A 55834-nucleotide genomic window follows, 5' to 3' on the forward strand; every position below is an offset into this window, starting at 1 on the left:
CTATGTCCCGCCCCAGCTGTACTACCGGCTCGACCGGGCCGCCGGGCAGCTGGGGGCCCTGCGCCGGTTCAAGCGCTGGCTGGGGCCGAAGCTGGCGCGCGGCGCGCATGCCAGGGCGCTGACCTCGCGAAAGTAGCCGGGAGGCGGCCGCGGCGGCACGGACGGATGGGGTGAATGGCAATTCACTGATACGGTGAATTGCCATTCACCCCTTTTCGTTTCCTTCAGGCCGCTGGAGTGTCCATGGCGTCGCCCGCTCCGACACCCGCCCCGGCCGAGGAAACGGCCGGTCTGCGGGCCCGGCTCACCATCCCGGTCCTGGCGTACTGCGGCATCCTCATGGCGGTCATGCAGACCGTCGTCGTCCCGCTGCTGCCCGACCTGCCCCGGCTGACCGGCGCCTCGCCGGGCGCGGTCTCCTGGATGGTGACCGCCTCGCTGCTGTCCGGCGCGGTCCTCACTCCCGTCCTCGGCCGCGCCGGGGACATGTACGGCAAGCGGCGGGTGCTGCTCGTCTCGTTCGGCCTGATGGCCGCCGGCTCGGTCGTCTGCGCCCTGACCTCCGACATCGGGGTGCTGATCGCGGCCCGGACCCTCCAGGGCGCCGCGTCCTCCGTCGTTCCGCTGTCGATCAGCATCCTGCGCGACGAACTGCCGCCGCGACGCCGGGGATCCGCCGTGGCGCTGATGAGCTCCACCGTGGGTGTCGGCGCCGCGCTCGGGCTGCCGGCGGCGGCCGTGGTCGTGCAGTACGCCAACTGGCACGTGATGTTCTGGGTGACCGCCGCGCTGGGCGCTACCGGGGTCGCGCTGATCCGGTGGGCGGTGCCGGAGTCGCCCGTGCGCGAGCCCGGCCGGTTCGACGTGACGGGGGCGCTCGGGCTGGCCGCCGGGCTGATCAGCCTGCTCCTCGCCGTGTCCCAGGGCGGCCAGTGGGGCTGGGGGAGCGCCCGGGTCGTGGGGCTGTTCCTCACCGCCGTGATCGTCCTCGGCCTGTGGTGGTGGCACCAGCTGCGTGCCGAACAGCCACTGGTGGACCTGCGGTTGGTGTCCCGGCCGAGGGTGGGCCTGTCCCATGTGGCGGCGCTCCTGACCGGCTTCGCCTTCTACGCCAACTCCCTGGTGACCGCCCAGTTGGTGCAGGCGCCCGAGGCCAGCGGGTACGGGCTCGGGCTGTCCATCGTCCAGACGGGCCTCTGCCTGCTGCCCGGCGGCATCACCATGCTGCTGTTCTCGCCGCTCTCCGCCCGTATCTCCGACAGACGCGGGCCGCGGATCACCCTCGCCGTCGGTGCCGCCGTCATCGCCTCCGGGTACGCCCTGCGTATCGCCGACAGCCGCGACCTGTGGATGATCATGGTCGGGGCGACCGTCGTGGCGACCGGCACCACCCTCGCGTACTCGGCGCTGCCCTCGCTGATCCTGCGCGCCGTCCCGCCCGGGCAGACCGCCTCGGCGAACGGCTTCAACGTGCTGATGCGCACCATCGGCCAGGCCACCTCCAGCGCCGCCGTCGCCGCCGTCCTCGTGCATCACACCGGCCTCGTCGGCGGGGTACCGGTGCCGACCCTGCACGGCTATCTGCTGGCGTTCGGCGTCGCGGGCGCGGTGGCCCTGGCCGCGTGCGCGGTGGCGCTCACCATCCCCGGCGACGCCGGACCGGACGACACGCAGCGGGTCCGTGGCCGTACCCGCTCCGTCGGCGACGGGGCGTTGGAGGGAGCATGAATGCCGTGAGCACTCCATCCGACGCCTCCGCCGCGACCCACCCGCCGGCCCCCGCCCGGCGCGACGCCGAGGCGACCAAGGCGGCGATCCTGCGCGCCGCCCGGTACCTCCTCGCCCGCCAGGCGCACGCCGACATCACCCTCAAGGCCGTCGCGGAACGCGCCGGGGTGAGCGCGCCACTGGTCCTGAAGTACTTCGGCAACAAGGACGCCCTGTTCGCCCGGGTGATGTCCTTCGAGGAGGACGCCGACGCCCTGCTCGACGCCCCGCTGGCGGAGCTGGGCCCGCACATGGTCCGGCACGTGGTGGCGAGTCAGCGCGAGCGCGGCGCCGACCCCGTACTGCGCATCGCGTTCGCGCCCCTGCACGGCGACCACGGCGACGTCCTGCGCGCCAACTTCCGCACCCAGGTCACCGAACGCCTGGCCACCCGCCTCACCGGCCCCGACCCGGGGATCCGCGCCGAACTGGCCGTCGCCACCGTGCTCGGCCTGGGCGTGATGTTCGGCATCGCCCGCGGGAGCGAGCTCAGGGCCGCGCCGATCGAGCACATCGTGGACCGGTACGGGCCGACGGTGCAGGCCCATCTGGACAGTCCCTGACAGGCCCTGACCGCCCCTGACCGTCCCTAGGGGAACAGCCGCCCGTGCAGGGGCGCGCGGAACACCCGGTGCGGGTCCAGCCGTTCCAGCACGGCCGCCGCCTGGTCCCAGGCGCCGCCGAAGGACTCGGGCACCGCCGTTCCGAGCACCTCCGCGTCGCTCCACGCGGCCTCGTCCGTGTAAGCCCAGCCCTTCGACCACTCCACCCGGGTGCGGGCGTGCGTGCCGTCGTACGTCGAGAGGAGGAAGCGCTCCAGCTCACGGTAGAACGCCGCGGCGTACGGCGTCCCCGGCAGCGTCAGCACGTCCAGCCACACGGCCGTGTCCCACTCGGGGTGGTCCGGGTCGGGCCGCAGCGCGGAGAGCGACGGTGCCCGGGCACCGGTGAGTCCGGCCTCCGCCGGATCGTCGAGACCGGTCACCCGGATCTCCACCGACCCGTTGACGGGGAAGCGGCCCAGGGCGGCGTACGCGGTCAGCCGCTCCCGGTAGAAGGAGGTGAACTCGGAGACGACACGCTGGACCTGGTCCCGGCCGGTCAGGACCGCGTACCCGTTGGCGTGCACCCGCAGGGTGGTCGGCCTGATGTACAGCAGGGTGTTCTTCGACGGCCCCCAGATGTCCGCCGACAGGGTCGCCACGAGGCCGAGCGCGGCCACGTCGAGCTGGGCGTTGCCGAGCACCGGCGCCAGATACCAGGCCGCGTCCGAGACCATCCGCCCGGCCAGGTCCGCCACCGGCGTCGGGACGTTGTCGGAGAACGGGTAGTTGTACGGCGACGTCACGCGCCGTGAGGTGAGCGGCCTGCCCGGTTCGACGGACCACACCTTGAGCCAGGGGAACTCGGTGAACGCGAACCAGATCGCCTCGACCCGTCCCTCGGCCTCCAGGAAGTCCGCCAGACTCCGTCCGTCCGTGCCCGGCGCCGCGAACAGCTCCTTCGCCGGGATGTCCGTGCGGCTCACGCACCGCAGGTTGCTGTTCGCCCCCACCCGCAGCACCACCTCGGTGACCAGCGACCGCCCGAGATGGGTGAGCAGCGCCGCGCAGTCCGCCTCGTCACGGCGGTACGTCCGCAGGGCGTAGGCGCCGCGGTCCGCGTCCCACACCACGGCCGTCAGGGAGAGCACGCGGTTGCTGAGCGAGCCGTACGTCTGTCCGGGCAGCCGTTGCTCGCCCCGTGCCGGTACGGCGGTGCCGTGCGCGTCGACGGCGAGGGCGCCGCCCAGGGTGAGATCGCCGGGGGCCGGCGCGGCGGTGACGCCGAGACCGTGCCCTTCGAGGTAGGTGAGCAGGACCTCCAGGGTGACCCCCGCCCCGGCCCGCACCTCGTCGGCCGACTCCAGGGCCAGTCCGGTCAGGTGCGCGGCGGTGTCGACGAGCAGGACCGGCGCGTCCGCGGGCAGTGCCTCCGGGACGGTCAGCGGCGACCAGCCGTGCGAGGCGCCCCGGGGCCGGACCGTCCAGCCGTGCCGCCAGGCCCAGTTGACGACCTCCACCGCCCGGGCGGGGTCCTCGGGCGCGCAGGCCCACAGGCCGGTCACGGTGATCTCGCCGTCCCAGTTGCGGTACGCCGTACGGGAGAGGGGCACGTCCGGGGGGAAGTCCGGCAGCTCCTGCGCCGCGACGGCCGGATCGGCGGCCACCAGGAGAGGCACGCCGGCCAGGGCGGCGGCCGCGGTGCCCAGGAAGCCACGACGGGTCCAGGAGGAGTCGCCCGGCTGTTGGTTGCTCACTGAACGATCAGTCACGCGCTCACCGTAGAGGCCGGTTCGCACATATGGCCGCCATGTCGAACAGCGTCACTCGTGAGGGTGAAAGATTCACAGGTGGCGGCCCGGAGCGGCCCGTTCCGCACCAGGTCACGGCGGATGACAGACTGACGTCATGGACGAGCGCGAATTCGGTAGGTCTGGTCAGCACGCATCCGTGGTCGGTCTCGGCACCTGGCAACTGGGCGCCGACTGGGGAGACGTCGACGACAAGGAGGCGCTGACCGTTCTGGAGGCGGCGGCCGAGTCGGGGGTGACCTTCTTCGACACCGCCGACGTCTACGGCGACGGACGCAGCGAGCAGACCATCGCCACCTTCCTGAGCGGCCGGCCCGACCTGCACGTGCTGGTCGCCACCAAGATGGGCCGCCGCGTCGACCAGATCCCCGAGAACTACGTCCTGGACAACTTCCGCGCCTGGAACGACCGCTCCCGCCGTAACCTCGGCGTCGACCGCATCGACCTGGTGCAGCTGCACTGCCCGCCGACCCCCGTCTACTCCAGCGACGAGGTCTTCGACGCCCTCGACACCCTGGTCGAGGAGGAGCGCATCGCGCACTACGGCGTCAGCGTGGAGACCTGCGCCGAGGCCCTCACCGCGATCGCCCGGCCGGGGGTGGCGAGCGTGCAGATCATCCTCAACCCGTTCCGTCTGAAGCCCCTGTACGAGGTGCTCCCGGCGGCCCGGGAAGCCGGCGTCGGCATCATCGCCCGCGTCCCGCTCGCCTCCGGCCTGCTCTCCGGCAAGTACACCAAGGACACCGTCTTCCCGGAGAACGACCACCGCGCCTACAACCGGCACGGCGAGTCCTTCGACCAGGGCGAGACCTTCTCCGGCGTCGACTACGCCACCGGTGTCGAGGCCGCCGTCGAGTTCGCCGCCCTCGCGCCCGAGGGGTACACGCCGGCCCAGCTGGCGCTGCGCTGGATCGTGCAGCAGCCCGGCGTGACCACCGTCATCCCGGGCGCCCGCTCACCCGAGCAGGCCCGCGCCAACGCGGCCGCCGCCAAGCTCCCGGAGCTGACCGGGGAGACCCTCGCGGCGGTCCGTGATCTCTACGACCGGCGGATCAAGGAGCAGGTCGAAGGACGCTGGTAGCCGGAAGCGGGGCGACGGACCGGAGAGAACCGCCGCTCACGGGGTACACGCGGGGAGAGAGGGGACCGACCACTCGAACCGGGAGGACAGCACACGTGACGGACACGGCGGCCAAGGCCGAGCAGCGTACGGGGCGGGACGAGACCGAGGAGGAGAGAGCCGACCGTATGTGGGGGGAGCTGATCCAGGAGATCAGGGTCGCCCAGACGGGCGTGCAGATCCTCTTCGGCTTCCTGCTCACCGTCGTGTTCACCCCGCGCTACGCGGAACTGCAACACGTCGACCAGGTCATCTACATCGTGACCGTGGTCCTGGGCGCCTGCGCCACGGGCGCCCTCATAGGTCCCGTCTCCCTGCACCGCCTGGTCTCCGGGCGGCGGGTGAAACCGCAGGCGGTGCGATGGGCGTCCCGGCTGACCTTGGTCGGCCTGCTCCTGCTGCTCGCCACCATGACCGCCTCGCTGCTGCTGATCCTGCGCGTGGCCACCCACGACGAGTTCGTGCCCTACCTCGTCGCGGGTGTGTTCACCTGGTACGCGCTGTGCTGGTTCGTGCTGCCGCTGTGGACCCGCCGCCGCTACACGACGCGCTGACACCGGACACACGCAGACGCCGGACTAACCGGCTTCGGGAGCGGTGCCGCGGGCACCGCGCAGCGCGGTGATACAGCTGCCGATCGCCTGCTGGAGCTCCTCCAGCTGCTGGACCATGTCGTCCTCGTAGAAGTCCTGCGCGTCGACGTCGTCGAAGGTCAGCTCCTCGAACACCTTCGTCGCCCGCTGGAGGCTGCTGTAGAACTTCGTGCGCCGCTCCTGGACGCGCAGTTCGGGATCGGCCTCGACGGTCTCCACGACCAGGCTCTTCATCGTGTCGTAGGCATCGCTGGCCCACTCGCCCGCGTCCTCGTCGTCGTTCAGCTCGTCGAGCAGCGAGAGGTGCCGTTCGGCCTCCTGGCGCAGCTCGGCCGGCGCGTCGAGGGTCTGTCCGGCGGGCGTCTTGATCTGGCCGGACTCGGCGATCTGACGCACGTACCCGATGCGGTCGGCCGAGCGGCTCTCGGTGGCCACGGCCTTCTTGAGGTCGTCGGTGCGTACGACGTCCCGGGCCAGCTCGATCTGGAGGTCGGGGTCCTCCTTGATGCGGTCCAGGAGGGCGGCGCGGGCCGCTCGCGCGGTCGACGGGTCGGCGAGGATCGCCGCGCGCAGCGCGGTGGGGTTCTCCGCGACCTCCAGCGCCTTCGTCGGGCGGATGCCCTCGGCCTCGGCGGCCTCCGCGATGGCGGTGCCGCGCTCCGAGCCGGCGCTGGACCGGGAGACGTAGTAGGTCAGCCACACCTCGGCGTCCGGCAGCTCGACCTCCTGGCCCGGCGCGAGCTCCTCGAAGTGCGGGACGAGACCGTCGTCCGCCGCCCGGTCCCAGGCCTTGTAGTACCGCATGACGCGCTCGGGGGAGCAGCCGGCCAGCTCGGCGAACTCCTTCGCCGACACCTTCGGCGTCTCGTCCGCGCTCTGCCCGCCCGGCCGGACGCTGCGCGCCACCATCAGGCCGAAGGCCCACCCGCCGGTCCGCGCGTAGACGCCGAACTCACGGGCGTCCCGCGCCACGAGGTCGGACAGGGGCGCGGGGGACGACTCGGGGGGCGTCTCGGGCAGGTCGATCGCCAGGGTCACGGATGACTCTCCTCTGCGGGCTGCTGGACGTAGGATCGGCACGGCGAAAGTGCAGACCGGCAGCCTATATGCACCTCTTGGCGATGCTTTGCCGGACCCGCCTGCGGGCCGGACGGCCCGTCAGCCGAAGGCGCCGCGCAGCGCGGGCAGCAGGGTCTTCTCCGACCAGTCCAGGTAGGCGGGCTGGGAGTCCCCGCCGATCTGCACCAGGGCGATCTCGGTGAACCCGGCCTCGGCGTACGGACGTACGGCCTCGACGAAGTCGTCCGGATCGTCGCCGCAGGGGATCGAGGCGGCGACGTCGTCGGGCGTCACGAACTGGGTCGCCGCGTCGAAGGAGTCCGGGTGCGGCAGTTCGGAGTTCACCTTCCAGCCGCTGCCGAACCAGCGGAACTGGTCGTGCGCCCGCTGCACGGCCGCGTCCCGGTCGGGGTCGTGGCAGACCGGAAGCTGGCCCACCCGCGGCTTGCCCGCGCCGCCGTGGCGGTCGAACGACGACAGCAGGTCCGCCTTGGGCTCGGTGGCGATCACGAGGTCGGCCAGCCGGCCCGCGAGCGCGCACGAACGCTCGCCGGAGACGGCGATGCCGATCGGGGGCGGCTCGTCGGGCAGGTCCCACAGCCGGGCCGAGTCCACGTCGTAGTGGGTGCCGTGCCGGGTCACATGCCCACCCTCGAACAGCGCGCGGATGATCTCCACGGCCTCTTCGAGCATCTCGTGCCGCACGTCCACGGAGGGCCAACCGCCGCCCACCACATGTTCGTTGAGGTTCTCCCCGGAGCCCAGGCCCAGCCGGAAGCGCCCCTCGGACAGCAGCTGCATCGTGGCGGCCTTCTGCGCCACCACGGCCGGGTGGTAGCGGAAGGTCGGACACGTCACGTACGTCATCAGCGGAATGCGTGACGTGGCCTGGGCGGCGGCGCCGAGCACGCTCCACGCGTACGGCGCGTGACCCTGCGAGCGCAGCCACGGAAAGTAGTGGTCCGAGGTCACCGAGAAGTCGAAGCCCGCCTCCTCGGCACGCACCACGTGGTCGACCAGGTCACGAGGGCCGGCCTGTTCGGTCATCATCGTGTATCCGATTTGCACCATGGGTGCCGAGTCCCCGGCTGCCGGGGGAGGAAACAGGCAGCCATGACCGGAAACAGACCGTCGATCATCGTCGTCGTCCGGGAGAGGATGCGGGGATGAGCGCCCGCCCACTGCCTTCGAGCCCCCCGTCCGCCCAGGGCGTCGACGCCCTGGGCGTTCTCGCCTTCCTCGACGCCGTCGAGTCGGCCGAGGTCATCGAGCCGCACAGCCTGATGATCCTGCGCCACGGCCGCCTCGTCGCCGCCGGCTGGTGGGCGCCGTACACCCCCGACCGGCTGCAGCTGCTGTACTCGCTCAGCAAGAGCTTCACGTCCACGGCCGTCGGGTTCGCCGTCGCCGAGGGGCTGATCGGACTCGATGATCCCGTGCTCTCGTACTTCCCGGAGCTCGACGCGGAGATCACCGACCCGCGCAGCCGCGCGATGCTGGTGCGGCACGTGGCGGCGATGGCGAGCGGGCACGAGGAGGAGACGTACGAACGGGCGCACGCGCTCGACCCCGACGACCTCGTCCGGGGCTTCCTGCTGCTGCCGCCGGACCACGACCCGGGAACCGTGTTCGCGTACAACCAGCCCGCCACCTACGCGCTCGCCGCGATCCTGCAGCGCGTCACCGGAGAGTCACTCACCGCCTATCTGCGGCCGCGGCTGCTGGATCCGCTCGGTATCGGCGAGGTCGCCTGGCTGACCGACCGCTCCGGCCGTGAGATCGGCTTCAGCGGGCTGCACAGCACCACGGACGCGATCGCCCGGCTCGGGCAGCTGTACCTGGACGGCGGCGTGTGGGAGGGGGAGCGGCTGCTGTCCGAGGAGTGGGTGGCCGAGGCGACCCGCGAGCACACGGTGACGGCGCCGTCCGCGACGGCCGACGCGGACCGCGCGGACTGGGAGCGCGGCTACGGCTTCCAGTTCTGGCGCTCCCGGCACGGCTATCGCGGTGACGGGGCCTACGGACAGTTCTGTGTGGTCCTGCCCGAGCACGACGTCGTGATCGCCACGACGGCGGCGACCGACGACATGCAGGCCCTGCTCACCCTGGTCTGGGAGCATCTTTTGCCCGCGTTCCGGCCGGAACCGCTGACCGGCCGGGAGGAGGCCGACGCGGCCCTCGCACGGCGCCTGGCACAGCTCGCACTGCCCCCTGCCCCCGGCGCGCCCGCGCCGCCCGAGCGGGGCGCGCAGTGGACGGGCGCCGAGTTCACCCCCTGCGGCGGAGTCTGCGCCGACCAGCCGGGACTGACCGGAGCCGTCGTCACCGGGGGCACCGACGGCTGGACGCTGAGTCTCGTCGAGAAGCCCGGTGACCGGCGGCTGGAACTGCCCCTGGGGCCCGGCGGCCGGCAACCGGGCGGGGAACCACCGCCCACCGCGGTGAGCGGCGGCTGGACCGACGGCGACACCCTCGCGGTGCACGTCGCGTTCCTCGAGACCCCGCACCGCCTGCGGGTGACCTGCTCCCTCACCGACCGGACGTTCACCGCCCGCTGGGACACGAAGCCGTTGCACGGCGCCCCGCTGCGCAGGCTGCGCGCACCGCGCCGATCGCCGAGGTCAGGCGGCTGAACCCGGCCGGAAGGTCCGCAGGAACGTGTCCAGCGCCTCGCGGTTGGCGCTCTTGCCCCAGTCCGCCGCGGGTGTCGTCCAGCGCAGCGAGAAACTGCGGTGCCCGCCGAGGAGGAAACCGCGGCCGAACGTGCGCACCTGGGTGCCGTCGGCGTCCATGAGCCACTCCATGTCGGCGGCCTTGTATCCCTGGTACGTCGTCGCCTCGATGTCGCCGAGCCGACGGAAACCGGCGTCCTTCTTCAGATCGGGCTCGACGTCCTCGCGCCAGACGGCCACCGGGTCCGGTCCGGCGCTCTCGCTGTAGGTCACCGCGAGGGTGCGCGGATCTCCGGTCGCCCCGAAGGTGACGCGGTACGCCCCGTCGGTGTCGCGCGCGGTCTCCAGCGGCTTCCAGCCCTTGGGCAGCGCGACCGAGAAACCCTCGGGCGAGCGGTACACGCGGTAGCCCTCGGGGAGGGCGTCGGCGGTGGCGGGTGCCGAGGGGGAGGATTCCGGGGACCCGCCGGGCGACGGGGTGCCCGGCGCGGTCGGCGCGGTCGGCGCGGTCGGCGCGGTCGGCGCCGGTGTCGCGGGGTCTCTTTCGCCGGCGTCCTCGCCGGGTGTCGCGGCCGACGCGGACGGCCGGGCCTGCGTGCCGCCCCCCGCGGTGTCGTCGGTGTCGGGCAGCTGGTGGGTCACGGCGAGGGCGGCGACCGCCACGGTGACGACGGCCAGCGCCGTCCCGGCCGCCATGGCCCGGCCGCTCCACCGCGGACCGACGTACCGGGCGGCGGCGCAGGCCCGCTTCAACCGGGGTGCCTGCAGGACGGCGTGCGGATCCTCGTCCAGCACCCGGGTGAGGGACTGGCGTACGACGGTCCTGGTCAGCCGCTCCCGGGAGTCCTTGCGCAGCAGCCCCTGCACGGTGGGGGTGAGCGAACCGGCCCGCAGCGGGGTGCGCAGCGGCAGCCGGTCCACTCCCTTCAGCGTGCTCTCGGGCCGGTCGCGGTCCCGGTACGGCGGCCGCCCCTCGACCATCGTGTACAGGATCGCGCCCAGCGCCCACAGGTCGGCCGCCGGGCCGATCCGGTCGTCCCGGGCCTGCTCGGGGGAGGCGTACGCCGGAGCCGCCACCCGGGGGGCGAGGGTCGCGCCCGTCAGTCCGAATCCGGTGAGCACGAGGGGGCCCCTGGCCCGCACGAAGATCTGACCGGGGCTCAGCTCGCCGTGGGTGATGCCCTCACCGTGCGCGACCTCGAGCACGTCCAGCAGCTGCAGCCCGATCGCCGCCGCCTTGGCCGGGCTGAACGCCCCCTTCTGATCGAGGAGTTGACTCAGGGGCAGACCGTCGATCCACTCGGTGACGGTCCACAGGGAACCCGCCTCCTCCACGGCGTCGACGACCGTGGCGATCCGGCCGGGACACAGCCGCGCCATTGTCTCCGACATGCGCAGGACCCGGTCGGCGGCCTGGCGGGCCTTCTCCTCGCCCTGGTCGGCCGGCAGCCCGATCCTGGTGACCAGGCAGGGCCGGGACGTCCCGGTGTCCTCGACGTACTCGCCGTACCAGCCGACGCGGTTCGTCTCCCGGTGGACGACGTCGAGCAGCCGGTACCTCCCGGCGACCCACTCGTGCGTGGAGACGTGCGTCTTGACCATGGCCATCCCTCGCTGAACCGCCGGCACTTACCTTTCCCAGTGGTACGACCGGCGTGCGGGGGTCCGTTCAATTGGAGGGCAACTCCGATGCGATTCCTGTCTTTTATTCAAAAAGGGCGCCGCTTTGGGTCGAGTGCATGTACGAGAAAAGGGAATTGCCGGGGGTCGTCCTGCGTCCGTCCTGCGGTGTAACCAGCGGTAAACAAGCCGGGCGGGACTCGTCGCGGTTCCCGGGAACGACCTTCTGGGCCGCGCTGCATTCCTGCTCGGCGGCCCTCTCGGCGATTTTCCTAAACAGGTGGAGGTGCCCGGTGGAGCGGCCCGGTCGGGACCGATGGAAGCGCGTTCCGCGAGCACGGCCGGGCCGGGTCAGAGGTCCCGGCGCACCGCGAAGCCGATCAGGGAGCGCAGGTCGCGTACGGCGCCGGCGGCCAGCGGTGCGTCCGCCAGCACCGACTCGGCGGCGGCGACCTGCCGGCCCGCTTCGGCCAGCGCCGCGGCACGGCCACCCGCCGCCTCGGCCAGCGCCGCCGCCTCACCCGGGTCGCCGCCCCGCTCCAGAAGCGCGGCCAGCCGACGCGCGGCGGGAGCGGGTGAGTCCAGCGCGGCCAGCACCGGGAACGTCTTCTTCCGCTCGCGCAGATCGCCGTGGACAGGCTTACCGGTGACCGACGGGTCGCCCCAGATACCCAGCACGTCGTCGACCACCTGGAACGCGACCCCGAGATGCCGCCCCGCCCGGTCCAGTGCGGCCACGGCGGCCGGGGACGCGCCGGCCAGCACGGCCCCCAGCGCGGCCGCACAGCCGAGCAGCGCACCGGTCTTGCCCTCGGCCATCGCCCGATAGGCGTCCGGCCGCACCCGCTCCGGACCCGACCAGGGCCGCGCGGCGAACAGCAGGTCGTCGGCCTGTCCGCGGACGAGGTCCCCGAGGGCGCCGGACAGCAGGCGTACGGCGGCGGCGCCGGCCGGGGCGGGCTGGAGCGCGAGGGTCTCCACCGCCAGGGCGAACAGGGCGTCACCCGCCAGGACCGCCGGTCCCGTGCCGTACGCCTTCCACGCCGTGGCACGCCCACGCCGGGTCGGATCGCCGTCCATGATGTCGTCGTGGAGCAGGGAGAAGGCGTGCACCAGTTCCACCGCCACCGCCGCGGGCACCCCGGCCGCGGCGGGCGCACCGGCCGCCTCGGCGCCGAGCACCGCGAGGGCCTGCCGTACGCCCTTGCCTCCGGAACCGGCCGCGGGCACCCCGCCGACCCCGCACCAGCCGAAGGAGTAGCCGGCCATCTCGCCCACCCACGGGTGCGTCCGCCCCACGGCCGCCACGAGCGCGGGTCGCACCAACGCCCGGCAGCGGGCGAGGATCTGCGGAGCGCGGGACCGAGTCGCGGTGGCTTCCCGCACCGTCGTGCCGAGCGCGGTCACCGGCCTACCGCCGCGTGCTCGTCGGAAACGCTGGGTGTGGATGCGGCCGCGGGAGCCGGAGTGGGCTCCCGTGCCGGTGCCCCTGTCGCTGTCGCTGTCGCTGTCGCTGTCGCTGTCGCTGTCGCTGTCGCCGGGGTCGACGTCTCGACCCCCAGCTCGGTCTGTGCGCGGGCGACCATCTGGCGGGCGTGCCGCAGCCCGATGCGCTCCAGCTCCCTTGCCAGTTCGGCCAGTTCGGCCGCCGTCTCCCCGCGGTCGCGGCCCAGCCGGGCCAGCGCCTTCGTCAGGCCGAGCCGGGAGAGTGCCTCGCCGCGCGGCTCGCCCATGGCGCGGAACTCGTCGAACGCCTGCGTGTACAGCCGCCGCGCCTCGGGGTAACGCCCCGCCCGGTACAGGACGTTGCCGCGCATCTTGTGGTTGTAGGCCAGCGCTCCGGTCAGGTTCATCGCACGGCAGGACACCTCGGCCTCCGTCAGCAGGCCGAGCGCGCGTTCGGTGTCCCCGTCCCGCGCGGAGACGATGTCGGCCAGCCCGCGCAGCGCCCAGGCGTGGCCGCGGCGGTCCTCGGCGCGCTCGGCGATGCGGGAGGCCTCCTCGAAGAGGGCGTACGCGGTGTCGTGGTCGCCGGAGTTGCGGTGCATCTGCGCGATGCCCTCCAGGGCCCACACCGTGTGCCGCGCCTCGCCGCGCCTGCGCGCCTCGGCCAGCAACTGCTCGTGCAGCCTGCCCACGGCCTCGTAGTCGCCCTGGATCCGTCCGGTCTCCGCCAGCCCGGCCAGCGAGTAACCGCGGACCACGATGTCGCCGCCCCGCTCGCCCAGGTCGGCCGCGAGCCCCAGCAGCCGCCGGGCCAGCGGGAACGCGCCCCGCTGCCGGGCCAGGGTGCCGCCGCTCCACAGGGCCCACGCCATCGCGGCGACGTCCCCGGCGTCCCGGGCCGCCCGGTAACTCGCCTTCCAGGCCCGGTCTGCCTCCCGCACCTGTCCCAGACGCCGGTGCGCCTCGGCGACCGCGAGCCCCGAGCGGGCCGCCTCGCCGTGTTCCCCGGCCTGCTCCGCCGCCCGCAACCGCTCGGTGCCGACGGCCAGTACGTCGTCCAGCGAGGAGTTCACGGACAGGGTGGTGAGAGCGCCCTGGTACTCCGGGGCGAATGCCTTGCCGTACATCGGTTCCCTTCGGCAGGCCACCGGGTATTCAGGTATGCACTCTGTGTATACACGGTGGGAATAGTGCGGTGTGCTGCCGGTCAAGACGCGGGCACGGTGAGGGGGGTTGCCTGTGAGGCGTAGATCACCCCCCGGGGGCTGGTGGGGTGTAAGGCGCCGAAGAGCTGCGTCCAGTACGTGCCCGAGGGGCCGCCGTCCGCGAAGCCGCCCGTGCGGCCCCATGCCTCCTGGCTGATGGAGCGGTTCAGCCCGGCCTTCTGCGCGATGTCCTTCCCCGGCTCCTCGATGGTGCCCCGGGCGGCTGCGCCTGACCGTCCAGGACCAGGACCTGCGCAGGGGTCGGTGCGAGCCGGGCCCGATGCCCGAACCGCCGCTTCGCCCGCGTGCGTTCCGTAGTCCTGTGATCACCGCACCGTTGGCTGATGTCACCGCACCGGGATCAGCCCGACGCGCCGAGCTCCGGTTCGAGCAGCCGCTCGCGGTAGGCGATCGCCACGGCCTCCGTACGGCTCGCCGCGCTCAGCTTGGCGAGGATGTTGGAGACATGGACGCTCGCCGTCTTGCCGCTGATGAACAGCTCCTCGCCGATCTGCCGGTTGCTCCGGCCGAGCGCGAGCAGCCGCAGGACATCCCGCTCCCGGGCCGTCAGGGCGACCGGACCGCCCCGCGCGGCGGGCCCGGCGTCCGTGAGGCGTCCACGCCGGAGCAGGTCGTCCGCCCGCTCCAGCAGGGGTGTGGCGCCAAGCCGTACGGCGGTCTCCCGGGCGGCGCGGGCCTCGGTCGCCGCGTCCTCGCGCCGGCCGGCGGCCAGCAGGGTCTGCGCGTACCGCAGTCGGCACCGGGCGAGTTCGTAGGCGTCGCCGTAGCCGAACGCCGCCACCGTCCTCTCCCAGGCCGCCGGGTCGGGCCCGGTGGTGGCCCAGACCCACTCGGCCTCCGCGCGGGCCAGCCAGGCGCGCCCCTCCGGACCCTGCGGCAGGCCCGTCGCGCCCCGCAGGGCCACCGACCGGGCCGGTTCCAGGAGTTCCGTCGCGATCGCCGACCAGCGGTCGGCCGCCGCCTCGTCCCCGCCGAGCCGCGCCTTGGCCGCCGCCTCGGCGACCGCCGTGAGGGCGAGCGCGGTGAGCCGGACCGTGACGTCCGGGAGCATGCCCGCCTCGTCCGTGAGAGCCTCGACCGAGGACCGCAGCCGGGCCACCGCCGCCTCGGCGTCACCGCTCAGTACCGCCGCGTCGGTCAGCACGATGCCCGCGACGAGCGCCGCCATCCAGTCGAAGCGCCCCTCGATCAGGGTCCGGGCCCGGTCGACGACGCCCCTGTCACCGCGTGCCAGGCCCACGTACAGGGCAGGCCCCACCGCGAATCCACCCGACGCGGGCAGCACCGCCAGGTCGGTCGTCGCCGTCCGCAGACACTCGTCCCAGCGGCCCAGCGTGTAGAGCACCAGCAGCTGGAGGTACCGCATCTCCAGCGGATACGGCGAGGACAGCAGCCCCGCCCGGCGGGCCCGGTCCAGGCCCTCGGCCAGCCAGGGCAGGCACTCCGCCAGCTCCCCGGCCTCGAAGGCGCCGATGGCCAGGGTGAACAGGGCCCGCATCTCCACCGGCGCGTTGCCGCCGCGCCGGGCCAGTTCCCGCGCCTCCGTCAGCCGCGCGCGGCCCTCGGCGGAGCGGCGGCCGTCGCCCTCGAGGTTGGCCAGCGAGACCAGGAGGTCGGCACGCGCGTCCGTCAGATCGAGTTCCTCGGCGGCGCGCAGCGCCTGGTGCGCGACGCGCAGGGCGCTGTCGAATTCACCGACCTGACGGGCCGCCAGCACATGCGTGGCGGCGGCCCACACCCAGGTCGGCGTCGGCGGCTCGGCGGGGATCATCGCCAACGCCTCGCTGCTGTAGGCGAACGCGGCCGTCAGACTGTCGACGCCCATGAGCGTGCCGGCCAGTGTGTACCGCACCCGGGCGGCGAGTTCGGAGTCGGCGTCCTGGCCGACGCCCGCGAGCGCGGCCCGGGTCAGGGAGACCGCGCGGTGCGCCTCCCCGGCGTGCGCGGCCGCCGCCGAGGCGCGCAGCATCAGTGTGACCCGGTCGGCCGCCTCGCCCGACGGTAGGGCTGTCGCGGGCACCGACTCCCACAGGTCGAGCAGGGCCTCCAGATGACGCAGTTCCTCGGCGGGCGCGCCGACCCGCCGGGCGTGGTCGGCGGCCTCCAGCGAGGCGGCGAGGGCCTCACCCAGGTCATGGCTCTCGCGATAGTGGTGGGCGCGCTCCGCCGCCGTCTCGGCCCGGTGGCCCCGGCCGGCCAGCAGAGCGGCGAACGCGCCGTGCAGCCGCGACCGTTCGCCCGGCAGCAGATCGGCGTACACCGCCTCGCGGGCGAGGGCGTGCCGGAAGGCGTACGCGCCGTCGTCGCCCGCGACCAGGAGCTGGTGGCCGATGGCCTCCCGCAGCGCCGACTCCAGCTCGTCCTCCGGCAGTCCCACCGCGTCCCGCAGCAGGTCGTGCTCCACCCGCCGGCCGGCGACGGCGGCGGTCCGCAGTACCTGCTGGGCGGTGTCGGGGAGTTGCTCGACGCGGATGAGGAGGAGGTCGGCCAGCCCGCTGGGCATTCCGCCGGCCTCCGTGTCCGTGGCCGCGAGCAACTCCTCGGCGTAGAAGGCGTTGCCCTCCGCGCGCTCCACGATCCGGCGCACCGTGGCGTCCGGCAGCGGCCGGCCCTCCAGGGCACGCAGCAACCGGGTCACCTCGGCGTCCGCCAGCGGGCGCAGCTCCAGCCGGTCCACGGCCGGCAGCCGCACCAGCTCCGCCAGCAGCGGGCGCAGCGGGTGCCGGCGGTGCAGGTCGTCCGCCCGGTAGGAGGCCAGTACCGCCAGCCGGTGACCGGAGCCGTTGCCGGTGGACCGCTGGAGGAAACCCCGGCTGAGCAGGAAGCGCAGCAGGTCCCGGGAGGACTGGTCGGCCCAGTGCAGATCCTCCAGGACGAGGAGCAGCGGTGTGACGTCCGACAGGTCGGCGAGCAGCGCCGCCATCCCCTCGAACAGCCTCAGCCGCCCTTCTCCGCTGCCGGACCGCGCGGCGGGACCCGCTTGGTCGGCGTCCGTGCCCGCGCCGAGCAGCCGGTCGACCAGGGGGTGCGCGGCGAGGACGGCGGCGAACCGCTCGTCGGCGGCGAGCAGGCCGAGGATCTCGGTGAACGGCAGATAGGGCAGCCCCACGTCACCGAGGTCGACGCAGTGCCCGGTGAGCACGGTCATGCCGGAGCGGGCCGCCCGCGCGGCGACCTCGTCCAGGACCCGGGTCTTGCCCACGCCGGCGTCCCCGGCGATCAGCACCGCGCGCGACTCACCGCCCCGGGCGCCTTCGAGCACGCCGGAGAGCCGGGCGAGCTCCTCTTCCCGGCCGATGAACGGGGTGGCGAACACGGTCTGCGACACGACCCCATCCTGGCACGCGCCACCGACAACGCGGCCCGCGACCAGGAACGGAGCCCTGCCGGGACGATGCCAGGAGCCCTAGCGGGACACTCCCGGGAGCCCTTCCGGTCCGCTCTCGACGGGCCGGGCCCGACGGCCCGCTCTCAACGGTGCAGTGACCGCGCCCAGTCCTCGGGCACCCGCCCGGCCGGGCCCGGCACGGGCTGGTCCGCGGGGTGACCGGTCGGAGGGGCGAGCTCGGGCCCGGACTCGTACAGCTCGTCGGTGGAGTAGTCCCAGAACCACTCCTCGCCCGGCTCGAAACTGCGCACCAGGGGATGCCCGGTCGCCTTGTAGTGCGCGGTGGCGTGCTGCGCGGGGGAGGAGTCGCAGCAGCCGACATGGCCACAGGTCGCGCAGCGCCGCAGGTGGAACCACCAGCCGCCCGCCGCGTCGCAGTCCACGCAGCCGGCGCTGCTGGGCGGAACGGTCGGGTCGATCGCGTCCACGTCGGTCATGCGGGCTCCTCGGCGGTCTCGGGGTCGGGTGCACTCTCGGGGTCGGGGGCGGTCAGCGGCAGCAGCACCTGGAAGCGGGTGTCGCCCGGCACGGACTCCACATGGAGGTTGCCGTGGTGCTTGTTGACGACGATCCGCCAGGAGATGTCCAGGCCGAGCCCGGTGCCCTCGCCCACCGGCTTGGTGGTGAAGAAGGGGTCGAAGATGCGGCCCCGGACGTCCGGCGGGATGCCGGGGCCCGTGTCGCGGAACTCCACCAGCAGCCGGTCGCCCTCACGTGCCGTCCGCACGGTCAACGTGCCTTCGCCGCCCGCGCTGTTCACGGCGAAGACGGCGTTGTCGACGAGGTTCGTCCACACCTGGTTGAGCTCCGCCGGGTAGGCCGGGATCGCCGGGAGGGCACGGTCGTAGTCCTTGACGACCTCGATGCGCTGCCCGATCTTGCCCGACAGCATCAGCAGGGTGCTGTCGAGGAGTTCGTGCACGTCGACGACCCGGTAGGGGGCGCGGTCGAGCTGCGAGTACTGCTTGGCGGCGTCGACCAGGTGCGAGATGCGGTTGGTGGAGTCGTCGATCTCGTCCATCAACAGCTCGGTCTCGACCGTGTAGTTGAGCCACCCCATCGCGCTCGGCAGGATCTCCTCGTCGACGGCGGCCGCGATCTGCTCCAGCCAGTCCACGTCCAGCCCGGCCTGCACGAAGGTCGGCGCGATCCGCCAGCCCTCCTGGATGCCGTGGTCGTCGAGCCAGTCGGTGAGGTCGTCCTCCCGGTCGGAGGCCTCCAGTGGGCTCAACACCGGTGCTTTCGCGACCAGTTCGGCCGTGCGCTCCTGGATCTCGATCAACCGGGCCAGCGCCTCCGGGTCGTAGGCTCCGGACGCGATGACGGCCAGCTTGTGCCGCATCTTCGCCACCCGCTCCCGCAGCGTCGCGGTGGCCCGCACGGCCGCCGCGGCCGGGTTGTTGAGCTCATGGGTGAGACCCGCCGACAACGAGCCCAGGGCCAGCAGCCGTTCCCGCTGCCCGACGGCCCGCTGGGTGTTCTTCGAGCCGAAGAACAGCCCCTCCAGCAGGTGCGCCGCCATCGGGAACCACTCCCGCATGATCGCCGAGAACGACTCGGCGGGCAGCACGAAGAACCGCGTCGGCTCGGTCACCCGCATCGAGTTGTTGTAGACCTGCGGCACCTGGTCCCCCAGGTAGGCCTGCATGGCCCCGGCGTACACCCCGCGCTGGGAGGTGCGGCTCACCTCGATGTCGTCCCCGCCGACCCGGCGGTACAGCACGACCGAGCCCTCGACCATCACGTAGAAGCAGGTCGCCGGGTCGCCCTCGGTGTACACCGGACCGGGCTCGAACCTCTCCACCCGGCCCTCGCTGCACAGCCGTCCGAGCTGTTCGGGGGAGAGCTTCTCGAACAGGAACAGCGAGCTGATCTCGGTCGGGCTGCACGGCATCACCTGCCCGCTCATGACTGCTCCAGGTACCGGTGGACGAGCATCACGGCCATGGCTCCCTCTCCTACGGCGGACGCGACGCGCTTCGCGGACTCGGCGCGCGCGTCGCCCGCCACGAACACGCCGGGAATACTGGTCTCCAGGTGGTACGGCGGCCGGTCCAGCGCCCAGTCCGCCGGCGGCCGCCCGTCCGGAGTGAGGTCGGGCCCGGCGAGGATGAACCCACGCTCGTCGCGCAGCACCGTGCCGTCCAGCCAGCCGGTCAGCGGGGCAGCGCCGATGAACACAAACATCCACTGCGCGTCGACGAGTTCGGTCTCGCCGGTCGTCACGTCCCGCAGTGTCAGCTGCTCCAGGCGGCCGTCCCCGTGCGCGGCCTCGACGACCGTGCCGGGGCGCACGGAGATGTTGGGCGACTCGTCGATCTGCTGGATCAGGTAGTACGACATCGACGCCGCCAGGGACTCCCCGCGCACCAGCAGCGTGACGGACTTGGCGCCTCTCGCCAGGTACATGGCCGCCTGGCCGGCCGAGTTGGCGCCGCCCACGATGTAGACGTCCTGCCCCTGGCAGGAGGCCGCCTCGGTGAGCGCCGCCCCGTAGAACACCCCGCAGCCGGTCAGGTCGTCGCAGCCCGGCGCCGCCAGCTGCCGGTACGACACACCCGTCGCGAGGATCACGCTGTGCGCGGCCACCGCCGAGCCGTCCGAGAACCGCACGACGCGCGCGGAGCCGTTGACCTCGAGCCCGGTCACCTCGCGCGCGGTGAGGATCTCGGCGCCGAACTTGGTGGCCTGCCGCCGGGCCCGGTCGGTGAGCTGGGCCCCGGACACGCCGTCCGGGAAGCCGAGGTAGTTCTCGATACGGGAGCTCTGCCCCGCCTGGCCACCGGTCGCGGACCGCTCCACCAGCACCGTGCGCAGGCCCTCGGAGGCCCCGTACACCGCCGCGCCGAGCCCGGCCGGGCCGCCGCCGATCACCACCAGGTCGTAGAACTCGGCCGTCGGCGTCGTCGCCAGCCCCACGTGGGCGGCCAGTTCGGGCGCGTCCGGCTCGACCAGGGGCGTGCCGTCCGCGGTGACCACCAGCGGCAGCCGCTGCCCGTCGACTCCGGCCGCGGCCAGCAGCCGCTGTCCCTCCGGCTCGTCGGCGGAGTACCAGCGGTACGGCACCTGGTTGCGGGCCAGGAACTCCCGCACCTCCGAGGACCGCGCCGACCAGCGGTGCCCGACCACCTTCGTGGCGGGCACGGGCCGGAAGTCGCTGGACCGCCAGGCGTCCAGCAGATCGTCCAGGACGGGGTAGAGCTTCTCCTCCGGCGGGTCCCACGGCTTGAGCAGGTAGTGGTCGAGGTCGACGACGTTGATCGCGTCGATCGCCGCGCTCGTGTCGGCGTACGCGGTGAGCAGCACGCGACGGGCGCCCGGATACACGTCCAGGGCCTGTTCGAGGAACTCGATGCCGTTCATCTGGGGCATCCGGTAGTCGGCGAGGATGACGGCCACCAGGTCGCCACGGAGTTTCAGCTCGCGCAGCGCCTCCAGCGCGGACTCCCCGGACTCGGCGCGCACGATCCGGTACGCGCCGCCGTAACGGCGCCGCAGGTCACGGGCGACGGCACGGGAGACCCCCGGGTCGTCGTCCACGGTCAGGATGACGGTCCGCGCCGAATCAGCGGCCTGTGCCATACGTCTCCCACCCCGAGAGGGTCGTCACTCACGGCGGCACGGCGAAGCCCGCGCGCCGGCTCCGCCCATCGTATGTTCGATCGCACCGGTCCGCTCCGGGATACCCGCGGACCGTGCGCTCTGAGATCAGGACCGGGCGCACGCGGTCAGGACGGCCGCCGCGCCCCCAGCACGCAGAACTCGTTGCCCTCGGGGTCGACCAGCGTCACCCAGGGCTGCTCGCCCTGACCGATGTCGGTGTGACGGGCGCCCAGGGACAGCAGGCGGGTCACCTCGGCGTGCTGGTCGTCGGGGCGGAAGTCCAGGTGGAGCCGGTTCTTGACCGTCTTGCCCTCCGGGACGGGCACGAAGATCAGGCCCGGCAGCCGGTCTCGCTCCGGTCGGATCTCGTACTCGTCGGACGCGTCGCCGACCACGACCCAGCCGAGGGCGGCGGCCCACCAGCGCCCCAGCGCCACCGGGTCGGCCGAGTCGATGACCACTTGCTCCCACTCCAGTGCCATGGGCGAAGCGTAGTGAAGACTGGGCCCGACGGATGTGATCACGACACGAGGAGGCGGCGGGATGACGGTCCCGATCACGGCAGGGGTCGACGGGACGGACGAGAGCCTCGCGGCGCTCGCCTGGGCGGCCCGCGAGGCCGTCCGGCGCGACCTGGAACTGCGGGTGGTGCACGCCTGGCGGTTCCAGCCGAACGCGGCGGCCGACGTGGCCGACCGGGACGCCCAGGAGCAGTGGGTGCGGGACGCCGTGCGGCAGGCGGTCGCGACGGTGGCCGAGCGGCACCCGGCGCTCGAAGTCACCGTCGACGTCCGGGAGGGCAATCCGATAGGGACGCTCGTCGCCGCGGCGGCGGACGCGGAACTGCTGGTGCTCGGCTCGCGCGGGCACGGGCCGGTGGTCGGGTTCCTGCTGGGCTCGGTCGGCCAGCAGGTGATCGCCGAGGCCGCGCGCCCGGTCGTGCTGGTCCGCGCCGGTGACGAGGCGTCGTCCGAGGTGGCCGGCCACGAGATCGTCGTCGGCCAGCACGGCGAGCCCGAGGACAGCGCCCCCGCGCTGCGCTTCGCGTTCGAGACGGCGGCCGCCCGGGGCGCGGGCGTCCGTGCGGTACGGGCCTGGACGCTCCCGCCGGTGTTCGCCTACAGCCCCGGCTCGCTCAAGCTCGCCGACGACGCCGGCGGCCTGGAGCCGTACGAGAAGAAGGCGCTGGCCGAGGCCCTGGAACCGTGGCGGGAGCGGTTCCCCGACGTGCCGGTGGTGGAGCACGTGGAGATGGGCAGCGCCGGGCAGGTGCTGCTGTCGGTGTCCGGGCGGGCGCAGCTGATGGTGGTCGGCCGCCGCGCCCACCGCACGGCCGTGGGCGCCCGGATCGGCTCGGTGGCGCACGGCGTCCTGCACCACGCGGACTGCCCGGTCGCCGTCGTGCCCCACGAGTGACTCACTCAGGGATCGTCGGCTCCAGGGTCTCCCGTGCCTTGGGCAGGATCTTGTTGATGTAGTCCTCGACCGCCGTGCCGAGCCCGATGTCGTGCTGCGCGTGCTCCGAGAGGTACCAGCGGTGTTCGAGGAGCTCGTGGTAGATCTCCGCCGCATCCATGGCGCCGCGCAGCTCGAGGGGGACCGCGCGCACGGTGGGCCGGAAGACGTCCCGCACCCAGCGGTGCGCGAGCACCTCGGGGCGGGCGGCGAGGGGGTCGCCCGGGGCGTAGTCGTCCTGGGTGGCCATCCAGCTCTCGAGGTCGTTCAGCAGCCGCCGGGCCTGGTTCTCCTCGGTGTCCAGGCCGGTGAGGCGCAGCAGCTGGCGCTGGTGATGGCCCGCGTCGACGACCTTGGGCACGAAGGTGACCGTGTCGCCGTTGGAGGAGTGCTCGATCTGCATCTCGGCGACGTCGAAACCGAGCTCGTTGAGCCGGCGGATCCGGCGCTCGATGTAGTGGTACTTGCCCGCCGGGTAGACCGAGGTACGGGTCAGTTCCTGCCACAGCGCCCCGTAGCGGGCGCAGATCTCCGTGCCGAACTCGATCGGGTCCACCGAGGGGTGCAGTGCCCCGGACGCCTCCAGGTCGAGCAGCTCGCCGCTGATGTTGACGCGGGCGAGGTCGAGGTCGTAGTCGCGCTGGCCGGGGCTCAGCCGGGGGTGCAGGTCGCCGGTCTCGGCGTCGACGAGATAGGCGGCGTAGGCGCCCGCGTCCCGTCGGAACAGCGTGTTGGACAGCGAGCAGTCGCCCCACGCGAACCCGGCCAGATGCAGCCGCACCAGCAGCACCGCGAGGGCGTCCATGAGCCGGTGCATGGTCGCCGGGCGCATGGTCGTCTCGAACATCGAGCGGTACGGCATCGATCCGCCGAGATGCCGGGTGACCAGCACCGACTCCAGCGGGGTGCCGCCCTCGTCGGCGCGGCCGGTGACCACGGCCAGCGGGTCGACGGCGGGGATGGCGAGCCGGTCCAGGTCGCGCAGCAGCTCGTACTCGCGCAGCGCGGGGCGCTCGGCGAGCTCCTTGACGGCGATCACCTCGTCGCCGGCCTGGGCGTAGCGCACCACGTGGCGGGAGATGCCGCGCGGCAGCGGGACGAGGACCTCCTCGGGCCACTCCTCCAGGGGCAGGTGCCAGGGCAGCTCCAGCAGGAGTGCCGGATGCTCCGGGTTGGTGGCGCTGATCTGCAAAGCCATGGCCTGACCTTAGACGGCGCGTTCGCGGGCCTGCTCGGCCGCCGCCTTCACGGACCCCTGGTGCAGCGGGCCGTGTCCGGGCAGCAGCAGGTCGGCCGGGAGCCCTTCGATCACGCGCAGGGACTCCACCGCGCGGGCGCGCTCGTGGTGGAACATGTCCGGCAGCAGCTGCGGCCCCTCCAGCCGGGAGGTCGGATGGCCGCTGACCAGGGCGTCGCCGGAGATGACCACGCCCGCTTCCGGAAGGTGGAAGACGGCGTGGCCGCTGGTGTGGCCGGGGGTGTGCACCGGGACGGGCCGGCCGGGCAGGTCGAGCGGGCCGCCGGCGCCGGGGAACGCCTCGGGCGCGGTGACCGGGTGCTGCTCGGTGCCGCCGGAGCGCAGCGCGTGCACCATCCACGGCAGGACGCCGGGCCGCCAGGCGTTCCTCAGCACCTCGCCCACGCTCACCTGCTGAAGGAACTCCCTTCGGGCGTGCGGTACTTCGGCCTCGTGCAGATACACCGGGGTGCCGAACTCCGAGCGCAGGTGCTCGGCGGAGCCCAGGTGGTCGTTGTGGGCGTGGGTGATCAGCACGGCCGTGACCGCCTCCGGTGAACTGCCCACGGAGGCGAGGGAGTCCAGGACCAGCTGCCGGTCTCCCGGGTAGCCGGTGTCGATCAGGGTGACGGCGTCCCCCTCGGTGAGGATCACCCAGTTGGTGTTGCTGCCGTGCACCAGGTAGGTGCCGTCCGCCACTTGCCGTACGTCTGCCCGCATGGCCGTCCCGTGTCCTGGAGATCCGTCGTCGACGGGGACAGCAAAGCAGATCACCGGAGGTGAGTGGATGGTGGGGTTCCGCGCATGCCGAACAGGAATCTCGTCACCCGCGTCCGGCGCACCCCGTACTCGTACACCAGCAGGATCACCGTCAGTGAAGCGGCCACGATCGTTCCGTACTTGGCGACGATCGGCGTCGGCCGGCCGACCACGCCGTAGGCGAAGGCGACGACCACCGGCTGGTGGAGCACGTACAACGGCAGCGCGGGACCGCGAGATACCCCAGGACCCGGCCGGGCGGCCGGCGGTGCGGCCGGGGCCGGTCCAGCAGTCCCAGGATCGCACCGTCGGCTCCGTTTCAGCGCACCCCGCTCGGGCGGAACTGGACGCTGATGCGCGGCCCGGCGGCGCGGGTGGACTTGGGCACGCAGTGCTCCCAGGTCCGCTGGCAGGAGCCGCCCATCACGATCAGATCGCCGTGTCCCAGCGGGCGCCGTACCGTCTCGCCCCCGCGCGCCGGGCGCAGCAGCAGGTCGCGCGGGGAGCCCACCGAGAGGATCGCGACCATGGTGTCCTCCCGGGCGCCGCGGCCGATCCGGTCGCCGTGCCAGGCGACGCTGTCCCGGCCGTCGCGGTAGTGGCACAGGCCGGCGGTGACGAAGGGCTCGCCCAGCTCCTCGGCGTAGTGCGCGGACAGCGCCCGGCGCGCCTCGGTGAGCACCGGGTGGGGCAGCTCGTCACCGGCTCCGTAGAACGCCAGCAGGCGCGGGACGTCGATGACGTTGTCGTACATCTTCCGGCGCTCGGCACGCCAGGGAACCCCGGTCGCCAGCTCTTCGAACAGGGTGTCCGAGCCGGTGAGCCAGCCCGGCAGCACGTCGATCCAGGCGCCCGCGCCGAGCGTGGTCCGGCGGATCCCGGCGAGGGGGCCGAGGCGCAGTTCCTCGGTCTGGTCGAAGAGGGAGCCCTGGAGGTGGTGCGCGGTCATGGTCCCATCGTACGCCTTAATCGAAAGTATGTTCCCTTCGGTGGTCGCATGCGGGAGCGGAGGGGGCGCGGCTTTTTTCGAGAGACCTTTCGATACATCGGTGTATCGGATACATTCCCGTATCGAACGGAGGTCCGAGATGGCGGCGAAGCAGACCGAACAGACGGCTGAGCCGTCCGAACGGAGGACCGGGCGCGTCACCCGGCGCCGGGTCCGCACCCGGGCCAAGCTGCTCGACGCCGCCTTCGAGGTGTTCGCCGCCAAGGGCTTCGGGCGGGTCTCCATCGAGGAGGTCTGCGAGGCCGCCGGCTACAGCAGGGGCGCCTTCTACTCCAACTTCGACAGCCTGGACGAGCTGTTCTTCGCCCTCTACCGGCAACGTGCCGACCTGATCGCCGAGCAGGTGTCCGGGGCCCTCGCCCTCGACGGCCCCGACCTCGACGTGCCCGCCGCCGTCGACCGGGTCACCGAGGTGCTCCTCCTCGACCTGGACTGGCTCCTGGTGAAGACGGACTTCCTGGTGCACGCCGCGCGCGCCCCGGACGTCGCGCAGACCCTGCTGGAACACCGGGCGCGGCTGCGGCGGGCGATCGCCGAGCGGCTCGCCCGCGCCCAGGGACTCGCCGAACTCCCGGCCGTGCTCGGAGACGTCGACAGCGCGGCGCACGCCGTGGTCGCGGCCTACGACGGCGTCACCGCCCAACTGCTGCTGGACAAGGACGTCGAGGGTGCTCGTGTCTGGCTGAAGCAACTGCTCACCGCGCTGCTGACCGACGGCAGCGGCACCCCGGAATGACATCCTCAGGAGAAAGGCAGCGGACGCCATGGACGCGGACGTCATCGTCGTCGGAGCGGGCCTCGCGGGCCTGGTCGCGGCGCACGAACTCACCAGCAGGGGCCGGCGGGTCGCCCTGGTCGACCAGGAGAACGCCGCCAACCTCGGCGGCCAGGCGTTCTGGTCCTTCGGCGGGCTCTTCCTCGTCGACTCCCCGGAACAGCGCCGCCTCGGCATCAAGGACTCGTTCGACCTCGCCTGGAGCGACTGGCAGGGCAGCGCGCAGTTCGACCGCGCCGACGACGAGGACTCCTGGGCGGTGCGCTGGGCGCGCGCCTACGTCGAGTTCGCGGCGGGGGAGAAGCGGTCCTGGCTCGCCGGGCACGGGATCTCCTTCGTGCCGACCGTCGGCTGGGCGGAGCGCGGTGATCTGCGCGCCGACGGACACGGCAACTCCGTGCCCCGCTTCCACGTCGCCTGGGGCACCGGCACGGGCGTCGTCGAGCCGTTCGTGCGGTACGCCAAGCAGGCGGCGAAGGACGGGCTGCTGACCTTCTACCACCGGCACCAGGTGGACGAGCTGGTCCTGGACGGCGGCGCCGCCCGCGGGGTGCGCGGCACGGTCCTCGCCCCCGACGACAGCGCGCGAGGCGTCGCCTCCGGCCGCGACCGCATCGGCGACTTCGAGCTGACCGCCCAGGCCGTGGTCGTCACCAGCGGCGGCATCGGCGCCAACCACGAGATCGTGCGGCGCTACTGGCCCGAGCGGCTGGGCACGCCGCCCGCCGAGATGGTCACCGGCGTCCCCGCCTACGTCGACGGCCGGATGCTCGACATCAGCGCCGAGGCCGGCGTCCGGCTGGTCAACCGCGACCGCATGTGGCACTACACCGAGGGCATCCAGAACTGGGACCCGATCTGGCCCGGCCACGGCATCCGCATCCTGCCCGGCCCGTCCTCCCTGTGGTTCGACGCCCTCGGCCGCCGTCTGCCCGACCCGTGTCTGCCGGGCTACGACACCCTCAACACGCTCAAGCACCTGCGGACGACCGAGGACATCGCCGGGCACGACCACTCCTGGTTCATCCTCACCCGCAAGATCGTCGAGAAGGAGTTCGCGCTCTCGGGCTCCGAGCAGAACCCCGACATCACCGCCAAGGACCGCAAGGCCGTCCTGCGCGACCGGCTGCTCGGCAAGGGCGCCCCGGCGCCGGTGCAGGCGTTCCTCGACCGGGGCGCGGACTTCGTCATCGCCGACACCCTCGACAAGCTCGTCGAGAAGATGAACGGGCTGACGGGCAAGGCGCTGCTCGACGTCGACACCCTGCGCCGCCAGATCCAGGCCCGCGACCTCCAGATGGCCAACCCGTACGCCAAGGACTCCCAGGTCCAGGGGATCCGCAACGCGCGGCGCTACATCGGCGACCGGCTCGGCCGCGTCGCCACCCCGCACCGTGTCCTGGACCCCGAGGCGGGTCCGCTCATCGCCGTCAAGCTGCACGTCCTGACCCGCAAGACCCTCGGCGGCATCCAGACCGACCTCGACTCGCGCGCCCTGGGCGCCGACGGACAGCCGGTCGAGGGCCTGTACGCGGCGGGCGAGGTGGCCGGCTTCGGCGGCGGTGGCGTGCACGGCTACAACGCCCTGGAAGGCACCTTCCTCGGCGGCTGCCTCTTCTCCGGACGGGCCGCAGGCCGGGCCGCGGCCCAGCAGACGGGCTGAGGGAGGACCTGCCGGGGACGGCCCGGAAGAGGGACCGATTGGCAGGCCGGCTGTCGGCCGACGGGCGGGCTGACGGGCGGCCGACGGACGGGCCGGCCGTCCCGGGCCGTCAGTGCTGGTCCGCCTCCAGCAGGCGGACCAGCACTGACGTATGGCTCTGCTCCGGGGACTTCGCGGACGTCAGCAGCGTCACCGGCCCTTCGCGGACCGACGCACGCAACCGGTCGAGGAGTCCGGCCGCCTCGGGGTCGGTCAGCTCCGCCTCGTAGCGGCGCGCGAACTCCTCGTACGACCCCTCGCCCGCGTGGTACCAGCGGCGCAGCTCGGTGGAGGGGGTGAGGCCCTTGGGCCACTCGTCCACGCGGGCCGCGTCCTTGGACACCCCGCGCGGCCACAGCCGGTCGACCAGGACCCGCACCCCGTCGTCGGGCTCGGGCGGGTCGTAGACACGACGCACGCGGACACTCATGGGCGGGCCGTCCGTCCGTCATCGGGTGGGCAGGTCCTGCCGAGCGTAGGCCCCGGACGCCCGCCGACACCGCTCGGCTTGACCTGAATGAGGGGGAAGCCCGGGGCGCCCAGTCCCTAGTCTGAGGACGTTTGATCACACGCCACCCCCCCCAGGAGCGCACGTGACACACCCTCGCAGACGCGCCACCACCCTCCTGCGCCGCGAAACCGTCGCCGTCACCGTCCCCGTCGCCCTGGCGGCGCTGCTCGCGGCGGCCGGACCCGCCACCGCGGCCGGACCGGCGGGCACCGCAGGCGTCGGCGACCCCTACTTCCCGCTAGCCGGCAACGGCGGCTACCACGTGACCCACTACGACCTGACCCTCCGCTACGACCCGGGCAGCCGGCACCTCGACGGCACGGCGGTTCTCACCGCCCGCGCCACCCAGCGGCTGACCCGCTTCGACCTCGACTTCCAGGGGCTGAAGGTCACCGGCCTCACCGTCGACCACGTCAAGGCCGCCCACCGGCGCGACGGCCAGGAACTCGTCGTCACCCCGCGGCGCGCCCTGCGCAAGGGCGAACGGTTCCAGGTCACCGTCGCCTACCACGGCACCCCCGGCCCGGTCACCGACCCCGACGGCTCCCTCGACGGCTGGATCCCCACCGACGACGGGGCCTTCGTCGCCGGCGAACCGCAGGGCGCCATGACCTGGTTCCCGGCCAACAACCATCCCCTCGACAAGTCCTCCTACGACTTCACGATCACCGTCCCCGAGGACCGCGCCGCCGTCGCCAACGGCGTCCTCCTCGGCCGGCGCACCACCCACGGCAGGACCACCTTCCGCTGGCGCCAGATCGAGCCCATGGCCGCCTACCTCGCCACCGCCACCGTGGGAAAGTTCCAGGTCAAGCAGTACACGACCCGCGACGGCCTCAAGGTCTACGACGCCGTCGACCCGCGTGAGGCCGCGGCCGCCGCGCCCGTCATCGCGCGGCTGCCCTCCGTGCTGGAGTGGGAGAGCGGGCTGTTCGGGCCCTACCCGTTCCGCGCCGCCGGCTCGATCGTCGACCACGCCCCGGACGTCGGCTACGCCCTGGAGACCCAGTCGCGGCCCGTGTACGACCGGGCCCCCGACCTGAGCACCCTCGTCCACGAGAGCGCCCACCAGTGGTTCGGCGACTCCGTCTCGCTCACCTCCTGGAAGGACATCTGGCTCAACGAGGGCTTCGCCACCTACGCCGAGTGGCTCTACGCCGAGCAGCACGGCGGCAGCACCGCCCAGAAGACCTTCGACGCCCTGTACGCGCGCCCCGCCACCGACGGCCTGTGGGCGTTCCCGCCCGGCGACCCCGGCAGCGGCGCGAACATCTTCGACACCCCCGTCTACGCCCGCGGCGCCATGACCCTGCACGCCCTGCGCACCACCGTCGGAGACCGCGCCTTCTTCCGCGTCCTGCGCGCATGGGCCGCCGAGCACCGCTACGGCCACGGCACCACCGCCCGGTTCGAACGGCTCGCGGAACGGGAGTCCGGGCAGGACCTCGGCGCGCTGTTCCGGACCTGGCTGTACGGCCGGGGCAAGCCCGCCACGCCGTAGCGCCCGAACCGGCCCCGGAACCTGACGAGTTCCACACACCCGTCGGAGAAGGTCGAGGGATGATCACCCTTCGCCGCCGGGCCGCGCTGCTCGCCGCCTCCCTCCTGCTCACCGGATGCGGCGGCGGCGCCGCGGCCACATCGGAGCACCGGCCCGCCACCACCACCGACACACCGGAGACGTCCGGCACACCCGTCCCCGCGATCTCCGTCGAGGCGGCACCGCAGCGGATACCCGGCTTGGGGACGAAGACAGGGGCCGCCGTGCCGCAGGACGCGGCTCAGGTGGTCGTGGTGACCGGCCGGGGCCGCGACTCCCCGCTCTCCACGGTGGTTCTGTACCGGCGGACCGCGGCGGGCTGGCAGGCGGGGAGGAGCTGGCCCGCGCACAACGCGCTGCGCGGCTGGAGCGACCACCACCTGGGTGGCGACCTGCGCTCGCCCATCGGCGTCTACGGCCTCACCGACGCCGGCGGGCTGCTGCGCGACCCCGGCACCCGCCTCTCCTATGACCACGGCGTCGGCTTCACCTCGCCCGGCACCGGATTCGAGGGCGAACCGCTGCAGGGCTCCTTCGACTACGTGATCGCGATCGACTACAACCGCGAGCCCGGCACCTCGCCCCTCGACTGGACCCGCCCTCTCGGCGCGAAACGCGGCGGCGGAATCTGGCTGCACGTCGACCACGGCGGCCCCACCCACGGCTGCGTGAGCATCGCCGAGGAGCACCTGAAGGAGCTGCTCCTCGTCCTGGACCCCGCCCTGCACCCCGTGGTCGTCATGGGCGACCATGCCTCTCTGGCCCGCTGAACGAACGGAGTTGTCGCGTGTGCGCTCATGTGCTGGTCGCCGAGGACGACGCGATGCAGGCCGAACTCATCCGCCGTTCGCTGCTCGCCGAGGGCCACACCGCCACCGTCGTGCACGACGGCGCGGCCGCGCTGGACGCGGTGCGGCGCAACCGGCCCGACCTCGTCGTGCTCGACCTCATGCTGCCGGTCGTCGACGGTTTCGGGGTGTGCCGGGTGCTGCGCCGCGACGACGACATCCCGGTGCTGATGCTGACCGCCCGGGCCGGCGAGGACGATGTGCTGCTCGGCCTGGAGCTGGGCGCCGACGACTACATGACCAAGCCCTACAGCCCGCGCGAGCTGATGGCCCGCATCCGTACCGTCCTGCGGCGCAGCGGGCGGGCCGAGGCAGACCGGCGGGACGATCCCGTCGTGCGGGCCGCAGGGCTCGCCGTCGATCCCCAGCGGCACGAGGTGCGCTGCGCCGGAGAGCCGGTGGAGTGCACACCGGCCGAGTTCCAGATACTGCTGGCCATGGCCGCCGAGCCCGAACGCGTCTTCTCCCGAAGGCAGTTGCTCCAGTGCACCCGCGGGTTCGACCGGGCCTCGACGGAACGGGCGATCGACGTGCACATCATGAACCTGCGCCGGAAGATCGAGGCCGACCCGCGCAGACCCGTGCGGCTGCTGACGGTGTTCGGTGTCGGCTACAAGCTCAGCGGCGGCCACGCGTGAACCGCACCCGCACCCGCATACCGCTGCGCAAGCGTCTGCTGGTCCGTCTGCTGATCGCGACCGTCCTGATCGCCGTGTGCTCGGTGGCCGCCACCGCCTGGCTCGCCGTCACCACGACCACCCGCGCGCTGCGGGAGGAACAGGGCCAGGCCCTCGCCGACGACATGGACATCCTCGCGCGGCTCAGCGGCTATGCCGCCACCCACCCCGACTGGACGGGCGTCGAGGCGATGGTCCGTGAGCTGTCCGCGCGCACCGGCCGGCGCATCGCCCTGACCACCGCCGACCGCAGGCCCCTGGCCGACTCCGCGCCGCGCGGCACCTCCCTGCCGCCGAGTGCCGCCGCCACCGTCGACCCGCTGCGCACCGACACCTACAGCGAGCCGGGCGCGCAGCTGAGCGGTACCGACCCGCGCGTGGTGGGCCCCTACCGGCTCACCGCGCTCGAACGCACGAAGCTCGACGCCGGCGCCCGCGCGCGGCAACGCTGCCTCTCCCGCTACGGCGTCGACACGACCGTCACGCACACCCCGAGCGGGCGCCCGGTGGTCACCGCCTCGGACTCCACCGCCGTCTCCGGATACGCCTTCGACGAGTGCGGGGACGGGCAGTTCGGCCCGCTCGCGCCCACGGAGGAGAAGGCCCTGACCGCCCTTCAGGGTCGGGCCGGCAGCTGCCTGACCCGGGCGGGACTGGACCCCGAGATCCCCCTGCTGTTCGGCACGGGCCTGCCCGGCGCGTCCGGCCGCGCCCCGACCCTGGCGCCCGTGTTCGCCAAGGTGGTGGGCGGCAGCGACAGGAACGGCAAGGCGGCCCTGCGCGCGGCCCAGACCTGCTTCGAGACCGCCCGGCGCGCCCAGCTCGACCCGTACGTCGCCCCGGTCGCCGAGCTGTTCCTCGGCGTCGGGGACGACGGCCCGGCTCCGCGCTGGGTCATGTCCCCGGCCAACAAGGCGAAGGTGGTCGGCGCGGCCGGGCTGGTGCTGGCCGTCACCGTCGCCGTCACCGCCGTCGTCGCCACCCGGCTGGTCCGGCCCCTGCGCGCCCTGACCGAGGCCGCGCAGCAGCCCCCGGACCGGCACGCCCGTGTGCCCGTCACGACGCAGGACGAGACCGGGATCCTCGCGGAGGCCTTCAACGACCTGGCCGAACGCCGGGAGCGGCTGGAGGCCCAGCGCAAGGCCTTCGTCAGCGACGTGGCCCACGAACTGCGCAGCCCGCTCACCAACATCCGGGGGTGGCTGGAGGTGACCCGTGACGGTCTCGTGGAACCCGACACGGAACTGCTCGGCGCCCTGCACGAGGAGGCCCTGATCCTCCAGCGGGTCATCGACGATCTGCGCGACCTCGCGGCCGCCGACGCGGGCACCCTGCGTCTGCACCGCGAACCGGTGCCCGCCGACGACCTGCTGGCCCAGGTGGCCGCCGCACACCGGGTCGCCGCCGACGCGGCCGGAGTGCGCCTGCGCACCGAGACCGAGGGTGCCCCTTGGTTGGACGCCGACCCGGTGCGGCTGCGGCAGGCGCTCGGCAATCTCGTCACCAACGCGGTGCGTCACACCCCGCCCGACGGCACGGTCACCCTGACCGCCCGCGGTGACGGCGAACGTGTCGTGCTGCAGGTCGCCGACACCGGGACGGGGATCGCCGCCGAGGATCTGCCGCTTGTCTTCGAGCGGTTCTGGCGGGCGGAGAAGTCACGCAGCCGCCGCACCGGCGGCAGCGGCCTGGGTCTGCCGATCGTCCGCCACCTGACGGTCGCCCACGGCGGTACGGCGCAGGCGACGAGCACCCCGGGCGCGGGCAGCGTCTTCACGCTGAGACTGCCCGCGGCGACGGCACCCGGAGACGGCTGAGACGGCACGACCGAGGTCGCCGCGGGCCTGGACCGAACCGGTGGACCGAGACGGTGCGGTGCGGCCGACAAGCTCCGGCAGGCAGCAGGCAGCAGGCAGCAGGCAGCAGGCAGCGGGCGGCCGCCCGCTGAGCCGGTCGAGGGGGACGGGCCTCGCCCTCTCGGGTGAGGCCCATGGCGCCGGACCGGCCGGTGAGCGGCCGGTCCCGGCACGGATCCATGGTCCTGCCGCTGCGTCAGGCCGCCCGGCCCCGGCCCCGGCTCTCCCGGCCCGTGGGCCCGCCCGGCCCGTGGGCCCGCCCGGCCCCCGGCACAGCTCACGAACTGCGTCGGGCGGCCCTGGCCCGCCGCTTGAGGGCGCGTCGTTCGTTCTCACTGGTGCCGCCCCAGACCCCGAGGGTCTGATCGGTCTCCATGGCCCACTCCAGACACTGCTCCAGCACGGGGCAGCGCCGACAGACCGCCTTCGCCTGCTCCGTCTGGAGCAGTGCCGGACCGGACGTACCGATCGGGAAGAAGAGGTCGGGGTCCTCGTTGCGGCACTCGGCATGCTCTCGCCAGTTGTCCATCGAAGTCACCTGCGATCTCGTCGTATGCGCTTTTCCGGATGAGTTGCTCCCGATCGGGTCACCGGAGGGACGCCGGTGAAACAGGATGGGCCCGGAAAAGCGTTCACTGCTCCCGCTGCCCCCACGGGGAGCCGTACGCCGTGAGGAGGTCGAGGAACGGACGGGGCGGGAACGCCTCGGGGCCCAGGACGCCCGCGCCGGACCACGCGCCCGTGGCGAGCAGTTCGAGGGCGATCACCGGGTTGACGGCGGTCTGCCACACCACGGCCTGGCTGCCGTACTCGGCCATGGACCACTGGTTGTCGACCACGTGGTACAGGTACACCTCGCGCGGCGCGCCGTCCTTCACGCCCCGCACCCAGGTGCCCGCGCAGGTCTTGCCGTGCATCAACTCGCCGAGCGTCGCCGGGTCGGGCAGACAGGCGGCCACCACGTCCCGGGGCGAGACGGACACCGGTCCCGACGCGCTCGGCACGGTCACCGGCGCGGTGCGGTCCAGCCCCAGCAGGTGCAGCGTCTTCAGGGTCTCGATGAACTCGTTGCCCAGGCCGTACTTGAAGGTGACCCGGCGCGCCTTCACCCAGCGCGGCACGAGCAGCACCTCCTCGTGCTCGACGTTCACGCACTCCACCGGCCCGATGCCGTCGGGGAAGTCGAACACCTCGGGCTCGCTGAACGGCGCGGTGGTGAACCAGCCCCGGTCGGCCTCGTAGACCACCGGGGGGTTGAGGCACTCCTCGATGGTGGTCCAGATGTTGAAGGAGGGCGCGAAGTCGTGGCCCTCGACGGTGAGGTTCGCGCCGTCGCGGATGCCGATCTCCTCGATCTCGTCGAAGAGTTCGTCGGCGGCGTACCGGGCGAAGACGTCCGACAGGCCCGGCTCGACCCCCATGCCGACCAGGGCCAGGGCGCCGGCCTCGGCCCACTCGTCGGCCTCGGCGAACTGCGCGTCGCCGAGCCGGACACCGCACTCCTCGTTCGGCCGGTCCGGGTGCGGCCGCGACAGCGACATCGCCATGTCGACATAGGTGGCCCCGGCGGTGCGCGCCGCGTGGAACAGCGGCATCACGAACCGCGGGTCGGTGGCGTTGAGCAGGACGTCGCAGCGGTGGTGGGCGAGCAGCTCGGCCACCGCCGCCTCGTCGCCGGCGTCGACGCGCTCGGCGTGGAAGCGGTCGTCGCCGTCGAGCGCGTCGACGGCGGCAGCGGCGCGGGCCGGGTCGTAGTCGGCGACCACCAGCGCCTCGAAGAACGGACGGCGGGCCGCGATCCGGGTGATGGCGGTGCCCACACCGCCGGCGCCCACGAGAAGGACACGCATGAACAGAACTCCCTCGGCTGAGAATGCGAACGAAGGTGAATCAACGTGAACGAGCTGAACGAAGGTGCACATGACTGAGCGAAGGTGCACAAGCTGAACGAAGGTATGCGAAAGCGTGCTGAGGGGCCCTGAGGCAGATACAACTCCGTGCGTCCACGTAAGGTCAATGGTGTTGGCATAAGCGCGCAGGCCCGCAGCACGGGCGAGGGGGCGAGGGACCGTGGCCAAGCAGGTCGTACCCGAGGAGAAGCGGCGCCGGCGCCGGCCCACGAGGAGCGGCATTGTGCTGTCCGAGCGGCTGATCGTCGAGGCCGCGCTGCACCTGCTGCGCGAGCACGGCAGCGCCGGCCTGTCCGCCCGCCGTCTCGGCATCGCCCTCGACTGCGACCCCAGCACCCTGTACCGGTACTTCCGGGGCATGGACGAGCTGACCCTGGCCATCGGCGACGCGCTGGTCGGCGAGGCGCTGCGCGGCTGGCGGCCGACGGGGGAGTGGCGCACGGACCTGCACACCGTCGGGCTGCGCATCCACGCCGCCTATGTCGCCCACCCGCAGGCCGCCCAGCTCACCGCGAGCCGGGTGACCGGCCGGGCCAACGAACTCGCCGCCGACGAGGCCGTCCTGGACGTACTGCGCACCGCGGGGTTCCCGCTGCCGGACACCGTGCGGATCTACCACGCCTTCATCGACCAGACGCTGGCCTTCGCCGCCCTGGACGCCGCCTCGCTGGCCCTGCCCCGGGCTGTGCAGCGCGCGGACGAAGCGGTCTGGCGGTCGACGTACGCCCGGCTGCCCGCCGAGACCCACCCCCGGATCGCCGAGGCGGCCCCGCTGCTGTCGACCCGCATGGTGACCAGCGCCTATCCGACGGCGCTGGAGATGCTGCTGGACAGTGCGCAGGCGACGCTGTCCGGGCTCAGTCCCTGAGGGCCTCGGCTCAGCTCCTGAGAGCCTCGGCTCACTTCCTGAGGGCTTCGGCCGCCGTCGCCGTCACCGCGTCCGCGACCACCGCCAGTGCCGGGGAGTCCAGCTTCCACTGCTGCCAGTACAGCGGGACGTCCAGCGGGTGTTCGGGGGCGAGGGAGACCAGCCGGCCGGAGCGCAGCAGCGGGCCGGCCTGCACCTCGGGCACCATGCCCCAGCCCAGGCCGGCGACCACGGCGGTCACGAATCCCTCCGAGGTCGGCACGGCCTGCCGTACCGTACTCGCGCCGCCGACGCCCCGGCGCAGCCCGCGCACGAACGCGTCCTGGAGGTCGTCGCTCCGGTCGAAGGTCATCACGGGCGCCCGGCCGAGGGTCTCGTGCAGCGGGCCGTCGCCCAGGTGACGGGAGACGAAGTCCGGCGTCGCGGCGGCCAGGTAGCGCATCGTGCCGAGGGTCCGCACGGTGCAGCCGGTGACGGCCTCGGGCGACGAGGTCACCGCGGCCATCACCAGCCCCTCCCGCAGGAGTTCCGCGGTGCGGGTCTCGTCCTCGCGGTGCAGTTCGAAGCAGAGCTGCGGCTCCCGCGGCACCCGGGTCAGGGCCGGCAGGAACCAGGTGGCGAGCGAGTCCGCGTTCACCGCGACCGTCACCCGGGCCGGCTCGCCCTCGCCGCTCATGCCCAGCTCGGACCGCGTGTCGCGCTCGAGCCGGGCCAGCTGGCGGGCGAACCGGACCACGATCTCGCCGGACTCCGTGGGTCGCACCGGCTTGGTGCGCAGCAGCAGCACCCGGCCCGTGCGCTGTTCCAGCGCCTTGACGCGCTGGCTGACCGCCGAAGGCGTCACATGCAGGGCGGCGGCGGCCGCGTCGAAGGTGCCCTCGTCCACCACCGCGAGCAGGGTGCGCACCTGGTCGAGCGGCAGGTCCGTCATCATCCGATCATCACGAGGGCTAATGATACGTAAGAATCTTTAGCTGTACGTACAGTGATCGCTTCCCTAGCGTGGACGTCATGTCCCCCACCCTCACCGCCGCGGCCGCCGGATTCGGCACCGGTCTGTCGCTCATCGTCGCCATCGGCGCCCAGAACGCGTTCGTCCTGCGTCAGGGCATCCGCCGTGACGCCGTCCTCGCCGTCGTCGGGATCTGCGCCCTGTCCGACGCCCTGCTCATCGCCCTGGGTGTGGGCGGGGTGGGCGCGTTGGTGGTGGCCTGGCCCGGGGCGCTGACCGCGGTCGGCTGGATCGGCGGTCTGTTCCTGCTCGGCTACGGGGCGCTGGCGGCCCGGCGGGCGTTCCGGCCCGCGGGTGCCCTGGCGGCCGAGGGGGAGAGTGCGGGCTCCCTGCGCCGCGCCGTGCTGACCTGTCTGGCGCTGACCTGGCTCAACCCGCACGTCTACCTCGACACGGTCTTCCTGCTCGGCTCCGTCGCCGCCGACCGCGGCCCGCTGCGCTGGACCTTCGGTCTCGGCGCCGCCTTCGCCAGCCTGTGCTGGTTCGCCGCGCTGGGCTTCGGCGCCCGGCTGCTCGGCCGGTACCTGACCCGGCCGGCCGCCTGGCGCGTCCTCGACGGTCTGGTCGCCGCCACGATGATCGCCCTCGGCGTGACGCTCGTCGCCGGGGCCTGACCCGCTGAGGGCTCGTCACCCACCGTCCGGAAGCTGAGATCCCGCGTCCACTCAGCGGTAAAAGCACAGCAGGTGCTGGGATAGTGGCCCCCGGACCGAAAGATGTAACGAGCAACCAGGAATCGCGTGGACACGAGCGAGAGCAGCACCGCACCCGAGGCCGAGGAGGCCGGCCCGAGTCCGCAGGACCGGCCCCGGCGCGGCTGGCGCCGCTGGGCGATGGACACCCGGCCGCTGCGCCGGCCGGCCTACCGGCGACTGTGGTCCTCGACCATCGTCACGGCCGTGGGCAGCCAGCTCACCGCCGTCGCGGTACCCAAGCAGATCTACGACATCACCGGCTCCTCCGCCTGGGTGGGCTACGCGAGCCTCGCCGGGCTGGTGCCGATGGTGCTGTTCGCGCTGTGGGGCGGCGCGGTCGCCGACACCGTCGACCGGCGCAAGCTGCTGCTGGTCACCAACAGCGGTATCGCCGTCACCTCGGTGCTGTTCTGGCTCCAGGCCGTCTCGGGGCTCGACTCGGTGGCCGTGCTGATGGTGCTGCTCGCCACCCAGCAGGCGTTCTTCGGCCTCAACGCGCCCGCCCGCAACGCCTCCATCGCCCGGCTGGTGCCGGCGGGCGAACTCGCCGCCGCCAACGCCCTCGGCTCGACCGTCATGCAGACCGGCCTGGTCGCCGGGCCGCTGCTCGCGGGCTCCCTGATCCCCGTCATCGGCCTGCCCGAGCTGTACCTCCTCGACGCCGTCGCGCTGTGCGTCACGCTGTGGGCGGTGGCCCGTCTGCCCGCGCTGCCGCCTCTGGCGAGCGCCTCCGCCCGGCGCGCCGGAATGCGGGAGATCGTGGAGGGCTTCCGCTACATCTCCCGGCACAAGGTCCTGCTGCTGTCCTTCCTCGCCGACGTCATCGCCATGGTCTTCGGCATGCCCCGGGCCCTGTTCCCGCAGCTCGCCGCCGAGACGTACGCCTCCTACGGCGAAGGGCTCGCCCTCGGCCTGCTGTTCGCGGCGATCCCCATCGGCGCGGTGCTGGGCGGACTGTTCTCCGGCACGTTCTCCCGGGCCCGGCGGCACGGCTGGATGGTCATCGGCGCGGTCGTCGTCTGGGGTGCCGCGATCGCCGGGTTCGGGCTCAGCGGCAGTCTCTGGCTCGCCGTGGTGTTCCTGGTCTGCGCCGGGGTCGCCGACATGGTCTCCATGGTCTTCCGCGGGGCGATCCTGCTGTCCGCCGCCACCGACGAGATGCGCGGCCGTATGCAGGGCGTCTTCACGGTCGTCGTCGCGGGCGGCCCCCGGCTGGCCGACGCCCTGCACGGCACGGCGGGCGCCGCCTTCGGGCCCCGGGTCGCGGTCGCGGGCGGCGGTCTGCTGGTCGTCGCCTCGATGCTGGGCCTGGCGGTCGCCGTGCCCGCGCTGCGCCGGTACCGCGTCTGAGCCGGCGCGGGGGCTACCGCACTCCGCGTCCGAGCGGCCGCGGGGTCTACAGCACCCCCCGCCGGTGCGTCCCGTACTGCTCCATCAGCTTGCCCCGGGTCGTCTCCAGCCGGTGCGCGAGGATCTCGGCCACGATCCGTATCAGCGACATCCCGAGCGCCGGATCCTCGTCGCACAGCGCGAGCACCGGCGGCGCCTCGAACTCGTAGGCGCGTACCGGGCTGAAGGCCTCCGCGCCGAAGTCCCACCGGTACGGCGGGAACAGCCACGACCAGCCCAGCAGGTCGCCGGCGCCGAGGCTCGCGACGGTGACCCGCCGCAGGGAGGTCACCTGCTGGACGAGCGAGACCGCGCCGGAGCGGATGACCCAGAAGCGGTCGGCGGTGCCGCCCGCGTCGAAGATCCGGGCGTCCTCCGGGAAGGACACCTCACGGGCCAGCGTCATCAGATGCTGACGCTGGGGCGGGGGAAGCGCGGTCAGCAGTTTCGTCGCTTTGGTCATGGCCCGGAGCTCCTCGCCGACGATCGGTAGGGGTGCTTCCCCTTCCCATTTCAGCCGCTGCCGACGCCCCGGGCACCTCGGCGGGCCGCACTTTCGCCGCGGGGGCCACGAGGACAGGGAAAAGCCCTGGCTGGACGGGGGAGGCCAGCCAGGGCGGCAAAGGGGTGGTGCACGGAGGAGGAGTGGCTACGACCCCGCTCACCAGGTATGAATGAACCGTAAACCATTCGCGGAGATTTTGTGTACCCAAAACCCGGTCGCGTGACCCGTTTCACTCGATGTGCGGTGACCGGCCGACGACCCTGATCGTCCGCAGTTCCGGATCGGTCGGATCGGGGAGGTTCATGCCCGCCGCCAGGCCGGTGCTCAGATAGCGCAGCACGGGCTCGGTGAGTCGCTCACCGGGCAGGACGGCCGGGATCCCCGGCGGGTACGGCGTGATCATCTCGGCGGCGATCCGCCCGGCGGCGTCGCCCAGTGCCACGTTCTCGGCGGGTCCGAAGAACGCGTCCCGCGGCAGCATCCCCTGCGCCATCCGCAGTTCGGCGGGGCCGGGCACCTCGACCCGCGGGGCCTGGCCCAGATCGGGCGCGGCATGGGCGAGGTCCTTGAGCGCGGCGAGCAGTTCACCGGTCGTTCCGCGGTCGTCGGCGTGGGTCAGCTGCGCGCCGATCCGCCGGTGGTCGGACAGGTGCATGTCCATGAGCTGGTGCTCACGCAGCCAGTCCGCGGCCTGGAACCCGGTGATCCCGAGCCCCTGCACGTCGATCACCACGGGCAGCGGATCGAAGTCGTCGGCGAGCCCCGGTCCGCAGAGGTCCTCCCGGCCCTCGACGTGCATCCCGTCGATCTCCTCGATCGCGGACCGCACCTCCCGGGCCAGACCGAGGGCCGCGCCGATCAACTGCTCGCCGTGCAGCGCCATCTGCCGCCGCCAGCCGTCGAGTCCGGCGTACAGCAGTACCGAGGGGCTCGTCGTGCCCAGCAGGTCCGCGCGCATGTTCAGGACTTCCGGGGTGACGAGTCCGCCCCGGAGGTGGAACACCGAACCCTGCTCCAGGCCGCTGCCCATCTTGTGGATGCTGGTCACGCAGAGGTCGGCGCCCGCGTCCATCGCCCAGGACGGCAGGTCCGGATGGAAGGGCAGATGCGCTCCCCAGGCCTCGTCCACGACGAGGGGCACCGACCGGCGATGGCAGACGTCGGCGATCGCCCGCAGATCCGCGCAGGCGCCGTACGGAGTGGGGCTGGTGACCAGGGCGCCCTTTGCGTCGGGGTGGATCTCGAAGGCCTTCTCGAATTTCTCGGCCGACGGCGGATGCGCCAGGCGCCGCTCGGCATCCCAGCGCGGCTCGACCCACACGGGCTCGATCCCGGACAGGACCAGCCCCGACACCACCGACTTGTGCGCGTCCCGCCCGATCAGCAGCTTCTCGTGCGGCCCCGCCACCGACAGCATGGCGGCCTTGACGGACAGCGAACTCCCGCAGGTCGAGAAGAAGGTGTGCTCGGCGTGGACGGCGTCCGCCATCAGCTCCTCGGCGCGCTCCAGCACCCGGCCCCGGGTGAGCCGGTCGTCGAGTCCGCCCGACGCCAGCACATCACCGAGGAAGACCGCGTCCCCCAGCACCGCCCGTACCTCGGGATCGGCGCCGCGGGCCTGCTTGTGCCCCGGCGGGGTGAACGACAACCGGCCTTGACGGCGGTAGTCGACCAGGGCTTCCAGCACGGGCGCTCGCGTGTGATCGGCTGCCATGGGTTTCGGGTGCCCGCGACGGCCGGGGCCAATCGGCGCCGACGGCCCCGCTCAGTGCGGCTCGGCGCTCCGGCCGGGCGTCACGATCTCGTCCAGCACCTTGAGCACGGCCTCGTAGGCGAGACCCCGGGTCCGTGCGTCCCGTGCGTCGTCCGCGCGTTCCGAGCCGGTCCGGGCGAGGTCCGCGCTCCGGGCCCGCCAGGCCAGCAGTTCGTCGTGGGCGCAGGCCCTCGCCCGCTGGATGCGCCGCAGCAGTTCGTCCGAGTCCACCACATCGGTCATCTGTTCCGCCTACCCGGATCGTCGGGACGAATGCTCCCCGTCCGGGAGGTTTGGCCGCCGCGGGGGCGGCCAGCCGCATAGGAGACGACAGCACCGCCCGGCGGAAACAGAGCGCCGGGTGCGGGGGAGTACGCCGAACCCGCCGCGCAGATGCGGCCGTCCGACCAGCCGGACCAGCCAGGGGAGCGAAGGGATGCGTACGAACGACTCGACCGACCGTGAGAACGCGCAGGGCGGCGGCTTCGGGCGCGGAGGGCACGAGCAGTGCCGGCCGGCCGACGTCCGCAGTGCCGTACGACAGGCGGTGAGCGGACGCTGTGGGGCCATCGGCTGCCCGTACGACGAGGACGGCCTCTCGGACGCCCTGCTCGTCGCCTCGGAACTGACGAGCAACGCCATCCTGCACGGCGGCGGCATCACCGGATTCGACGTCGACATGGACGGGCCGGCCGTGCGCGTCTCCGTCAGCGACCGCAGCGACCGGCTGCCGGTCACCGCCGACCCGCTCGACGAACAGGGCCGACAGCGCACCGGCGGTCGCGGCTGGCCGATCGTCTGCCGGCTGGCCCGCAACGTCAGGGTGGCCTGTCTGCCCTCCGGCGGTAAGCGCATCACCGCCGTCGTCCCCGTGTTCTGACCCCCGCGCCGACCGGCCCGCACCATGGACCGCGAACCTGTGAACGCCTTTCGCGGAGGCGGAGTTTGTTCCTCCAGACGGAGGGCAGACGGAGGTTCGTGCTTCGGACCGGAGGCGCGCCGACGGGAGCGAGTTGTCGCCCCGGGGCGTCGCACGCGCTCCGGACGGCAGGAGTTCTCCGTCGTCAGTCCCTGAGACCACCGTTCAGGAGAGCGATACCGCATGCCTATCGACATGTCGACAAGCCGTCCTTCCGCTTCCGCCCCCACCACCGCGCAGCTACGGCGCACCCACGCCGACGCGCCCGACACCATGAGCCGGTTCGCCCGGCTGGTCACCCTGGAGGAGGGCCCCGAGCGGGACGCAGTGCGCGACGAGCTCGTCACCGCCTGGCTGCCCATGGCCCACCGCATCGCCGGCCGCTTCCGCGACCGCGGTGAGGCGATCGAGGACCTGCGGCAGGTCGCGGCGCTGGGACTGGTCAAGGCCGTCGACCGTTTCGACCCCGAGCGCGGGGCGTTCGAGAGTTATGCCGTGCCCACCATCACCGGTGAGATCAAGCGGCACTTCCGGGACCGGATGTGGGCGCTGCGCGTGCCCCGCCGGGTACAGGAACTGCGCAACAAGGTGCGCGTCGCCCGCCGGGAACTCACCCAGAATCCCGGCGCGGCCGAGCCTTCGGTGGCCGACATCGCCACCCACACCGGGCTCACCGAGGACGAAGTGAGCGCCGGCCTGGAGGCCCTGGAGAGCTTCAGCACCCTTTCGCTGGACGCCGAGACCTCGGCCGGTGACGACGGCTACAGCCTCGCCGACACGCTGGGCGACTCCGACACCTCCTTCGACGTCGTGGTCGACCGTGAGTCCGCCAAGGAAGGCCTGCGCCGGCTGCCGGAACGCGAACGCGCCATCCTCTACATGCGGTTCTTCGAAGACATGACGCAGAGCAGGATCGCCGACCAGCTGGGCATCTCCCAGATGCACGTGTCCCGGCTCATCAGCCGCAGCTGCGAGCGGGTGCGCCAGGAAGCTCTGCGCTGACGGCACGACATTCACCCCTTGCGAATGAGGAGAAGCAGACCGATGCTCATGCCGCATCCCGCTGTCCTGCGCAGACTCGTCGACGAGTACGAGGCGCTGACACGATCCGGAACCACCGAGGAACAGCCACAGGCACAGGCGCAGGCGCGTGATCTCGCCTACACGCTGTGCGTGTCCACCGGCACGCGCGACGTGCGGCACGCCCTGGAGACGGCACATCAATGGCTGGAGGCGGCGTCGGCCTCCGACGCCGCGATACGCCCGCCGACCGGCAGAGACCCCCACGTGTACGCCTGACGGGCGGGGTGGACGCGCGGGATCCCGCGTCCACCCCGCCGTTGTTTCGGCCGGGGCACGGTCCAGGAGCGCCGGACGTGTGTACGGCCGGAGCCGGGGCATGCGGATCCGCAGGAAATCGGGGAGACATCGGGGAGGGCGACATGAACGCGAGTGCGCTGGCGCGCAACGGCAGGGTCGGAGCGGAACGAGCCGCACGGGGCTCGGTGACGAAGGGCGCCGCCAAGGCGGGGCTCGCCGCGCGAGGCGTCATCTATCTGCTGGTCGGACTGCTGGCCCTGCAGATCGCCTTCGGCGAGGGCAGCCAGGAGGCGGACCGCCAGGGGGCTCTGGAGGAGATCTCGCACAAGCCGTTCGGCGCCGTACTGCTGTGGGCGCTGGGCGTCGGACTGGTCGGCATGGCGCTGTGGCGGCTGTCGGAGGTCGTCTTCGGCGGAGTCGGCGCCGACGGGCGCAGCGCCAAGAAGCGGTTGCTCTCGTTCGTCCGGTGCGTCTTCTACTCCTTCGTCGCCTACTCCGTGCTGGCCTTCGCCGCCGGATCGGGCAGCGGAGGCGGTTCCGGTGACGAGCAGTCCCGGGACGTCACCGCCCGGGCGCTCGAGCTTCCAGGGGGCCAGTGGATCGTCGGCGCGGGAGGCGTGGGGATCATCGTCGCCGGAGTGTGGATCGGCGCCCGCGCCGTCATGCGGTCCTACCGGAAGAAGCTGCGGCTGGGGGAGATGTCCCCGCGCATGCGGCGGCTGGTGGACGTCACCGGGGTGGGCGGCGGTGTCGCCCGTGGCGCGGTGTTCGCCGCCGCGGGAGTCTTCGCCGTCCGGGCCGCCGTCGAGTACCAGCCGGACGAGGCCAAGGGGATCGACGACACACTGCGTTCTTTCGCCGGCACGCCCGCGGGGCCCGGCCTCCTGGCCTGCGTCGCCGCCGGACTCGTGCTCTTCGGACTGTTCTCGTTCGCCATGGCCCGCTGGCGCAAGGTCTGACGTCCGGCTGGGTGGGAACACGGACCAGATGAACGAATCAGAGTTCCCGCGCGACGGACGGCCCGTGGACATGTACCTCGACCTTCTGCGCGTCCGCATGGACAGCGAGGACTATCAGCTGCTGCTGAAGGTTGTCGCACCCGCGCTGCGCGCACTCGAGGAACAACGACCCGAGAGTCTCGACTTCGCCCTCGACCCGGAAGACACCCAGCAACTGCCCCAGGAGATCCGTGACGAAGCCGCGCTGGTCATCGCCACCGCGGTGACCGGCCGGCTGGACAACCAACTGGTGGAGATAGACGTCGACGGCACCGGCCCGGTCCGGGTGGTCACCGACGCGGGCACCGCGTCCGACCCCACCCGCCTCGCCGAGATCGCCGGCTGCATCCGGCAGCGCCACCAGGACACCGAGGAGCTGCGCGGTATCGCGGCGGCGAGCGACATGTCCACGGACTTCTGACCGTGACAGGACCCGCCGTCACTTCGGCGGAGTCACCGGCACGCCGAGCGGTCGGGCCAGACCGACCACCGCTTCGTCCAGGCGCTGAAGGTGGCGCAGCACGCGGTCGGTCACCCGGCCGTAGCGCGGCGTTCCCGGCCCGCCCGGCATCAGCAGCGAGGCGATGCTCGGCCCGGTCAGCACCTCGGCCGCGCTCCGCTCGCCCGCCACGCGCGCGGAGATCGCCCCGATGTTGTGCCGGATGCGCTGCCCGGCGCGGCGCAGCCCAGGGTCCGCCACGATCGATCGCTGCGTCGGCAGCAGCTCGGCCATGGCCGCCAGGGTCCGCGCGTGGTAGGCACAGGTCTCGAGCAGTGCGACCACGTACCGGGCCGTGTCCCGCCGGGTCCGCAAGGGCGTGACCGGGTGGGTCAGCGGCTGCGTGGCCGCCCGCAGATCGGCCAGCGCCTGGTCCAGCTCACGGGCCTGATCCAGCAGCTCGGCCGGGGGACCGCCGCTCAGCTGCTCCACGGCCGACTCGGTGACCTCGGTCAGCCGGTCCAGCACGGTCGTCAGCAGCTCGTTCGTCCGCCGGTCGGTGTGCACCGGCAGCACCAGCGCCGCCGCGACGATGCCGCAGGCCGCCCCCAGCGCCGTCTCCTCCACCCGCAGCACCAGCACCGACATGCTGTAGGTGTGCAGCAGCGTGTACAGCACACCCAGCGCGGCCGTCACGAAGAACGACATCAGCGTGTACGACAGCGGCGCCGTGTAGAACATCGCGAACACGCACAGCAGCACCACCGCGAACGCCGTCCACGTGTGGTGACCGACCGTCCCCGCCAGCAGAATGCCGGCGACCACCCCGAGCACGGTGCCCAGCAGCCGCCGGGAGCCCTTGACCAGGATCTCCCCGGTGGAGGCGGTGTTGATGAACACGATCCAGCAGGTCAGCACCGCCCAGTACCAGCGGTGCGAGGAGAGCAGCTCGCCGCCGACGATGGCCAGCGACGACCCCACGGCGACCTGCACGGCGGCCCGGGTGGTCGGCCGCCGCAGCCCCGTCTCCTTCCCGGCCGTGTCGGAGTCCTCGTCCTCCTCGCCCGCACCGATCGCGGCGTCCTCCGCGTCCAGTTCCTCGCGGGAGCGCGCCGTCTCGGGGCTGTCCTCGGACTCGTCCTGCGGCCCGTCGAGCGCGATCCGCAGCCCCAGCACCGCGCGCGCCGCCTCACCGACGCCCCGGAAGACGTCCTGGACGGCGGGTGACGCCTTCGGCAGGTTCTCCTCGTCCCGGTAGCCGAGCAGCCGGTTGCGGACGTGGGCCGTGGCCGCGCCCTCCGCGACGGAGATCCGCACCAGCAGCCGCAGGGCCCCCAGATCCCGGCGCAGCGCGGCGAGGGCCTCGTCCCGGACGGGGAGATGGCCGCCCTCCGGCAGCGGCGCGCCCGGCAGGTGCAGGGTCAGGGTGTCGGCCCGCTCGGCGCTGCGGGCGGTCAGCAGCAGCAGGCCCAGCCGCTCGGCGGCGATCTCGGCGTCGGCGATCCGACGCTGCACCAGCCGGGCCGTGGCCTGGTCCGGAGTACCCTCGTCCAGCCGGCCCTGGATCAGCATCGCCGTCTCGTGCAGCCGGGCGGTGCCTTCGCGTACATGGGCCAGCGCCTTCTCCACGTCGTCCGGACCGGCGTCCAGCAGATCGAGCTGGGCGGCCAGCAACTGCGCGAGCCGCGCCCGGAAGGCCCCGCGCAACCGTTGGAGGATTCCGGTCGGCGTCTGCGGCACCAGCACGAAGCGCGCCACCGCGCTGCACCCGAAGGCGACCGCCAGCACCACGTAGAACCCCGGCAGGCTCGAACCGGTGACCCCGACGAACAGGGACAGGAAGTAGACCTGGAAGCCGACCAGCCCGAGCGCCGTGCCCCGGTCGCCGAACCGGCGGCCGTAGACGGCGCAGAAGATCAGGGCCACGAAGAAGAGGTCGCCGGCCACCGTCCGGGAGCTGAGCAGCGCCGCCAGCGACATCGACGCGAACGCCACCGGCAGACCCAGCGCCAGCGTGACGGCCTGCCGGTCGCGCTGCTTCTCCCGGATCGCGAAGGTGGCGACCATCGCGGCGATGGCCCCCGCCACCAGATGCGAGACGTCCGTGCCCAGCAACGAGAGCACGGCCAGCGTGAGGGAGATCGCACCGACCGTGCGCAACCCGGCCGCCAGACGCAGCAGCCCGGGATCGGATGCCGCGATCCGATCCCGCCACCGTGCGCCCAACGACCGTGTCGCCGCCCTCACGCCGCCGTACTCTCTCCCTCCGTCCGACCTCAGGCGGTCTCCGACCCGGGCCCCTCGATCTGCGCCCGCACCTGCTCGGGCGTCAGATAGCTGTCCGTGTACTCGAAGTCCTTCAGCTTCGCCGCCCGGCGCGCCTGGAAGCCGGTGCGCACGAAGTCGTCACCCGCGATCGCGTTGAGCGTCCAGTTCGTCAGCACCCGCGCCTTGGCCACCCCGGTACGCAGCGCCGACCAGTGGTAGCCGCGGGCCACCGCCTGCGCGGGCAGCCCGCGCAGCTCGATGCCGAGCGGCTTGGAGACGGCGTCGGTGCCACCGAGGTCGACGACCAGACCGAGGTCCTTGTGCACATAGGGCCGCATCGCCCGGCCCCGCAGGGTGGCGATGACGTTGTCGGCGACGACCTTGCCCTGCCGCATCGCGTGCTGCGCCGTCGGTGGGCAGATCGCCCCCTGCTCGCCCTTGGCCTCGTCGGGTACGGCGGCGGCGTCCCCGAGCGCGAACACCCCGTCGTTCCCGGGCAGGTTCATCTCCGCGGTGACGGCGAGCCGCCCGCGGACCGTCTCCGCGCCGAGGGTCGCGATGAGCGGGCTCGCGACGACCCCCGCCGTCCAGATCAGGGTCCGGGTCGGGATCACCCGCCCGTCGGTGAAGGTGACCTCCTCCGGGCCCGCCTTGGCGATGGACACGCCCAGCGAGATGTCGATGCCCCGCTTGCGCAGCACCTCCTGCGCGCTGCGGCCGAGCTTGTCGCCGAGTTCCGGCATCAGCTTCGGCGCGATGTCGATCAGATGCCACTTGATCAGGCTCGGGTCCAGGTTCGGATAGCGCTTGACCGCGTTGTGGGTGAGGAGCTGGAGACAGGCGGCGGTCTCGGTGCCGGCATAGCCGCCGCCGACGACCACGAACTGGAGCCGCGAGATGCGCTCCGCGGGGTCGTGGCTGGCGTCGGCGAGGTCGAGCTGGCTGATGACGTGGTCGCGGATGTACGCGGCCTCGGCGAGGGTCTTCATCCCGAAGGCGTGCTCGGTCAGCCCGGGGATGTCGAAGGTGCGGGTCACGCTGCCGGGAGCGAGCACGATGTAGTCGTAGGGCTCGTTGACGATCTCGTCGGTGATCGTCCGGATGACGCAGACCTTCGACTTGAGGTCCACGCCGATGGCACCGCCCGGGATGATCCGGGTGCGGTACTTCTTGCTGCGGCGCAGCGAAACGGCGATCGACTGGGGCGTCAGCACCCCGGAGGCGACCTGTGGCAGCAGCGGCAGATAGAGCTGGTAGGCGAACGGCGTCACCAGAGTGACGTCGGCCTCCGCGGCGGAGAGCGCGCGTTCCAGACGCCGAACGCACCCCACTCCCGCGAAGCCCGCCCCCACCACCAGGATCCTGGGTCGTGTCACGATGTCCATCCCTTTCTGCGGCTCCAGGCGGTCTGCCCGACGTCATGCGCGTGCCCCGCCCGCGGGCGTCTCGCACCTCATCGATCCCACCGCGCCCGGACTGGTTCCGCCAGCCGGGCGAGGCATGCAGACGAACGTTTCTCCTGAGGTCACCGACGTACCCCCCTCAGGGCCTGTGTACGCCCGTTGCCTTCGGGTAGGCCGTCGTACATGACAATCGCGGAGGCCGGAGGATAAGTGGCGGTGTGGTGCGCGGACGGCTCCGACGACGGCCGGTGGGACGGTCGCCGGACACAGGCCGGGCAACTCGCCGAAGCGGTGGAGAGCCTGGTGGCCTGCTGGCTCATGGCCGCGGAGGAGACCAGACCCCGGCTGTCCGCCCGGCAGTTGCTGGCGCTGCGGACGGTGAGGAGCCGTCCGGAACTCAACATGACGGCCCTGGCCGAGCACCTGGGCGTCGGTCTGCCCACCGCGAGCCGTCTCTGCGACCGGCTCGAGGCCGCCGGGCTGCTGGAGCGGACCGTGCAGCCCAGTGACCGGCGCGAGGTGCAACTCGTCGTGAGCGCCTACGGACAACGCCTGCTCAACGACGTCGCCGAGCGCCGCGTACGGCGCCTCGCCTCCGTGTTCGAGGCGATGACCCCGGCCCAGCGCACCGCACTGGAACACGGGCTCTCCGGTTTCCACCGGGCGCACACGGCGGGCCGGGGATCCGAGGGCCCGGCCGACGGCTGACCGCTCCTCAGGACCCGGACCGCGGGCGGCCGCCGCGGGGGCCGCCCGCGGGACTGCCCACGTGACACAGCAGCAGGCAGACGTCGTCGTCCCGCTCGGAGTCGCTCAGCATCGGGTCCAGGATGCGCTCCGCCGAACCGTCCAGGTCCGCGTCCAGCTCCTCGGCACCGAACGAGCCGAGCGCCGTCGCCAGCCGCTCGATGCCCGGGTCTATGCCCTGGGCCCGCCGCTCGACCAGCCCGTCGGTGTAGAGCGCCAGCGTGGACCCCGGGTCCAACGGGACCGTGTGGTCGGCGATCTCCTGGTGCAGCGGGATGCCGAGCATCGCCCCTGGCTTGGCGTCCAGGATGCGCACCCGCCCGTCCGGGCCGCGCAGCACGGGCGGCGGATGGCCCGCCGCCGCCCACGTCAGCACCGGCTCGCCGGGCCGGAAGCGGGCGATCACGGCCGTCGCGTACAGGTCGGGCTGGAGATGTTCCAGGAACATGTGCAGCCGGGTCAGCAGCTTGCCCGGGCTGCCGCCGTCCACGGCGTAGGCGCGCAGCGCGGTCCGCAGCTGGCTCATCATCACCGCCGCGTGCAGCCCGTGCCCCGTCACGTCGCCGATGACGGTGATCAGGCTGCCGTCGGGCTGCCGGAACGCGTCGTACCAGTCGCCGCCGACGTTCAGCCCGTAGGTCGCCGGCAGGTAGCGGGCCGCGAGCCGCAGCCCGGGGGTGGCCGGCAGGTCGGTCAGCAGGGCGCGCTGGAGCGTCTCGGCGATGTCCCGGTTGTGCTCGAAACGGCGGGCGTTGTCGAGCGCGCCGCCGGCCCGCCGGGTGAGTTCCACGAGCATGACGGCGTCGTCCGGGTTCCAGCGCTCGCCGGGCGCGGTCAGCGTCACGACGCCCAGGGGCGCGCCGCGGGTCGGCAGCGGCACGCACAGCAGGGACCGGCCGGGGTGCAGCGCCGACGGCGGCTGGTCGTCCACCCCGGGCAGCCCTCCGGGGTGCGCGGCCGCGTACTGCGGCCGTCCGGTGCGGGCCGCGATCACGGCGGCCGCCGCACGCGGAACGGACGACGCCCGCTCGTCCTCGGCGTCGAAGAGCCAGACGTCGGCCGTGCGGGCGTACTCGGGCACCAGCAGCTCGGGCAGCAGACGGGCGATCTCCTCGTGGTTGAGGGAGGCCGTCAGCGTCGCGCTGGCGTCGGCGAGGAACGTCAGCCTGCGCCGGGCGTCCTCCGCCTCCCGGCGCGCGGCGCGCTCCGCCGCGAAGGCCTCGCGCTGCGCCCGTCCCGAGGCGTCCAGCTCGGCGTGCAGCGCCAGCACACCCTGGTTGGTCTGGTGCAGCTCCTCCCGGTGGAACGCGACGAACTCCTCCTGCTCGGCCAGTCGCTCCAGCACCAGGGCGGTGTCCTCGTCGGCGCCGAGCAGGGCCTCCGCGAGGGCGGGCGCGTCATCCGCGGCGGCGTCGCGGACAGGGTCCGCGGCCGGCTCCGGGCAGGCAGCCGTGACGCACCACGGGCGCTCGCCGTCGGCGGGGGAGGGGGAGACCTCGACCGTCAGCGAGCCCCTCGCCACCGTCAGGACGAACCGCCAGCTGCCGCCCTTGGACAGACACTGGCGCAGCCGCGCGCCGAGGGCGGCGGCCATCCGGGTGCGTTCGAGCGGCGGTACACCGTACGCGGCGGCCACCCGCGCGGTGGTGATCCGCGCGCGGGCCGCGTCGCCGACGGTGCTGATCGGCCAGGTGTGATTCATGGACCATCCGGCGGCGTCGGGGACAGGACGGCCACGGCGGTGTCGTCACGCACCGGGCGGGCGGAACTACCGGCGTCGCGGACCGTCACGGCGGCGGTGACGGCGGGGTCGCAGGACAGCAGGCGGGGGTCGACCGGCGGCGCCCAGCGGCTGGGCAGCCCGTCGCTGTGCAGGACGAGCAGACGGTCGGGGGCCCAGACCGCCTCGGTCTCGGGCAGGCGCGTGGGCCGGTGCGCGCCGACTATCCCGGGCCGGGACAGCAGAGGGCGCCAGGAGCCGCCCTCACGCAGCCGCGCCCCCACATTGCCGACGCCGGCGAACAGCAGCCGTCCGGACCGCAGGTCGAGCCGGGCCACCGCGACCGCCGCGCCCCTCGTACCACGCAGCGCGGTGTCGAGCCGGCCCAGCAGTTCGGCCGGCGGCAGGTGGGGCGAGCGCTGTACCTCGTGGACGGCCGTGGTCGAGGCGCGGGCCGCCTCGGGGCCGTGGCCCAGCCCGTCGGCCAGCATCAGGGTCAGCCGGTCGCCGTCACGGACGCAGGTCCAGGCGTCCCCGGAACACGCGGCGCCCCGGAAGGGGATGTTGACGCCACCGACCCGCGCGGAGAACGGGGCGGACGCGGCGGAGGTGTCGTCCGGCGCTGCTGCCCCGGCCTGTCCGGGAACCGGCTCACGGCGGCCGCGGGTGCGGGCCGGGCCGCCGATCCGGGCCAGCGCGACCGTCCCGCGGCCCGGGACACTGTGCAGGTCGAAGTCGTCGGCGAGCCGCCGGCAGGTGCCCAGGCCGGCGCCCAGTGAGCCCGCCGTGGAGAACCCGTCGCCCAGGGCGGTGGGGACGTCGGACATGCCCGGCCCGTGGTCGACGGCGACGACCTGCACGACGAGGCCACCCGGCCGTCCGCCCGGCGGGGTGACCGCCTCCACGAGGAGCTGTCCGCCGCGCGCGTGTTTGAGCAGGTTCGTCGCCAGCTCGGTCGCCACGAGGACGGCGTCGGCGGTACGCGACCGGTCCAGGCCCGCCAGCGCCGCCGCGCCCTCCGCGGCCACCCGGGCGTCGCGCACCCGCGTCGAGTCGTGCACCGGGACGTCCCACACCTGCGTCATCGTGGCTCCTCACGCTGCCGCGGCGGGCGGGCCGTCCAGGAGGTCACCGTGACCGTGGTGCCGACGCCGGGCGTGCTGTCGAGTGAGAACTCGTGCACCAGACGACGCGCCCCGCCCAGGCCGAGTCCCAGCCCGCCGCCGGAGGTGTAGCCGTCGCTCAGCGCCCGCTCCGGGTCGGCGATGCCCGGCCCCCGGTCGCTGAACGTCAGCCGCAGCCCCGGGATCCGCCCGTCGCCCACGGGCTCCGCGGCCATCTCACCGCCGCCGCCGTACACGAGGGTGTTGCGGGCCAGTTCGCTGGCCGCGGTGACCAGCTTGGTCTGGTCCACCAGGCCGAAGCCGAGCGCCGCGGCGGCCTGGCGCACGTGCTGCCGCACCCACACCAGGTCCCGGTCCGAGCGGATCGGCAGGCGGGCTTCGACGCCCGCTACCGTCCCGCTCACCGAGGCTCCCGGTGCGGGCCGCCCGGGGCCGTCATGGCGAGCAGTTCGAGGGCCGCCTCGGTGTTGAGCGCGGTCCGCAGGCCGGGGAGCGAGAGCCCCAGCTCCACCAGCGTGATCGCCACCGCGGGGCGCATGCCGGCCACCACGGTCCGCGCGGCCAGCAGCCGGGAGCTCGCCGCGATCTCGGCCAGGACACGTCCCAGGAAGGAGTCGACGATCTCCACCCCGGAGATGTCGATGACCACACCGGTCACCCGGTTGCGGACGATCTGCTCGGCGATGTCCTGCTGGAGCTGCTCGGCCGTACCGTCGTGCAGGTCGCCCTGGAGGGTGATCAGCAGGACGTCGCCGAGCCGGAGCACCGGCACATGGGCCGTGCCCGGGAGGGAGAGGTCGTGGTTCACCGGGGACCCGCACCGCCGGGCGTCGCGAGCACGATGTCGGCGCCCAGCCGGTGCAGGGCGTACCCCAGGGCGTCGGCGAGGCTCGACCGGGTCACCACGGTGCCCAGGTCCAGGCCGAGGTGCACGATGGTCTGCGCGATGGCGGGCCGAATACCGGAGACGACGCACTCCGCGCCCATCAGCCGGACGGCCGCGACGGTCTTCATCAGGTGCTGCGCCACCAGCGAGTCGACCATCGGCACCCCGGTGATGTCCAGGATCGCGAAGCGGGCCTGCTGGTCGACGACCGCCGTCAGCAGCGTCTCCATGACCACCTGGCTGCGGGCGCTGTCGAGCGTGCCGATGAGCGGCACGGCGACGATGCCGTCCCACAGCCGGATGACGGGTGTGGCGGCCTCCAGCAGCTCCACCTGTTGCCGGTCGATGAGCGCCTGGCCCTCGCTCAGCGAGGTCTCCAGGACCACCAGCCGCAGGGTGCCCATGAGCACGGTCAGCAGGGTCGTGCACTCCCTGAGGTGCTCGGGCGTCGCCTCGGGCAGATCGGCCACCAGCAGATTCACAGCGGGCGGGCGGAGGCCGTCGACCTCGGTGGACACCTGGCCGGAGGTGAGCCCGAAGCGGGCGCGGGAGGCCACCATGCCGGCCAGCTGCTCGCGGACCGCGGTGAATCCGGCCGCGTCCGTGTCGGCCACCCGGCCGGTCTCGGCGACCTGGGCGAGCGCGTCGACGACGACCCGGCCCGCCTCCACCGCTTCGTCCCGCGAGACGGTGAACACCGTGCGGAACAGGGGTTCGTCGGCCCAGCGCTGGGCGATCTGCTCACGGCGGCGGTGCAGGAACCTCCCGACGTCGCTCGCCGGTGTGGTGTCCTCTGCGGCCGTTTCGTGCTCCGGCACGTGGTTCTCTCCTAGTTCTGGTCGGCTTCTGTGTCGCCACCCCGGGCCCGCCGGGGGCGGGCGGTGGGCGGCGGGCTACGACGCGGGCCGTTTCCCGAACCAGTCGAGACACACGACCAGTGCGTCGTCGTCCGGCTCGGACCTTCCCCGGTGCCTGGTCAGCCCGCGCAGCACCACGGCCGGGACGTCCGCCGCCGGCAGCAGGGAGGCGTTGCCGAGCGCTCGCGCGAGGGCGTGCTCGCCGTACGACTCGCCGCCCGGCGCCGCGACCCCGTGGACGCCGTCGCTGACGAAGAGCAGCCGGTCGCCGGGCAGCAGGGTCAGCTCCTGGGGGACGTAGTCGGTCTCCTCGAACATGCCCAGCGGCAGCTGCGCGTCGAGGTCCACGAGGGACAGCACCCGGTCGCGCAGGAGCAGCAGTTGCGGGGAGCCCGCGTCGACGACCCGCATCCGCCCCGTGGACAGCTCGATGTCCACCAGCAGGACCGACAGGTGCGCCTCGCCCCGGTAGTGGGCGTACAGTGCCTGGTCGGCCAGGGCCGCCTGCTCCTCGATCGGGATGCCGGCGCGGCGCGCGTTGCGCAGCGCGTTGATGCCGAGGCTGGTCAGCAGGGAGGCCTCGATGCCCTCGCCCATCCCGTTGGTGACGTAGACCAGCAGATGGTCGGTGGACGCCTCCCAGTCGAAGTTGTCGCCGAAGATGGCGTAGGCGGGCTCGAGCTGGGCACCCAGGGCGTACTCCTCCCGGGCACACGAGCGGGCCGGGAGGAGCTGCCACTGCATCTCCGCCGCCAGTGTCAGCCGTTCCCTGCGCCGGGCCCGCGCGTAGAGGTCGGTGTCGCGCTGGGCCACCACCAGCTCGTGCCCCAGGAGCTCGGCCAGCTCGGTGAGTTCGGCGAGCGACTCCCGGCTGCGCGCGGGCAGCGTCAGGGACAGCACGCCCAGCCGGTCGCCGCGCACGGTCACGGGCAGATGCGCCCGCACCCGGCCGTCGGCCGGCTCCTCGACGTACGGCTGCTGCGACCCGAAGGCCCGCCCCGGCGCACTGCCCTGCACGGGCGCCGACTCCGTGCCGCTCGGCGCGGGCGGCACGGGCAGCAGTACCGTCAGCCCGTAGTCGGCCAGCCGCAGCTCCACGGCCTCCGCCGCGTACCGGGTGCGCAGCACCTGGCTCAGGGCGCCGGGCAGCAGGTGCGGGGCCGCGGAGCGCAGGGCACGCCCGGCGGCGACGAGTCTGTTCACCTGGTCGCTCACAGCGTTCCCCGGGACGTCGTGGCGTCGTGTCCGTGGCGCCCCCGGCGGCGGGGGTGGGCTGACAGCCGTCGAGAAGCCTGCGAGAGTGTGACCGTGATGTCCCCCTCCTCGCGTCCGCAGCCGCTCCAGGTGGCGCGTGTGACCTCAGAGGCGGCGGAGCTCTTGGAAGTCCTCTGGGGCCGTGCCTCGACGGCGCCGGTCTCCGCCTCCCAGTTGCGCGTGCTGTTCATCCTGGAGCACCACGAGGGCATCAACCTGCGCACCCTCGCCGAGTTCCTCGGGTCCACTCCGCCGTCCACCAGCCGCCTGTGCGACCGCCTCCAGGCCGTCGGCTTCGTCGAGCGCAGGGTCGCCGCCGAGAGCCGACGGGAGCTGGAGCTCTTTCTGAGCCGTCGGGGGAGTGCCTTCCTCACCGACCTCAGATCACGTCGTGAGGCCGCGCTGGAGAGTGTGCTGGAGCAGATGCCCGCCGTGCAGCGCGCCGCGTTGCTGAGAGGGCTGGAGGCGTTCTGTGCGGCGGCGGCCGAGCAGATCCACGACTCCGACGCCACCGACGTCCGTACCGCCTGACGGTTTCCCCGGGTGATCGG

At 73.1% G+C, this 55834-nt stretch carries 53 protein-coding genes (1 of these 53 cut by a window edge); 23 read left to right on the top strand and 30 right to left on the bottom strand.

Annotated features, from left to right (window positions below):
* The 3 genes from ACFVYS_RS26325 to ACFVYS_RS26335 form a co-directional block, all read left to right on the top strand.
* Positions 1 to 136, top strand: partial view of an FAD-dependent monooxygenase gene (locus tag ACFVYS_RS26325; RefSeq protein ID WP_389505793.1) — the final stretch only. The gene continues 1082 nt to the left of window position 1, outside the view; 136 of the gene's 1218 nt are visible here — the last part of the coding sequence; its start codon lies beyond the left edge, outside the window; the stop codon is at positions 134 to 136.
* 107 nt (positions 137 to 243) lie between these two features.
* On the top strand, positions 244 to 1728 hold the full coding sequence (locus tag ACFVYS_RS26330) for an MFS transporter (RefSeq protein WP_389505795.1): 1485 nt from the start codon (positions 244 to 246) through the stop codon (positions 1726 to 1728).
* Entirely contained in the window at positions 1725 to 2330 is a 606-nt protein-coding gene (locus ACFVYS_RS26335; RefSeq protein ID WP_389505796.1) for a TetR family transcriptional regulator, read from the top strand. The genes ACFVYS_RS26330 and ACFVYS_RS26335 overlap by 4 nt, the downstream gene beginning before the upstream one ends.
* 26 nt (positions 2331 to 2356) lie before the next feature.
* Here ACFVYS_RS26335 and ACFVYS_RS26340 read toward each other — a convergent pair whose 3' ends face one another.
* The gene (locus ACFVYS_RS26340) at positions 2357 to 4081 is read right to left on the bottom strand and encodes a cholesterol oxidase substrate-binding domain-containing protein (protein WP_389505798.1); all 1725 of its coding nucleotides are present in this window, start codon (positions 4079 to 4081) and stop codon (positions 2357 to 2359) included.
* Between the two features lie 136 nt (positions 4082 to 4217).
* On the opposite strand from ACFVYS_RS26340, the gene ACFVYS_RS26345 reads away from it, so the two are divergent.
* Positions 4218 to 5201 carry an aldo/keto reductase gene (locus tag ACFVYS_RS26345; protein ID WP_389505799.1) on the top strand — a complete coding sequence of 328 codons (984 nt, stop codon included), beginning with the start codon at positions 4218 to 4220 and terminating at the stop codon, positions 5199 to 5201.
* 167 nt (positions 5202 to 5368) lie between these two features.
* A complete protein-coding gene (locus ACFVYS_RS26350) occupies positions 5369 to 5794 on the top strand; it encodes a DUF6328 family protein (protein ID WP_389505914.1) in 426 nt (141 codons plus the stop codon).
* A 24-nt stretch (positions 5795 to 5818) separates the two neighbouring features.
* On the opposite strand, the gene ACFVYS_RS26355 is transcribed toward ACFVYS_RS26350, so the two are convergent.
* Positions 5819 to 6871: a hypothetical protein gene (locus ACFVYS_RS26355; RefSeq protein ID WP_389505801.1), complete on the bottom strand. Its 1053-nt coding sequence runs from the start codon at positions 6869 to 6871 to the stop codon at positions 5819 to 5821.
* Positions 6872 to 6991: 120 nt separating this feature from the next.
* On the bottom strand, positions 6992 to 7963 hold the full coding sequence (locus tag ACFVYS_RS26360) for an LLM class F420-dependent oxidoreductase (protein WP_389505803.1): 972 nt from the start codon (positions 7961 to 7963) through the stop codon (positions 6992 to 6994).
* Between the two features lie 95 nt (positions 7964 to 8058).
* Here ACFVYS_RS26360 and ACFVYS_RS26365 point away from each other — a divergent pair, with 95 nt between their 5' ends.
* Positions 8059 to 9525: a serine hydrolase domain-containing protein gene (locus ACFVYS_RS26365; RefSeq protein ID WP_389505805.1), complete on the top strand. Its 1467-nt coding sequence runs from the start codon at positions 8059 to 8061 to the stop codon at positions 9523 to 9525.
* Here ACFVYS_RS26365 and ACFVYS_RS26370 read toward each other — a convergent pair.
* From ACFVYS_RS26370 to ACFVYS_RS26405, 8 genes are all read right to left on the bottom strand, one after another.
* On the bottom strand, positions 9514 to 11172 hold the full coding sequence (locus tag ACFVYS_RS26370; protein ID WP_389505807.1) for a serine/threonine protein kinase: 1659 nt from the start codon (positions 11170 to 11172) through the stop codon (positions 9514 to 9516). The two genes, ACFVYS_RS26365 and ACFVYS_RS26370, sit on opposite strands and share 12 nt — an antisense overlap.
* Before the next feature lie 363 nt (positions 11173 to 11535).
* The gene (locus tag ACFVYS_RS26375) at positions 11536 to 12591 is read right to left on the bottom strand and encodes a polyprenyl synthetase family protein (RefSeq protein ID WP_389505809.1); all 1056 of its coding nucleotides are present in this window, start codon (positions 12589 to 12591) and stop codon (positions 11536 to 11538) included.
* Complete coding sequence (locus tag ACFVYS_RS26380; protein WP_389505811.1) at positions 12588 to 13757, bottom strand: tetratricopeptide repeat protein; 1170 nt, start codon at positions 13755 to 13757, stop codon at positions 12588 to 12590. The genes ACFVYS_RS26375 and ACFVYS_RS26380 overlap by 4 nt, the downstream gene beginning before the upstream one ends.
* Before the next feature lie 439 nt (positions 13758 to 14196).
* Positions 14197 to 17184 (bottom strand): ATP-binding protein, encoded by a 2988-nt coding sequence (locus tag ACFVYS_RS26385; protein WP_389505813.1) that lies wholly within the window; start codon positions 17182 to 17184, stop codon positions 14197 to 14199.
* 143 nt (positions 17185 to 17327) lie between these two features.
* On the bottom strand, positions 17328 to 17681 hold the full coding sequence (locus ACFVYS_RS26390) for a UBP-type zinc finger domain-containing protein (RefSeq protein WP_389505815.1): 354 nt from the start codon (positions 17679 to 17681) through the stop codon (positions 17328 to 17330).
* Entirely contained in the window at positions 17678 to 19153 is a 1476-nt protein-coding gene (locus tag ACFVYS_RS26395) for an ATP-binding protein (RefSeq protein ID WP_389505817.1), read from the bottom strand. Before ACFVYS_RS26395 ends, ACFVYS_RS26390 begins: the two co-directional genes overlap by 4 nt.
* Positions 19150 to 20826 carry an FAD-dependent oxidoreductase gene (locus ACFVYS_RS26400; protein ID WP_389505819.1) on the bottom strand — a complete coding sequence of 559 codons (1677 nt, stop codon included), beginning with the start codon at positions 20824 to 20826 and terminating at the stop codon, positions 19150 to 19152. The genes ACFVYS_RS26395 and ACFVYS_RS26400 overlap by 4 nt, the downstream gene beginning before the upstream one ends.
* A 146-nt stretch (positions 20827 to 20972) precedes the next feature.
* On the bottom strand, positions 20973 to 21329 hold the full coding sequence (locus ACFVYS_RS26405; RefSeq protein ID WP_389505821.1) for a VOC family protein: 357 nt from the start codon (positions 21327 to 21329) through the stop codon (positions 20973 to 20975).
* A gap of 61 nt (positions 21330 to 21390) precedes the next feature.
* Between ACFVYS_RS26405 and ACFVYS_RS26410 the strand changes: the two genes are divergently transcribed.
* Positions 21391 to 22263, top strand: a complete 873-nt coding sequence (locus ACFVYS_RS26410; protein WP_389505823.1) for a universal stress protein — start codon at positions 21391 to 21393, stop codon at positions 22261 to 22263.
* Between the two features lies 1 nt (position 22264).
* Here the strand turns inward: ACFVYS_RS26410 and ACFVYS_RS26415 are convergent, their stop codons facing one another.
* From ACFVYS_RS26415 to ACFVYS_RS26430, 4 genes are all read right to left on the bottom strand, one after another.
* Positions 22265 to 23500 carry a DUF4032 domain-containing protein gene (locus ACFVYS_RS26415; RefSeq protein WP_389505825.1) on the bottom strand — a complete coding sequence of 412 codons (1236 nt, stop codon included), beginning with the start codon at positions 23498 to 23500 and terminating at the stop codon, positions 22265 to 22267.
* A 9-nt stretch (positions 23501 to 23509) separates the two neighbouring features.
* Entirely contained in the window at positions 23510 to 24259 is a 750-nt protein-coding gene (locus ACFVYS_RS26420; protein ID WP_389505827.1) for an MBL fold metallo-hydrolase, read from the bottom strand.
* A gap of 50 nt (positions 24260 to 24309) precedes the next feature.
* Positions 24310 to 24516, bottom strand: coding sequence for a hypothetical protein (locus tag ACFVYS_RS26425; RefSeq protein WP_389505829.1), 207 nt, complete (start codon positions 24514 to 24516; stop codon positions 24310 to 24312).
* A gap of 101 nt (positions 24517 to 24617) precedes the next feature.
* Complete coding sequence (locus ACFVYS_RS26430; protein WP_389505831.1) at positions 24618 to 25247, bottom strand: alpha-ketoglutarate-dependent dioxygenase AlkB; 630 nt, start codon at positions 25245 to 25247, stop codon at positions 24618 to 24620.
* A 139-nt stretch (positions 25248 to 25386) separates the two neighbouring features.
* Here ACFVYS_RS26430 and ACFVYS_RS26435 point away from each other — a divergent pair, with 139 nt between their 5' ends.
* Together ACFVYS_RS26435 and ACFVYS_RS26440 are read left to right on the top strand one after the other, a co-directional pair.
* Positions 25387 to 26043 carry a TetR/AcrR family transcriptional regulator gene (locus ACFVYS_RS26435; protein ID WP_389505833.1) on the top strand — a complete coding sequence of 219 codons (657 nt, stop codon included), beginning with the start codon at positions 25387 to 25389 and terminating at the stop codon, positions 26041 to 26043.
* 28 nt (positions 26044 to 26071) lie between these two features.
* On the top strand, positions 26072 to 27745 hold the full coding sequence (locus ACFVYS_RS26440; protein ID WP_389505835.1) for an FAD-binding dehydrogenase: 1674 nt from the start codon (positions 26072 to 26074) through the stop codon (positions 27743 to 27745).
* Positions 27746 to 27854: 109 nt separating this feature from the next.
* Here ACFVYS_RS26440 and ACFVYS_RS26445 read toward each other — a convergent pair whose 3' ends face one another.
* Positions 27855 to 28214 (bottom strand): DUF488 domain-containing protein, encoded by a 360-nt coding sequence (locus tag ACFVYS_RS26445; RefSeq protein WP_389505837.1) that lies wholly within the window; start codon positions 28212 to 28214, stop codon positions 27855 to 27857.
* 163 nt (positions 28215 to 28377) lie between these two features.
* Between ACFVYS_RS26445 and ACFVYS_RS26450 the strand changes: the two genes are divergently transcribed.
* From ACFVYS_RS26450 to ACFVYS_RS26465, 4 genes are read left to right on the top strand one after another with little or no spacing between them, the layout of a single operon-like run.
* On the top strand, positions 28378 to 29796 hold the full coding sequence (locus ACFVYS_RS26450) for a M1 family metallopeptidase (RefSeq protein ID WP_389505839.1): 1419 nt from the start codon (positions 28378 to 28380) through the stop codon (positions 29794 to 29796).
* 59 nt (positions 29797 to 29855) lie between these two features.
* A complete protein-coding gene (locus ACFVYS_RS26455) occupies positions 29856 to 30605 on the top strand; it encodes a hypothetical protein (protein WP_389505841.1) in 750 nt (249 codons plus the stop codon).
* A gap of 17 nt (positions 30606 to 30622) precedes the next feature.
* On the top strand, positions 30623 to 31321 hold the full coding sequence (locus ACFVYS_RS26460) for a response regulator (protein ID WP_389505843.1): 699 nt from the start codon (positions 30623 to 30625) through the stop codon (positions 31319 to 31321).
* Positions 31318 to 33177, top strand: a complete 1860-nt coding sequence (locus tag ACFVYS_RS26465) for a sensor histidine kinase (protein ID WP_389505845.1) — start codon at positions 31318 to 31320, stop codon at positions 33175 to 33177. The genes ACFVYS_RS26460 and ACFVYS_RS26465 overlap by 4 nt, the downstream gene beginning before the upstream one ends.
* Before the next feature lie 316 nt (positions 33178 to 33493).
* Here the strand turns inward: ACFVYS_RS26465 and ACFVYS_RS26470 are convergent, their stop codons facing one another.
* A complete protein-coding gene (locus ACFVYS_RS26470) occupies positions 33494 to 33745 on the bottom strand; it encodes a WhiB family transcriptional regulator (protein ID WP_389505847.1) in 252 nt (83 codons plus the stop codon).
* Positions 33746 to 33848: 103 nt separating this feature from the next.
* Positions 33849 to 35066, bottom strand: a complete 1218-nt coding sequence (locus tag ACFVYS_RS26475) for a saccharopine dehydrogenase family protein (RefSeq protein WP_389505849.1) — start codon at positions 35064 to 35066, stop codon at positions 33849 to 33851.
* A gap of 220 nt (positions 35067 to 35286) precedes the next feature.
* Here ACFVYS_RS26475 and ACFVYS_RS26480 point away from each other — a divergent pair, with 220 nt between their 5' ends.
* A complete protein-coding gene (locus ACFVYS_RS26480) occupies positions 35287 to 35994 on the top strand; it encodes a TetR/AcrR family transcriptional regulator (RefSeq protein WP_389505851.1) in 708 nt (235 codons plus the stop codon).
* A 31-nt stretch (positions 35995 to 36025) separates the two neighbouring features.
* Here ACFVYS_RS26480 and ACFVYS_RS26485 read toward each other — a convergent pair whose 3' ends face one another.
* Positions 36026 to 36928: a LysR family transcriptional regulator ArgP gene (locus ACFVYS_RS26485; RefSeq protein ID WP_389505853.1), complete on the bottom strand. Its 903-nt coding sequence runs from the start codon at positions 36926 to 36928 to the stop codon at positions 36026 to 36028.
* Between the two features lie 77 nt (positions 36929 to 37005).
* On the opposite strand from ACFVYS_RS26485, the gene ACFVYS_RS26490 reads away from it, so the two are divergent.
* A complete protein-coding gene (locus ACFVYS_RS26490; RefSeq protein WP_389505855.1) occupies positions 37006 to 37620 on the top strand; it encodes a LysE/ArgO family amino acid transporter in 615 nt (204 codons plus the stop codon).
* A 126-nt stretch (positions 37621 to 37746) separates the two neighbouring features.
* Positions 37747 to 39051 carry an MFS transporter gene (locus ACFVYS_RS26495; protein ID WP_389505857.1) on the top strand — a complete coding sequence of 435 codons (1305 nt, stop codon included), beginning with the start codon at positions 37747 to 37749 and terminating at the stop codon, positions 39049 to 39051.
* Between the two features lie 46 nt (positions 39052 to 39097).
* On the opposite strand, the gene ACFVYS_RS26500 is transcribed toward ACFVYS_RS26495, so the two are convergent.
* The 3 genes from ACFVYS_RS26500 to ACFVYS_RS26510 all read right to left on the bottom strand — a co-directional run bounded on the left by ACFVYS_RS26500 (position 39098) and on the right by ACFVYS_RS26510 (position 41591).
* The gene (locus ACFVYS_RS26500) at positions 39098 to 39553 is read right to left on the bottom strand and encodes a cyclic nucleotide-binding domain-containing protein (RefSeq protein ID WP_389505859.1); all 456 of its coding nucleotides are present in this window, start codon (positions 39551 to 39553) and stop codon (positions 39098 to 39100) included.
* A gap of 271 nt (positions 39554 to 39824) precedes the next feature.
* Positions 39825 to 41309: an aminotransferase class I/II-fold pyridoxal phosphate-dependent enzyme gene (locus tag ACFVYS_RS26505; protein ID WP_389505861.1), complete on the bottom strand. Its 1485-nt coding sequence runs from the start codon at positions 41307 to 41309 to the stop codon at positions 39825 to 39827.
* 51 nt (positions 41310 to 41360) lie between these two features.
* Positions 41361 to 41591, bottom strand: a complete 231-nt coding sequence (locus tag ACFVYS_RS26510; RefSeq protein ID WP_389505863.1) for a hypothetical protein — start codon at positions 41589 to 41591, stop codon at positions 41361 to 41363.
* A gap of 193 nt (positions 41592 to 41784) precedes the next feature.
* On the opposite strand from ACFVYS_RS26510, the gene ACFVYS_RS26515 reads away from it, so the two are divergent.
* From ACFVYS_RS26515 to ACFVYS_RS26535, 5 genes are all read left to right on the top strand, one after another.
* A complete protein-coding gene (locus ACFVYS_RS26515) occupies positions 41785 to 42228 on the top strand; it encodes an ATP-binding protein (protein WP_389505865.1) in 444 nt (147 codons plus the stop codon).
* Positions 42229 to 42450: 222 nt separating this feature from the next.
* Positions 42451 to 43269 (top strand): SigB/SigF/SigG family RNA polymerase sigma factor, encoded by an 819-nt coding sequence (locus ACFVYS_RS26520; protein ID WP_389505867.1) that lies wholly within the window; start codon positions 42451 to 42453, stop codon positions 43267 to 43269.
* A 42-nt stretch (positions 43270 to 43311) separates the two neighbouring features.
* Positions 43312 to 43566, top strand: coding sequence for a DUF5133 domain-containing protein (locus tag ACFVYS_RS26525; protein WP_389505869.1), 255 nt, complete (start codon positions 43312 to 43314; stop codon positions 43564 to 43566).
* A 143-nt stretch (positions 43567 to 43709) separates the two neighbouring features.
* The gene (locus ACFVYS_RS26530) at positions 43710 to 44546 is read left to right on the top strand and encodes a DUF1206 domain-containing protein (protein ID WP_389505871.1); all 837 of its coding nucleotides are present in this window, start codon (positions 43710 to 43712) and stop codon (positions 44544 to 44546) included.
* Between the two features lie 28 nt (positions 44547 to 44574).
* Positions 44575 to 45006: a hypothetical protein gene (locus tag ACFVYS_RS26535; RefSeq protein WP_020126252.1), complete on the top strand. Its 432-nt coding sequence runs from the start codon at positions 44575 to 44577 to the stop codon at positions 45004 to 45006.
* Positions 45007 to 45024: 18 nt separating this feature from the next.
* On the opposite strand, the gene ACFVYS_RS26540 is transcribed toward ACFVYS_RS26535, so the two are convergent.
* The gene (locus ACFVYS_RS26540; protein ID WP_389505873.1) at positions 45025 to 47271 is read right to left on the bottom strand and encodes an FUSC family protein; all 2247 of its coding nucleotides are present in this window, start codon (positions 47269 to 47271) and stop codon (positions 45025 to 45027) included.
* A gap of 29 nt (positions 47272 to 47300) precedes the next feature.
* On the bottom strand, positions 47301 to 48677 hold the full coding sequence (locus ACFVYS_RS26545; RefSeq protein ID WP_389505874.1) for an NAD(P)/FAD-dependent oxidoreductase: 1377 nt from the start codon (positions 48675 to 48677) through the stop codon (positions 47301 to 47303).
* Between the two features lie 234 nt (positions 48678 to 48911).
* Here ACFVYS_RS26545 and ACFVYS_RS26550 point away from each other — a divergent pair, with 234 nt between their 5' ends.
* Positions 48912 to 49403 carry a MarR family winged helix-turn-helix transcriptional regulator gene (locus ACFVYS_RS26550; RefSeq protein WP_389505916.1) on the top strand — a complete coding sequence of 164 codons (492 nt, stop codon included), beginning with the start codon at positions 48912 to 48914 and terminating at the stop codon, positions 49401 to 49403.
* A gap of 7 nt (positions 49404 to 49410) precedes the next feature.
* Here ACFVYS_RS26550 and ACFVYS_RS26555 read toward each other — a convergent pair whose 3' ends face one another.
* The 6 genes from ACFVYS_RS26555 to ACFVYS_RS26580 all read right to left on the bottom strand — a co-directional run bounded on the left by ACFVYS_RS26555 (position 49411) and on the right by ACFVYS_RS26580 (position 55244).
* On the bottom strand, positions 49411 to 51144 hold the full coding sequence (locus ACFVYS_RS26555) for a PP2C family protein-serine/threonine phosphatase (RefSeq protein ID WP_389505876.1): 1734 nt from the start codon (positions 51142 to 51144) through the stop codon (positions 49411 to 49413).
* Positions 51141 to 52247, bottom strand: coding sequence for a SpoIIE family protein phosphatase (locus tag ACFVYS_RS26560; RefSeq protein ID WP_389505877.1), 1107 nt, complete (start codon positions 52245 to 52247; stop codon positions 51141 to 51143). The genes ACFVYS_RS26555 and ACFVYS_RS26560 overlap by 4 nt, the downstream gene beginning before the upstream one ends.
* On the bottom strand, positions 52244 to 52690 hold the full coding sequence (locus tag ACFVYS_RS26565; RefSeq protein WP_389505879.1) for an anti-sigma regulatory factor: 447 nt from the start codon (positions 52688 to 52690) through the stop codon (positions 52244 to 52246). Before ACFVYS_RS26565 ends, ACFVYS_RS26560 begins: the two co-directional genes overlap by 4 nt.
* Complete coding sequence (locus tag ACFVYS_RS26570) at positions 52687 to 53094, bottom strand: STAS domain-containing protein (protein WP_389505880.1); 408 nt, start codon at positions 53092 to 53094, stop codon at positions 52687 to 52689. Before ACFVYS_RS26570 ends, ACFVYS_RS26565 begins: the two co-directional genes overlap by 4 nt.
* Complete coding sequence (locus ACFVYS_RS26575; RefSeq protein WP_389505882.1) at positions 53091 to 53990, bottom strand: STAS domain-containing protein; 900 nt, start codon at positions 53988 to 53990, stop codon at positions 53091 to 53093. Before ACFVYS_RS26575 ends, ACFVYS_RS26570 begins: the two co-directional genes overlap by 4 nt.
* A gap of 75 nt (positions 53991 to 54065) precedes the next feature.
* Positions 54066 to 55244 carry a PP2C family protein-serine/threonine phosphatase gene (locus tag ACFVYS_RS26580; protein WP_389505884.1) on the bottom strand — a complete coding sequence of 393 codons (1179 nt, stop codon included), beginning with the start codon at positions 55242 to 55244 and terminating at the stop codon, positions 54066 to 54068.
* Positions 55245 to 55340: 96 nt separating this feature from the next.
* Between ACFVYS_RS26580 and ACFVYS_RS26585 the strand changes: the two genes are divergently transcribed.
* A complete protein-coding gene (locus ACFVYS_RS26585) occupies positions 55341 to 55814 on the top strand; it encodes a MarR family winged helix-turn-helix transcriptional regulator (RefSeq protein ID WP_389505886.1) in 474 nt (157 codons plus the stop codon).
* Positions 55815 to 55834: the final 20 nt, after the last annotated feature.

This window comes from Streptomyces sp. NPDC058295 (assembly GCF_042880655.1).
Classification (GTDB): Bacteria; Actinomycetota; Actinomycetes; order Streptomycetales; family Streptomycetaceae; genus Streptomyces; species Streptomyces coriariae.

Coding starts and splice junctions, on each gene's coding strand:
- ACFVYS_RS26330 (WP_389505795.1), top strand. CDS start 244: ATGGCGTCGCCCGCTCCGACACCCGCCCCGGCCGAGGAAACGGCCGGT.
- ACFVYS_RS26335 (WP_389505796.1), top strand. CDS start 1,725: ATGAATGCCGTGAGCACTCCATCCGACGCCTCCGCCGCGACCCACCCG.
- ACFVYS_RS26345 (WP_389505799.1), top strand. CDS start 4,218: ATGGACGAGCGCGAATTCGGTAGGTCTGGTCAGCACGCATCCGTGGTC.
- ACFVYS_RS26350 (WP_389505914.1), top strand. CDS start 5,369: ATGTGGGGGGAGCTGATCCAGGAGATCAGGGTCGCCCAGACGGGCGTG.
- ACFVYS_RS26360 (WP_389505803.1), bottom strand. CDS start 7,963: ATGGTGCAAATCGGATACACGATGATGACCGAACAGGCCGGCCCTCGT.
- ACFVYS_RS26365 (WP_389505805.1), top strand. CDS start 8,059: ATGAGCGCCCGCCCACTGCCTTCGAGCCCCCCGTCCGCCCAGGGCGTC.
- ACFVYS_RS26370 (WP_389505807.1), bottom strand. CDS start 11,172: ATGGCCATGGTCAAGACGCACGTCTCCACGCACGAGTGGGTCGCCGGG.
- ACFVYS_RS26380 (WP_389505811.1), bottom strand. CDS start 13,757: ATGTACGGCAAGGCATTCGCCCCGGAGTACCAGGGCGCTCTCACCACC.
- ACFVYS_RS26390 (WP_389505815.1), bottom strand. CDS start 17,681: ATGACCGACGTGGACGCGATCGACCCGACCGTTCCGCCCAGCAGCGCC.
- ACFVYS_RS26395 (WP_389505817.1), bottom strand. CDS start 19,153: ATGAGCGGGCAGGTGATGCCGTGCAGCCCGACCGAGATCAGCTCGCTG.
- ACFVYS_RS26400 (WP_389505819.1), bottom strand. CDS start 20,826: ATGGCACAGGCCGCTGATTCGGCGCGGACCGTCATCCTGACCGTGGAC.
- ACFVYS_RS26405 (WP_389505821.1), bottom strand. CDS start 21,329: ATGGCACTGGAGTGGGAGCAAGTGGTCATCGACTCGGCCGACCCGGTG.
- ACFVYS_RS26410 (WP_389505823.1), top strand. CDS start 21,391: ATGACGGTCCCGATCACGGCAGGGGTCGACGGGACGGACGAGAGCCTC.
- ACFVYS_RS26415 (WP_389505825.1), bottom strand. CDS start 23,500: ATGGCTTTGCAGATCAGCGCCACCAACCCGGAGCATCCGGCACTCCTG.
- ACFVYS_RS26420 (WP_389505827.1), bottom strand. CDS start 24,259: ATGCGGGCAGACGTACGGCAAGTGGCGGACGGCACCTACCTGGTGCAC.
- ACFVYS_RS26430 (WP_389505831.1), bottom strand. CDS start 25,247: ATGACCGCGCACCACCTCCAGGGCTCCCTCTTCGACCAGACCGAGGAA.
- ACFVYS_RS26435 (WP_389505833.1), top strand. CDS start 25,387: ATGGCGGCGAAGCAGACCGAACAGACGGCTGAGCCGTCCGAACGGAGG.
- ACFVYS_RS26440 (WP_389505835.1), top strand. CDS start 26,072: ATGGACGCGGACGTCATCGTCGTCGGAGCGGGCCTCGCGGGCCTGGTC.
- ACFVYS_RS26445 (WP_389505837.1), bottom strand. CDS start 28,214: ATGAGTGTCCGCGTGCGTCGTGTCTACGACCCGCCCGAGCCCGACGAC.
- ACFVYS_RS26455 (WP_389505841.1), top strand. CDS start 29,856: ATGATCACCCTTCGCCGCCGGGCCGCGCTGCTCGCCGCCTCCCTCCTG.
- ACFVYS_RS26470 (WP_389505847.1), bottom strand. CDS start 33,745: ATGGACAACTGGCGAGAGCATGCCGAGTGCCGCAACGAGGACCCCGAC.
- ACFVYS_RS26475 (WP_389505849.1), bottom strand. CDS start 35,066: ATGCGTGTCCTTCTCGTGGGCGCCGGCGGTGTGGGCACCGCCATCACC.
- ACFVYS_RS26485 (WP_389505853.1), bottom strand. CDS start 36,928: ATGATGACGGACCTGCCGCTCGACCAGGTGCGCACCCTGCTCGCGGTG.
- ACFVYS_RS26490 (WP_389505855.1), top strand. CDS start 37,006: ATGTCCCCCACCCTCACCGCCGCGGCCGCCGGATTCGGCACCGGTCTG.
- ACFVYS_RS26500 (WP_389505859.1), bottom strand. CDS start 39,553: ATGACCAAAGCGACGAAACTGCTGACCGCGCTTCCCCCGCCCCAGCGT.
- ACFVYS_RS26505 (WP_389505861.1), bottom strand. CDS start 41,309: ATGGCAGCCGATCACACGCGAGCGCCCGTGCTGGAAGCCCTGGTCGAC.
- ACFVYS_RS26510 (WP_389505863.1), bottom strand. CDS start 41,591: ATGACCGATGTGGTGGACTCGGACGAACTGCTGCGGCGCATCCAGCGG.
- ACFVYS_RS26515 (WP_389505865.1), top strand. CDS start 41,785: ATGCGTACGAACGACTCGACCGACCGTGAGAACGCGCAGGGCGGCGGC.
- ACFVYS_RS26520 (WP_389505867.1), top strand. CDS start 42,451: ATGCCTATCGACATGTCGACAAGCCGTCCTTCCGCTTCCGCCCCCACC.
- ACFVYS_RS26525 (WP_389505869.1), top strand. CDS start 43,312: ATGCTCATGCCGCATCCCGCTGTCCTGCGCAGACTCGTCGACGAGTAC.
- ACFVYS_RS26530 (WP_389505871.1), top strand. CDS start 43,710: ATGAACGCGAGTGCGCTGGCGCGCAACGGCAGGGTCGGAGCGGAACGA.
- ACFVYS_RS26535 (WP_020126252.1), top strand. CDS start 44,575: ATGAACGAATCAGAGTTCCCGCGCGACGGACGGCCCGTGGACATGTAC.
- ACFVYS_RS26545 (WP_389505874.1), bottom strand. CDS start 48,677: ATGGACATCGTGACACGACCCAGGATCCTGGTGGTGGGGGCGGGCTTC.
- ACFVYS_RS26555 (WP_389505876.1), bottom strand. CDS start 51,144: ATGAATCACACCTGGCCGATCAGCACCGTCGGCGACGCGGCCCGCGCG.
- ACFVYS_RS26560 (WP_389505877.1), bottom strand. CDS start 52,247: ATGACGCAGGTGTGGGACGTCCCGGTGCACGACTCGACGCGGGTGCGC.
- ACFVYS_RS26585 (WP_389505886.1), top strand. CDS start 55,341: ATGTCCCCCTCCTCGCGTCCGCAGCCGCTCCAGGTGGCGCGTGTGACC.